The sequence below is a fragment of the Albimonas marina genome (genome assembly GCF_029223255.1).
Classification (GTDB): Bacteria; Pseudomonadota; Alphaproteobacteria; order Rhodobacterales; family Rhodobacteraceae; genus Albimonas.
Genome location: NZ_JARHUC010000003.1, coordinates 1 through 56,113, shown reverse-complemented (window position 1 = coordinate 56,113; position 56,113 = coordinate 1). Strand labels below are relative to the sequence as shown.

Annotated in this window: 49 protein-coding genes (1 of these 49 cut by a window edge); 25 read left to right on the top strand and 24 right to left on the bottom strand. The window is 71.7% G+C overall.

Translation table 11 applies throughout. From position 1 onward, the window contains the following. Positions 1-288, top strand: the 3' end of a protein-coding gene (locus P2H44_RS07870) for a hypothetical protein (RefSeq protein ID WP_275762944.1). 819 nt of this gene lie to the left of the window's left edge; only the last 288 of its 1,107 coding nucleotides appear in the window; the start codon falls outside the window, past its left edge; the stop codon is at positions 286-288. Between the two features lie 24 nt (positions 289-312). Here P2H44_RS07870 and P2H44_RS07865 read toward each other — a convergent pair whose 3' ends face one another. The 3 genes from P2H44_RS07865 to P2H44_RS07855 all read right to left on the bottom strand — a co-directional run bounded on the left by P2H44_RS07865 (position 313) and on the right by P2H44_RS07855 (position 4,018). After that, positions 313-1,644 carry a lyase family protein gene (locus P2H44_RS07865; RefSeq protein ID WP_275762943.1) on the bottom strand — a complete coding sequence of 444 codons (1,332 nt, stop codon included), beginning with the start codon at positions 1,642-1,644 and terminating at the stop codon, positions 313-315. A 345-nt stretch (positions 1,645-1,989) separates the two neighbouring features. Then, positions 1,990-3,225: a dual-specificity RNA methyltransferase RlmN gene (rlmN, locus tag P2H44_RS07860; protein WP_275762942.1), complete on the bottom strand. Its 1,236-nt coding sequence runs from the start codon at positions 3,223-3,225 to the stop codon at positions 1,990-1,992. Between the two features lie 229 nt (positions 3,226-3,454). Then, positions 3,455-4,018, bottom strand: coding sequence for an invasion associated locus B family protein (locus tag P2H44_RS07855; protein ID WP_345798981.1), 564 nt, complete (start codon positions 4,016-4,018; stop codon positions 3,455-3,457). A 293-nt stretch (positions 4,019-4,311) separates the two neighbouring features. Between P2H44_RS07855 and P2H44_RS07850 the strand changes: the two genes are divergently transcribed. From P2H44_RS07850 to P2H44_RS07840, 3 genes are all read left to right on the top strand, one after another. Then, positions 4,312-4,953, top strand: a complete 642-nt coding sequence (locus P2H44_RS07850; protein ID WP_275762941.1) for a sigma-70 family RNA polymerase sigma factor — start codon at positions 4,312-4,314, stop codon at positions 4,951-4,953. Continuing rightward, positions 4,950-6,017: an asparaginase gene (locus P2H44_RS07845; RefSeq protein WP_275762940.1), complete on the top strand. Its 1,068-nt coding sequence runs from the start codon at positions 4,950-4,952 to the stop codon at positions 6,015-6,017. The genes P2H44_RS07850 and P2H44_RS07845 overlap by 4 nt, the downstream gene beginning before the upstream one ends. A gap of 177 nt (positions 6,018-6,194) precedes the next feature. Beyond that, positions 6,195-6,572, top strand: coding sequence for a hypothetical protein (locus P2H44_RS07840; RefSeq protein WP_275762939.1), 378 nt, complete (start codon positions 6,195-6,197; stop codon positions 6,570-6,572). Positions 6,573-6,842: 270 nt separating this feature from the next. Here the strand turns inward: P2H44_RS07840 and P2H44_RS07835 are convergent, their stop codons facing one another. Together P2H44_RS07835 and P2H44_RS07830 are read right to left on the bottom strand one after the other, a co-directional pair. Then, positions 6,843-7,625 carry an SDR family oxidoreductase gene (locus tag P2H44_RS07835; RefSeq protein ID WP_275762938.1) on the bottom strand — a complete coding sequence of 261 codons (783 nt, stop codon included), beginning with the start codon at positions 7,623-7,625 and terminating at the stop codon, positions 6,843-6,845. A 95-nt stretch (positions 7,626-7,720) separates the two neighbouring features. Beyond that, a complete protein-coding gene (locus P2H44_RS07830; RefSeq protein WP_275762937.1) occupies positions 7,721-8,623 on the bottom strand; it encodes a LysR family transcriptional regulator in 903 nt (300 codons plus the stop codon). Between the two features lie 174 nt (positions 8,624-8,797). Between P2H44_RS07830 and P2H44_RS07825 the strand changes: the two genes are divergently transcribed. Further along, entirely contained in the window at positions 8,798-9,730 is a 933-nt protein-coding gene (locus tag P2H44_RS07825; protein WP_275762936.1) for a ring-cleaving dioxygenase, read from the top strand. Between the two features lie 101 nt (positions 9,731-9,831). On the opposite strand, the gene P2H44_RS07820 is transcribed toward P2H44_RS07825, so the two are convergent. From P2H44_RS07820 to P2H44_RS07785, 8 genes are all read right to left on the bottom strand, one after another. Beyond that, complete coding sequence (locus P2H44_RS07820; protein ID WP_275762934.1) at positions 9,832-11,142, bottom strand: TRAP transporter large permease; 1,311 nt, start codon at positions 11,140-11,142, stop codon at positions 9,832-9,834. Beyond that, positions 11,135-11,665, bottom strand: coding sequence for a TRAP transporter small permease (locus P2H44_RS07815; RefSeq protein WP_275762933.1), 531 nt, complete (start codon positions 11,663-11,665; stop codon positions 11,135-11,137). Before P2H44_RS07815 ends, P2H44_RS07820 begins: the two co-directional genes overlap by 8 nt. Before the next feature lie 75 nt (positions 11,666-11,740). Continuing rightward, a complete protein-coding gene (locus tag P2H44_RS07810) occupies positions 11,741-12,901 on the bottom strand; it encodes a C4-dicarboxylate TRAP transporter substrate-binding protein (RefSeq protein ID WP_275762932.1) in 1,161 nt (386 codons plus the stop codon). Positions 12,902-13,057: 156 nt separating this feature from the next. After that, positions 13,058-14,212 carry a C4-dicarboxylate TRAP transporter substrate-binding protein gene (locus P2H44_RS07805; protein WP_275762931.1) on the bottom strand — a complete coding sequence of 385 codons (1,155 nt, stop codon included), beginning with the start codon at positions 14,210-14,212 and terminating at the stop codon, positions 13,058-13,060. Positions 14,213-14,282: 70 nt separating this feature from the next. Next, a complete protein-coding gene (locus tag P2H44_RS07800; RefSeq protein WP_275762929.1) occupies positions 14,283-15,443 on the bottom strand; it encodes a C4-dicarboxylate TRAP transporter substrate-binding protein in 1,161 nt (386 codons plus the stop codon). 160 nt (positions 15,444-15,603) lie between these two features. Further along, the gene (locus tag P2H44_RS07795; RefSeq protein WP_275762928.1) at positions 15,604-16,947 is read right to left on the bottom strand and encodes an acyl-CoA dehydrogenase family protein; all 1,344 of its coding nucleotides are present in this window, start codon (positions 16,945-16,947) and stop codon (positions 15,604-15,606) included. Between the two features lie 16 nt (positions 16,948-16,963). Continuing rightward, a complete protein-coding gene (locus tag P2H44_RS07790) occupies positions 16,964-17,338 on the bottom strand; it encodes a DUF6285 domain-containing protein (protein ID WP_275762927.1) in 375 nt (124 codons plus the stop codon). Further along, positions 17,338-18,360 (bottom strand): phosphotransferase family protein, encoded by a 1,023-nt coding sequence (locus tag P2H44_RS07785; RefSeq protein WP_275762926.1) that lies wholly within the window; start codon positions 18,358-18,360, stop codon positions 17,338-17,340. Before P2H44_RS07785 ends, P2H44_RS07790 begins: the two co-directional genes overlap by 1 nt. Before the next feature lie 280 nt (positions 18,361-18,640). On the opposite strand from P2H44_RS07785, the gene P2H44_RS07780 reads away from it, so the two are divergent. From P2H44_RS07780 to P2H44_RS07755, 6 genes are all read left to right on the top strand, one after another. Next, the gene (locus P2H44_RS07780; RefSeq protein ID WP_275762925.1) at positions 18,641-20,035 is read left to right on the top strand and encodes an amidase family protein; all 1,395 of its coding nucleotides are present in this window, start codon (positions 18,641-18,643) and stop codon (positions 20,033-20,035) included. Positions 20,036-20,329: 294 nt separating this feature from the next. Continuing rightward, positions 20,330-21,958: an AMP-binding protein gene (locus tag P2H44_RS07775; RefSeq protein ID WP_275762923.1), complete on the top strand. Its 1,629-nt coding sequence runs from the start codon at positions 20,330-20,332 to the stop codon at positions 21,956-21,958. Positions 21,959-22,121: 163 nt separating this feature from the next. Beyond that, a complete protein-coding gene (locus P2H44_RS07770) occupies positions 22,122-23,636 on the top strand; it encodes a flavin-containing monooxygenase (RefSeq protein ID WP_275762922.1) in 1,515 nt (504 codons plus the stop codon). Beyond that, complete coding sequence (locus P2H44_RS07765) at positions 23,623-24,408, top strand: SDR family NAD(P)-dependent oxidoreductase (protein ID WP_275762921.1); 786 nt, start codon at positions 23,623-23,625, stop codon at positions 24,406-24,408. Before P2H44_RS07770 ends, P2H44_RS07765 begins: the two co-directional genes overlap by 14 nt. An 11-nt stretch (positions 24,409-24,419) precedes the next feature. Continuing rightward, complete coding sequence (locus P2H44_RS07760) at positions 24,420-25,220, top strand: enoyl-CoA hydratase/isomerase family protein (protein WP_275762920.1); 801 nt, start codon at positions 24,420-24,422, stop codon at positions 25,218-25,220. A 186-nt stretch (positions 25,221-25,406) separates the two neighbouring features. Beyond that, positions 25,407-25,613 (top strand): cold-shock protein, encoded by a 207-nt coding sequence (locus tag P2H44_RS07755; RefSeq protein ID WP_275762919.1) that lies wholly within the window; start codon positions 25,407-25,409, stop codon positions 25,611-25,613. Positions 25,614-25,865: 252 nt separating this feature from the next. Here P2H44_RS07755 and P2H44_RS07750 read toward each other — a convergent pair whose 3' ends face one another. Then, positions 25,866-27,509 carry a DUF6119 family protein gene (locus P2H44_RS07750; protein WP_275762918.1) on the bottom strand — a complete coding sequence of 548 codons (1,644 nt, stop codon included), beginning with the start codon at positions 27,507-27,509 and terminating at the stop codon, positions 25,866-25,868. A gap of 164 nt (positions 27,510-27,673) precedes the next feature. Between P2H44_RS07750 and P2H44_RS07745 the strand changes: the two genes are divergently transcribed. From P2H44_RS07745 to P2H44_RS07705, 9 genes are all read left to right on the top strand, one after another. Next, complete coding sequence (locus tag P2H44_RS07745; RefSeq protein WP_462976271.1) at positions 27,674-28,975, top strand: cobyrinate a,c-diamide synthase; 1,302 nt, start codon at positions 27,674-27,676, stop codon at positions 28,973-28,975. Between the two features lie 383 nt (positions 28,976-29,358). Beyond that, a complete protein-coding gene (locus P2H44_RS07740) occupies positions 29,359-30,516 on the top strand; it encodes a sirohydrochlorin chelatase (protein ID WP_275763658.1) in 1,158 nt (385 codons plus the stop codon). Next, the gene (locus P2H44_RS07735) at positions 30,513-31,193 is read left to right on the top strand and encodes a precorrin-8X methylmutase (protein WP_275762916.1); all 681 of its coding nucleotides are present in this window, start codon (positions 30,513-30,515) and stop codon (positions 31,191-31,193) included. Before P2H44_RS07740 ends, P2H44_RS07735 begins: the two co-directional genes overlap by 4 nt. After that, positions 31,190-32,413: a precorrin-6Y C5,15-methyltransferase (decarboxylating) subunit CbiT gene (gene cbiT, locus P2H44_RS07730; protein WP_275762915.1), complete on the top strand. Its 1,224-nt coding sequence runs from the start codon at positions 31,190-31,192 to the stop codon at positions 32,411-32,413. The genes P2H44_RS07735 and cbiT overlap by 4 nt, the downstream gene beginning before the upstream one ends. After that, positions 32,410-33,111 carry a precorrin-2 C(20)-methyltransferase gene (cobI, locus tag P2H44_RS07725; protein ID WP_275762914.1) on the top strand — a complete coding sequence of 234 codons (702 nt, stop codon included), beginning with the start codon at positions 32,410-32,412 and terminating at the stop codon, positions 33,109-33,111. Before cbiT ends, cobI begins: the two co-directional genes overlap by 4 nt. 105 nt (positions 33,112-33,216) lie before the next feature. Continuing rightward, positions 33,217-35,097, top strand: coding sequence for a precorrin-3B C(17)-methyltransferase (gene cobJ / locus P2H44_RS07720; RefSeq protein ID WP_275762913.1), 1,881 nt, complete (start codon positions 33,217-33,219; stop codon positions 35,095-35,097). Further along, positions 35,094-35,867, top strand: a complete 774-nt coding sequence (gene cobM / locus P2H44_RS07715) for a precorrin-4 C(11)-methyltransferase (RefSeq protein WP_275762912.1) — start codon at positions 35,094-35,096, stop codon at positions 35,865-35,867. Before cobJ ends, cobM begins: the two co-directional genes overlap by 4 nt. Positions 35,868-36,385: 518 nt before the next feature. Further along, positions 36,386-37,624: an acetyl-CoA hydrolase/transferase C-terminal domain-containing protein gene (locus P2H44_RS07710; RefSeq protein WP_275762911.1), complete on the top strand. Its 1,239-nt coding sequence runs from the start codon at positions 36,386-36,388 to the stop codon at positions 37,622-37,624. A 402-nt stretch (positions 37,625-38,026) separates the two neighbouring features. After that, entirely contained in the window at positions 38,027-38,524 is a 498-nt protein-coding gene (locus tag P2H44_RS07705; protein ID WP_275762910.1) for a hypothetical protein, read from the top strand. A 139-nt stretch (positions 38,525-38,663) separates the two neighbouring features. Here the strand turns inward: P2H44_RS07705 and P2H44_RS07700 are convergent, their stop codons facing one another. Both P2H44_RS07700 and P2H44_RS07695 read right to left on the bottom strand, forming a co-directional pair. Then, positions 38,664-40,157 carry a protein adenylyltransferase SelO gene (locus P2H44_RS07700; RefSeq protein ID WP_275762909.1) on the bottom strand — a complete coding sequence of 498 codons (1,494 nt, stop codon included), beginning with the start codon at positions 40,155-40,157 and terminating at the stop codon, positions 38,664-38,666. A gap of 528 nt (positions 40,158-40,685) precedes the next feature. Further along, the gene (locus P2H44_RS07695; RefSeq protein WP_275762908.1) at positions 40,686-41,465 is read right to left on the bottom strand and encodes an IclR family transcriptional regulator; all 780 of its coding nucleotides are present in this window, start codon (positions 41,463-41,465) and stop codon (positions 40,686-40,688) included. Positions 41,466-41,617: 152 nt separating this feature from the next. Here P2H44_RS07695 and P2H44_RS07690 point away from each other — a divergent pair, with 152 nt between their 5' ends. The 3 genes from P2H44_RS07690 to P2H44_RS07680 all read left to right on the top strand — a co-directional run bounded on the left by P2H44_RS07690 (position 41,618) and on the right by P2H44_RS07680 (position 46,267). Beyond that, positions 41,618-42,814, top strand: coding sequence for a CaiB/BaiF CoA transferase family protein (locus P2H44_RS07690; protein ID WP_275762907.1), 1,197 nt, complete (start codon positions 41,618-41,620; stop codon positions 42,812-42,814). 29 nt (positions 42,815-42,843) lie between these two features. Next, the gene (locus P2H44_RS07685; RefSeq protein ID WP_275762906.1) at positions 42,844-44,010 is read left to right on the top strand and encodes an acyl-CoA dehydrogenase family protein; all 1,167 of its coding nucleotides are present in this window, start codon (positions 42,844-42,846) and stop codon (positions 44,008-44,010) included. Between the two features lie 826 nt (positions 44,011-44,836). Continuing rightward, positions 44,837-46,267 (top strand): amidase, encoded by a 1,431-nt coding sequence (locus P2H44_RS07680; RefSeq protein ID WP_275762905.1) that lies wholly within the window; start codon positions 44,837-44,839, stop codon positions 46,265-46,267. 72 nt (positions 46,268-46,339) lie between these two features. On the opposite strand, the gene pip is transcribed toward P2H44_RS07680, so the two are convergent. Together pip and P2H44_RS07670 are read right to left on the bottom strand one after the other, a co-directional pair. Next, positions 46,340-47,296: a prolyl aminopeptidase gene (pip, locus tag P2H44_RS07675; RefSeq protein WP_275762904.1), complete on the bottom strand. Its 957-nt coding sequence runs from the start codon at positions 47,294-47,296 to the stop codon at positions 46,340-46,342. Between the two features lie 62 nt (positions 47,297-47,358). Then, positions 47,359-48,684 carry an alpha/beta hydrolase gene (locus P2H44_RS07670; protein WP_275762903.1) on the bottom strand — a complete coding sequence of 442 codons (1,326 nt, stop codon included), beginning with the start codon at positions 48,682-48,684 and terminating at the stop codon, positions 47,359-47,361. 124 nt (positions 48,685-48,808) lie between these two features. Here P2H44_RS07670 and P2H44_RS07665 point away from each other — a divergent pair, with 124 nt between their 5' ends. Continuing rightward, positions 48,809-50,131: a mechanosensitive ion channel family protein gene (locus P2H44_RS07665; RefSeq protein WP_275762902.1), complete on the top strand. Its 1,323-nt coding sequence runs from the start codon at positions 48,809-48,811 to the stop codon at positions 50,129-50,131. 121 nt (positions 50,132-50,252) lie between these two features. Then, a complete protein-coding gene (locus tag P2H44_RS07660; RefSeq protein ID WP_275762901.1) occupies positions 50,253-51,215 on the top strand; it encodes a leishmanolysin-related zinc metalloendopeptidase in 963 nt (320 codons plus the stop codon). A gap of 102 nt (positions 51,216-51,317) precedes the next feature. Here P2H44_RS07660 and P2H44_RS07655 read toward each other — a convergent pair whose 3' ends face one another. The 6 genes from P2H44_RS07655 to P2H44_RS07630 form a co-directional block, all read right to left on the bottom strand. Continuing rightward, entirely contained in the window at positions 51,318-51,956 is a 639-nt protein-coding gene (locus tag P2H44_RS07655) for a glutathione S-transferase family protein (protein WP_275762900.1), read from the bottom strand. Then, positions 51,953-53,167, bottom strand: coding sequence for an amidohydrolase (locus tag P2H44_RS07650; RefSeq protein WP_462976270.1), 1,215 nt, complete (start codon positions 53,165-53,167; stop codon positions 51,953-51,955). The genes P2H44_RS07655 and P2H44_RS07650 overlap by 4 nt, the downstream gene beginning before the upstream one ends. Positions 53,168-53,780: 613 nt before the next feature. After that, on the bottom strand, positions 53,781-54,218 hold the full coding sequence (locus P2H44_RS07645) for a pentapeptide repeat-containing protein (RefSeq protein ID WP_275762899.1): 438 nt from the start codon (positions 54,216-54,218) through the stop codon (positions 53,781-53,783). A gap of 270 nt (positions 54,219-54,488) precedes the next feature. Beyond that, positions 54,489-55,259, bottom strand: coding sequence for a PEP-CTERM sorting domain-containing protein (locus tag P2H44_RS07640; protein ID WP_275762898.1), 771 nt, complete (start codon positions 55,257-55,259; stop codon positions 54,489-54,491). A 126-nt stretch (positions 55,260-55,385) separates the two neighbouring features. Further along, positions 55,386-55,724 (bottom strand): hypothetical protein, encoded by a 339-nt coding sequence (locus P2H44_RS07635; protein WP_275762897.1) that lies wholly within the window; start codon positions 55,722-55,724, stop codon positions 55,386-55,388. Positions 55,725-55,758: 34 nt separating this feature from the next. Beyond that, a complete protein-coding gene (locus P2H44_RS07630) occupies positions 55,759-55,986 on the bottom strand; it encodes a hypothetical protein (protein WP_275762896.1) in 228 nt (75 codons plus the stop codon). Positions 55,987-56,113: the final 127 nt, after the last annotated feature.

The window sequence follows — 56,113 nt, the reverse complement described above, 5'->3', positions numbered from 1 at the left end:
GACGACGGCAAGACCGTGATCAAGGGCGCGGACGAACACGACCGCTTCGAGATCTTCGCCAACCTGTCCGAATCCGAGGCCGACTCCCTCTTCGGCACGGCGAACGAGGGCAAGGTCGCGAACCGGATCTTCGAGGCGCTGGAGGATTCCTTCGATCCGGGCGGGCGCAAGAGCACCTGCTCGATCGACGACATGGACCTGGTGTTCCGCAACTTCGACGGACCGCCCGGATCCCTGCCCGACCAGTTCGAGGTGACCGTCTTCATCTTCCCCGACACGCCCGGCTGAGCGGCCCGGCGGGTCCGGCGGGCCTCAGCCCGCCGCGAGCGCCGCGAAGCGGCGCGCGATGGCCGGGGCCTGCCCGAGATGGGCCGCGGGGTCGAGCTCCGCCGCCCAGTCGATCCCTTGGCCGGCCTCGGTCTCCGCCAGCATCTCGGCCAGCGGGCGGCCCTGCGCGACCGCCGCCTTGCAGGCGGCCTTCACCGTGGCCTGCGCCTTCGGCCGCGGCATCGCCTGCGCCAGGCGGAAGCTCGCGGCCTCGGCCATCATCAGTCCGCCGGTGGCGTCCATGTTCGCCCGCATCCGCGCCGGGTCCGGGCGCAGGGCGCCCGCCAGCGCTTCGGCATGGCGCAGGGCGGCGGCGGAGGCGAGGCAGAGCTGCGGCAGGCTCAGCCACTCCAGCGTCCAGGCGGCGCCGTCGCGCTCATGGGCCGCGAGCATCGCCTCCTGCGCCGCGCCCGATAGGCGGGAGGTCAGGCGCGCCAGCGCGATCAGCGTCTCGGCCCCCACCGGGTTCGCCTTGTGCGGCATGGTCGAGGACCCGCCCCCCTGCCCCGCCTGCAGCTCGCCCACCTCCGACTGTCCCAGCAGGGCGAGGTCGACGCCCATCTTGCCCAGGCTCGCGGTCTGGATGGCGAGCGCAGAGGCGAGCTCGGCCAGCCCGTCGCGCCCCGCGTGCCAGGGCAGTTCGGGGCAGCCCAGCCCCAGCTCCGCCGCCATGGCCTGCGCGACCGCCTCCGCCCGCGGCCCCAGCGCGGCGGAGGTGCCCGAGGCGCCGGCCAGCGAGATCACCAGCACCCGCGGCCGCAGCTCCGCCAGCCGCGCGCGGGCGCGCAGCAGCGGTGCGCCCCAGGCGGCGATGCGCGCGCCCAGCGTGGTGGGGGTGGCGATCTGGCCGCGGGTGCGCGCGGCCATCGGCAGCTCCGCCCAGCGCTCCGCCGCCTGGCCGAGCTGCGCCAGGATCGCGGCGAGGCGCGCGTCGGTCAGCTCCAGGAACGGGCGCAGGCGCAGGGCGAGCGCGGTGTCGACGATGTCCTGGCTGGTGGCGCCGTGGTGGATGAAGGCCGCGTGCTCGGGCGCGCCCATCGCGGCGCGGAACGCCTCGACGAAGGCCGGCGCGGTCACCCCGGTCGCGGCCGTCCCCGCGGCCAGCGCGCCGGGGTCGATCGCGACCTCGCGCGCGGCGCGGTGGATGGCGCGGGCCGCCGTCTCGGGGATCAGCCCCAGCTCTCCCTGCGCCTTGGCCAGCGCCCCCTCGGCCAGCAGCATCGCCCGGATCTCAGACGCGTCCGAGAACAGCCGCGCCGCCTGCGGGTCCGAGAGATGCTCGCGCAGCATCACGCTGTCGAAGGGAGAGGCGGTCATCGGCATCCTCCGCGGCCTTGAGAACTCGCGCGGACCATGCCCCTCGAGCCCCCCAAGCGCAACGCCGGCCGACGAAGAGCGACGATTCGGGCGGGTCAAGGCTCGCGAAGCGACCCCGCGCAGCGGGGCTCGGCCTTGACGCGCCCGGATCGTCGCGCACGCTCGCGAGAGGCCGGCCCCGCCGGCCTTCTCAGCAGAAAGCGAAAGATGCCCCCGCAGACCAGACCTCGCCCATCCAGGCGCCGTCCCCCGACCCGGTGCGCTGGGGTGGGCGGGCGGGAGGCGCGCCGGGTCGGGGGACCAACATCGCCCCCGCCCGAACGCCCGTCATTCCTGGAAGAGGCCTCAGCCCCCCGACGTCTCCGCCGCGATCTCGGAGGCCTTCTTGCGCCCGCGCTCGGTGGCCGACTTCAGCTGCCCGCAGGCCGCCATGATGTCCTGCCCCCGCGGCGTGCGCACCGGCGAGGCGTAGCCCGCCCGGTTCACGATCTCGGCGAAGCTCTCGATCCGGTCCCAGTCCGAACGCTCGTAGGGCGAGCCCGGCCAGGGGTTGAAGGGGATCAGGTTGATCTTCGCGGGGATCCCCGCGATCAGCTGCACCAGCCGCTTGGCGTCCGCGTCGCTGTCGTTCACGTCCTTGAGCATCACGTATTCGAACGTGATCCGCTCGGCGTTCGACAGGCGCGGATAGTCCCGGCAGGCCTGGAGCAGCGTGGCGAGGTTCCATTTGCGGTTGATCGGCACCAGCACGTCGCGCAGCTCGTCGCGCACCGCGTGGAGCGAGATCGCCAGCAGCGAGCCGATCTCCGCCCCCGCCCGCGCGATGTTGGGCACCACGCCGGAGGTCGAGAGGGTGATGCGGCGCCGCGAGATCGACAGCCCCTCGCCGTCCATCGCGATCTTCATCGCGTCGCGCACGCCCTCGAAATTGTAGAGCGGCTCGCCCATGCCCATCAGCACGATGTTCGACAGCAGGCGGCGCTCGGGCGGGCGCTGGCCGGCGACGGGCCATTCCTCGAGGTCGTCGCGGCAGACCAGGATCTGGGCCACGATCTCCTCGGCGGTCAGGTTGCGCACCAGCTTCTGGGTGCCGGTGTGGCAGAAGGTGCAGGTCAGCGTGCAGCCCACCTGGGAGGAGACGCACAGCGTGCCGCGATCCTCCTCGGGGATGTAGACCGCCTCGACCTCATGGCCCCCGGACAGGCGCAGCAGGTACTTGCGCGTGCCATCGTTGGAGATCTGGCGCGCCACGATCGCGGGGCGGTCGAGGCGGAAGTTCTCGGCCAGCTGCGCGCGGTAGCCCTTGGCGAGGTTGGTCATCTCGGCGAAGTCGGTGACCCCGCGCTGGTAGATCCACGACCACAGCTGTGCGGCGCGCATCTTCGCCTGGCCCTCGGGCGTGCCGGCCGCGATCAGCGCCTCGACCATCTGCGGACGGGTCAGGCCGACCAGCGGGCGCAGGCCCTCGGCCGCCTTCGGCGCGAAGCCGGGCGTGTCCTGGGTCAGCGGAACGGCGGGGGCCGCGCCCGAGGAAGCCTCGAGGGACGGGGCGGCGGCGCCGGCGGTCTGCGCGGGTGTCATGGCTCTCTCCGGGTCGGGTCGGACGCGGGGACCGCCGGTGCGGTCCGCGCGAAAGGCTGCGCCCCCCGCGAGGTGCGGAGGGCGCGCAGGCCGTCACATAGCATTTCCGCCGCGCCCGTCCAAGAGGGGCGCGCGCCGCCGCGTCATCCGCGCGCCCGAAGCGGCGCCTGCGCCCCGCCCCGCGGCCGCCGGGCCGCTCCCGGATCGCCGCCCGCAAGGGCGGCGCGCCTCACTTGCAGCGGGTCTGGGCCGAGGTCAGCGCGTCGGTGAAGCCCAGCAGCGAGAAGCGGTCGATCGTGGTGGTCCCGCGCGCGGAGACGCCCGTCAGGACCACCGCCGCGCCGGCCTTCATCGCGGTGATGATGTCGCCGTCGTCGTTGGGATAGGTCCAGGCGTTCTCGCCCTCGGTGAACAGCTCGAACTTCTTCGAGCCGATCTCCGCCTCGACGGTCGAGCCTTCCTTGAACGGATAGCCCGCGACCATCGCGATCTCGTTCTTCACGCCCTGACGGGGGCGCACGGCCACCGTCAGGTAGATGTCGCCCCGCTGGACCTGCACCGGCTTGCCGCCCCGCTTGGCCACCGAGCTCTGCGGCTGGGTGACGATCCAGCAGACCGGCCCCCCCGCGTCCGCGGTGAAAACGGACCAGTCCCGGAACGCCTCGACCCGGTTGGTGGACTGCTGCGCGGCCGCCTGGACCGGCGCCGTCTGCACCGCCGCCAGGGCCAGCGCCACAGCCGCAAGCCGCGCGCCGATGCGCTTCATGCCCGCGCGTTTCGCCTCAGCCTTCATGCTCGCCTCGATTCGCCTGCAATCGCCGTTCTGCCTGCTTCCGTCGGCGAGCCCTTGCGGCGACGTCCCGAGACGGCCGCGGGGGCGGCCGTGCTCTCCTGTCGCCGGCGGGCGCGTCCGCCGGTTCGCGCGCCGGTCTTTCCTGCCGACGCGATGCGGCCTAATCTAGACGCAAATCGGGCGACGGCGCCACCCCGCCGCGCCCGCCCGCGCATCATGACGCCGGTCCGCCGCACCCAGCGGGGGCCGGCGCCGCCGACACAGACCTTTCACGACGGACCCAGCCCGACTTCATGCCCGACGCGCCGCGCCCAGACACGCCCGACGACCGCGCCGGCGGAGCGGGCCCGGAGGGCGCCGCTGCGGAAGGCGGCGCGCTCACCGACGCCGAGCTGCTCGCCCGCCTCGCCGCCGCCGACGACCGCGCCGCCTTCGCCGAGATCTTCGCCCGCTACGCCGGGCGCATCCGCGCCTTCCTGCTGCGCGGCGGCGCCCATCCCGACGTGGTCGAGGAGGCGACGCAGGATGTCTTCGTCTCGGTCTGGCGGCGCGCCTCGACCTACGATCCCGCCAAGGCGGGGGTGGCGACCTGGATCTACGCCATCGCGCGCAACCGGCGCATCGACCTGCTGCGCCGGCAGGCGCGCCCGGCGCCCGATCCCAACGACCCCCTGTTCCAGCCCGACCCGCCCGAGGATCCCGCCCGCGCCGCCGCCGCCGCCGACCGCGACGCCCGCGTGCGCGCGGCGCTCGAGAGCCTGGGCAAGGAACAGCTTGAAGCGGTGCGCCTGACCTTTTACGCGGGCCTCACCCAGGCCGAGATCGCCCAGGCGACCGGGGCGCCGCTGGGGACCGTGAAGTCCCGCCTGCGCCTCGCCTTCGCGCGGCTGCGAGAGGCGCTGGGCGACGACTTCTCGGTGGAGCTGAACGAATGACCGACCCCGCCCCCGCCGCCCCCTCGGCGACCGCCGTGACCGCGCCCGCGCAGGTGGACGCCGCCGCGCCCGACTTCTCGCAGATCCTGGTCGAGACGGTCCGCGGCGGCATGATCGAAAGCGTTCACCGCGGCGTGATCGCGATCTGCACCCCCTCGGGCGAGGTGGTCGAGGCCTGGGGGGATCCGTCCCGCGTCGTCTACCCCCGCTCGTCGTGCAAGATGCTCCAGGCCCTGCCCCTGGTCGAAAGCGGCGCCGCCGCCGCCGCGGGCCTGGGCACGGAGCAGCTGGCGCTCGCCTGCGCCTCGCACAACGGGGCGGCGATCCACACCACCCGCGTCGCCGCCTGGCTCTCGGAGCTGGGCCTGGGCGAGCCCGACCTGCGCTGCGGCCCCCAGGTCCCCGACGACCGCGAGGCGCGCGAGGGGCTGATCCGCGCCTGCACGTGCCCCGACCAGACGCACAACAACTGCTCGGGCAAGCACGCGGGCTTCCTGACGCTGAACCGACATCTCGGGGCTGGCTCGGAATACCACGAGGTCGACCACCCCGTGCAGAAGGCTGCGCGCGAGGCGATCGCCGAGATGACGGGCGACCCGGACCTCGGCTACGGGATCGACGGCTGCTCGGCCCCCAACTTCGCGACCACGCTGAAGGGCTTCGCCGCGTCGCTCGCCCGCATGGCCCGCCCGCAGGGGCTGGGCCGCGCGCGGGAGGCCGCGGCGACCGCGCTGGTCGAGGCGATGATGGCGCATCCCGACCTCGTCGCCGGCGAGGGCAGGGCCTGCACGGGCATGATGCGCGCGCTGGGCGGCCAGGGCGCGATCAAGACCGGGGCCGAGGGCGTCTTCGGCGCGATTCTCCCCGGGCTGGGCCTCGGCGTGGCGGTGAAGATCGACGACGGCGGCACCCGCGCCTCGGAATGCGCCATGGCCGCGATCCTGGTCCGGCTGGGCCTGGTCGAGGCGGGGCATCCCGAGATCGCGCGCCGCCTGAACCCGCCCCAGGTCAACCGCCGCGGCCTGGCGGTGGGCGAGATCCGCCCCGCCGCCGCGCTGCGCTGAACGCGGGGCCGCGGAGGCGTCCCGTTGCGGGACGTCCGGTTCAAAATTCGGTAACCAAAATCAGGGGTTGGCGGGCGATTCCGTCAACTCCGCTTTCATTCTCGCCGCGCTATCCCCTGCCTCGGTGAGGTGGAAACGGCCGGTCGCGACGCCCGGCCCCGGAATGGGAGCAGCACCATGAGCACCGTGACCCGACTGGCCCCGCGGCGGACCGAGGCGGCCCTGGACCTGGAGGCCCTGAAGGCGCTGGAAGCCGCGCTCGGCCCCGACGAATGCGCCGAGCTGGTGGACGACGGCCTGCTGGAGGCGACCGACCGGCTGGTCGCGATCGAGCGCGCGCTGGAGGAGGAGTCCTGGACCCGCCTCGGCCGTCTCGCCCGCGAGCTGGCCGCCATCGCGCCCCGCATCGGCCTGACCGCGCTGGCCCTGCAGGCCGAGTCGCTCGAGGACTGCTGCCAGTGCCTCGACCGCACCGCCGCCCATGCCGTGGGCCAGCGCCTGCTGCGCTGCGGAGAGGCCGCGCTCTCGGCCAGCCTCCTGCGCCCCGCCGGCTGACCCGCCGGCCCTCGATCTCCGAGAACGCCTGACCGCGGCGCGCCGATCATGTCGGCGCGCCCGTCGCTTTTCGGCCCGCCGCCCCGAGCCGAACCTCGGCCGTCCCGCAACCGGAGGCAGGCGCCGCGGCCGCCGTCGCGCCCGGCGCGACGGGTCCGCCCGCGGCGCGGGGCGAGGGCGGCGCCTGGCGCGAGGGTTTCGGGACGCCGCCGCCGCGCGATCCTCCGGCGGCGCGAGTCAGGCTCGGCCGGGGCCGCAGCCCCTCTGGCTTCAGCCGCCGTTGATCTTCCGGCGCAGCTTGGCCATGCCCGCCAGCCAGCGGTCGTAGTTCGAGGCCTTGTTGGCCATGTAGTCGCGCACCTGGGCGTGGGGCAGGATCAGGAAGCTCTCGGCCTCCAGCCCTTCGATCACGCTCTGGGCCACGTCCTCTGGGGTCAGCACCCCGTCGACGCCCTGCGCGCCGCCCTCGAGCCCGCGCAGCATCTCGGTGTCCACCCCCTGCGGGCAAAGCACCGCGACCCGGATCCCGTCGTCGCGGTGGGTGATCGCCAGCGCCTCGGCGAAGCCGATCGCGGCATGCTTGGTGGTGGCGTAGACCGCCCCGTCGATCTGGCTGAGCAGACCCGCGGCCGAGACGGTGTGCAGAAACCACCCGCCGCCCCGCTCCGCCATCTTCGGCGTCAGCAGCCGGGCCGCGCGGACATGGGCCATCACGTTCACGTCCCAGCCCTTCTGCCAGGCCGAGTCGGGAGAGCTGCCCACCTGCCCCAGCACCGGGTCCGCCCAGCCCACGCCGGCGTTCGAGCACCACAGGCCCACCGGCCCCGCCTCGGCCTCGGCGAACGCGACCAGCGCCTCCAGCCGGGCGGGGTCGGAGACGTCGCAGGCGAAGCCCAGGCCGCCGATCTCGGCCGCCACCCGCTCGGTCCGCGCGGGGTCGAGGTCGGAGACCACCACCTTCGCCGCCCCTTCGGCGGCGAAGCGGCGCGCCAGCCCCTCACCGATGCCGCCGCCCGCGCCCGTCACCACCACGACCTTGCCCGCGACCTTCATGCCCGCGTCTCTCCCATCTCTCCGCCGGCGTTGCGCCCAGCGGTTCCAGCGCCCTTTGCACCGGATCGGGGCGCCCGAGGCAAGGGCCGCGGCCCTCAGTCTCCGGCGCGCGGCCGCTCGCCCGAGAGGAAGCCGCGCATCCCCGCCAGCCGCCCGCCGACGACGTCGAGGAACGCCCGCACCCGCGGGGCGCGGCGCAGGTCGGGATGGGTCAGCAGCCACAGGCCGGCGGCGAGCTCCGGCTCCGGCGAGCCCAGGCGGCGCAGGTCCAGCCGCGCGTCGCCCACGAAGCAGGGCAGGTAGCCGACGCCGGCCCCCTGCCCGATCGCCTCGGCCATCGCGATCACCGAGTTCACCCGCCAGGCCGCCTCGCCCCTCGGCGCCCGCGCCCGCGTCAGCGCCGCCGACGGCAGGTCCGCAAGCTCGTCGGACGGCCCCACCCAGGGGCCGGCGGCCGCGGCCAGCGGCGCGTCGACGGCGGCGTAGAGCGCCCAGCCCAGGCCCGCCACGCGCCGCCCCACCAGCGTCTCGGGCGGGCGGTCGGTGGCGCGCACCGCCACGTCCGCATCCCGGCGCGAGAGGTTGAGCGAGCGGTTGCCCAGCGCCAGCTCCAGCCGCACCTCGGGGTAGTCGCGCCGGAAGTCCGCCAACAGCGGGGTCAGCAGCGCCTGCAGCAGCGCGTCGGAGGTGGCGATGCGCAGGTCGCCCGCCGGCGCGATCTCCCGCTTCTCGATGCGCGAGGCGAAGGCGGCGGCGCCCTCGGCCATGGCCTCGGCGGCGGCGACCATCTCCTCGCCCGCGGGCGTCGCCACGTAGCCCTCCCGCCCCCGCTCGAACAGGGGCGCGCCGACGGCCTCCTCGATGCGGGCGAGGCGGCGGAAGACGGTGGAGTGGCTCAGCTCCAGCCGGCGGGCGGCGGCGGGCAGGCTCCCGGTCTCGGCCACCGCGCCGACCAGGCGGAAATCCTCCCACGACAGCGAGGTCATAAGGTCCGGCAAAGGGGTCGCTCCGGCCGGGAACAGGTTTCAAAGATGAACACGAACACTGCAGATTCGCCAAGGCGACATTGCATGGATGCAATGAGGCGCGGCTTCATCGTGAAACATCCCCGGCCTATCTTTGCGTCAACCCGAGGCGTCGCCTCGTTCCGCCCCAGCAACCGGAGACCGATCATGACCGCGCACCCCCTGCACCACGTCACCGCCGTCGCGGGGAACGCGCGGCGCAACCTCGACGTCTACACCCGCGTCCTGGGGCTGCGGCTGGTGAAGAAGACGGTCAATTTCGACGACCCCTCCGCCTACCACTTCTATTACGGCGACGAGGCCGGGGCCCCCGGCTCGATCCTCACCTTCTTCCCGTGGGAGCAGGCCGCCCCCGGCCGCCTGGGCGCGGGCGAGACGCAGGAGACGCTGTTCCGCGTGCCCGCCGGCGCGACCGAGTGGTGGGCGCAGCGGCTGGAGGACGCGGGCCTCGACGTCTGCGCGCCCGAGACCCGCTTCGGCGAGACGATCCTGCCCTTCCGCGATCCCGACGGCATGCGCCTGGCGCTGGTCGAGGTCGCGGGCGCCGGGGACGAGCCCGCCTGGGCGGCCTCGGACATTCCCGCCGAAATGGCGATCCGCGGCATGCACGGCGTGCGCCTGCTGCTGCGCGCCGTCGCCCCGACGGCCGCGATCCTGCGCGACGTCTTCGGCTTCGCCGAGACCGGTCGCGACGGGCCGGTGGTGCGGATGGAGGCGGTGGACGGCCCATACGGCTCGGTGATCGAGCTGGTGGAGGCGCCCGGCTCGATGCCCGCCCGCATGGGCCGCGGCTCGGTCCACCACATCGCCTTCCGCGCCCGCGACGACGCCGAGCAGGCGGCGATGGCCGAGGCGCTGACCCGCGACCACCGCATGCAGGTCACCGACCAGCGGGACCGGAACTACTTCCGCTCGGTCTATTTCCGCGAGCCGGGGGGCGTCCTGTTCGAGATCGCGACCGACGCGCCCGGCTTCGCGGTGGACGAGCCCGCGGAGGCCCTGGGCCAGGCGCTGAAGCTGCCCGCCCAGTACGAGAAGCACCGCGCCGAGATCGAGCGCATCCTGCCCGCGCTCGGCTGATCCCGGACCGCGCCCGCCGCGGAAAGATCCCTCGGAAACGAAAACCGCCCGCCCCGGTCCCCCGGGGCGGGCGGCGTCGTTTCAGGCCGGACGGCCGGCGGTCAGTTGCCCAGCGTCGCCGGCAGGAACAGCACGATCCCCGGGAAGGCGGCCAGCAGGGCCATGACCAGAAGGTCCATGACCAGGAACCAGAACACGCCGCGGAAGATCTGCGTGGTCGAGACCAGGTTGCCGACCACGCCCTTGATCACGAACACGTTCATCCCGATCGGCGGGGTGATCATGCCGATCTCCAGCAGCTTGCACAGCAGCACGCCGAACCACACCAGGCTCCAGCCCGCGTCGCCCACGATCGGCAGAACGATCGGCAGGGTCAGCAGCATCGCGCCCAGCGGCTCGAGGAACATGCCCATCAGCAGGTAGATCAGGATGATGCCCACCAGCAGCATGAACGGCGAGGCGCCGATCGAGAGCACCGACTCCGAGATGTAGTCGCCCGCGCCCGACAGGGTCAGGAACCGCGTCAGCAGCGTGGCGCCGATGGCGATCACGATCAGGGCGGCGGTGGCGGTCACCGTCTCCTCGCCGGCCTTGCGGAACCGCTCCCAGCTCAGCTGGCCCTGGACCGCGGCCACGATGCAGGCGAGGAACGCGCCGATGGCGCCGGCCTCGGTGGGGGTGAAGACGCCGCCGAACAGGCCCCCGAAGATGCCGACCATCACCAGCAGGATCGGCCAGGTGCCCTTCAGCGCCGCGATCTTCTCCGACATCGGCTCGGCGCCGGTGTAGGGCGGCGCGAGGTTCGGGTTCAGCTTCACGCGGATCAGGACCACGATCACGTAGCCGATGCCCGAGATGATGCCCGCCGAGATGCCGCCCAGGAACAGGTCCGAGATCGGCTGCTGGGAGATCACGCCGTAGAGGATCAGGATGATCGAGGGCGGGATCAGCGCGCCGATGGTGCCCGCGACGGCGACCGTGCCCGTGGCGAGCTCGGCGTCGTACTTCTGCTTCATCATCTCCGGGACGGCGATGCGCCCCATCGCGGCCGAGCAGGCGATGGACGAGCCCGAGACCGCCGCGAAGCCGGCCGAGCCGAAGATCGCCGCGATCGCGAGACCGCCCGGCAGCGCCGCCGTCCAGACCTTGGCCGCGTGGAACATCCCCTTGGTCAGGTTCGTGTGGTAGCAGATGAATCCCAGCATCAGGAACATCGGCACCGAACTCAGCACCCAGTTCGCCGCGAACTGGTAGGGCATCACCGCCAGCGCGCCCCAGGCGACCCGCCAGCTCATCAGGTACCACAGGCCGCCGAAGCTGACCGCGATCAGCGAGAAGCCGATCGGAACCCGAAGGGCGATCAGGAAGAACAGGATCCCAAGGCCGGCGAGGCCGATTTCGACTTCACTCATTGAAGGCCTCCGGGTCGGGCTTGGAGAGCGCAAAGGGGCGGCCGGTCACGGTGCAGATCAGCTTCCAGAAGGAAACGAGCACCATCAGCCCGCACCCCAGCGGCACCGCGTAGTAGGAGGGCCAGATCGGGATCGTCACGATCCCCTGCTGCAGGGCCGCGCCCGAGCGCATCTTGGCGTCGGCCTCGATCCACCCGCGCACCGTCAGCAGCGAGAACGCGACCACCGCGACGATCGAGGCGAACGCGGTCAGCGACGGCTGGATGCCCCGGGGCAGCAGGTCGGAGACCACCTCGACCGAGATGTTCGCGTCACGCCCCTCGGACACCGCGAGCGCGCCGAAGGCCAGGATCACCATGTAGTAGTTCGACACGATGGTGATCGTGCCCTCCACCGGCATGTTGAACAGGAACCGCCCGAGGACGTCGCACACGATGTGCACCATCATGAAGACGACGCACGCGAGGCCCACCAGCCCCGCCAACGCCACCAGTTTCGTCAGGATCCATTCGATCCACTTCATCGGCCACCCCGCCGTCAGAGATTGAAATTCAGGAACCCGCGCGCCGGCCGCTCCCCGGCGCGCGGTCCTATCGGGTCACTGTCCGTAGCTGGCCACGTCGATCTTCGAGTGCAGCTCGTCCCAATAGATCTGGGTGAGCTGCGCCTCGGTCTCGACCTCGGCGGTCAGCTTCGACCACTTGGCCATCAGCTCGCGCATCTTGGCGAGCTTGGCGTCCGTGTCCTTCAGCCCGAAGCGGTCGGCGTAGGAGGCGCCCAGGGCCGCCGCGTCCTCGGCGATCCAGCTGCGGGTGCGCTCCATCAGCTCGTCGGAGGGCTTGTGGATCGTCACGCCCTTCTCGCGGGCCATCTCCATGTTCTCGTTGCCGGTCTCGTAGTAGGAGAACACGCCCCGGCCCGACAGCGCCGCCGAGGCCTTGAGCAGCGCGAGCTTGTTCTCGGGGCTCATCTCCTGCCAGCGGTCGCGGTTCATGTGCGCCACGCCCGACACGAACGAGGCGCCGGGCACGCCCGGGGTCATGTCGGTGACCACGTCGATGAAGCCGAAGTTGGTGAGCTCGGGCGCCGAGGCCGCGACGCAGTCGACCACGCCCTGGCTCAGCCCCTCGAACGTCTCGTTGATCGACATCGAGACCGGGGTCGCCCCCATCGCGGTCGCCCAGCGCGCCCAGAAGGCGCCGCCCGCACGCACGCGCAGCCCCTCGAGGTCAGCGATCGTCTCGACGGGCTTGGTGCACTGCAGGAAGTAGGACTGCGAGCCCGAGCCGGTCAGGTAGACGTGGTTCTGGGCCTCGAGCTCCGTCTGGCAGTCGGGGCAGTTGAAGAAAAAATACTCCATCAGCGCGCCGTTGAAGGCCATCACGTTGCGCGCCGGATCGCCGTCCTGGAGCTCGGCCAGCGAGGCGAGCTCGGTGGCGTAGTTCATCTCCGGAAACTCGGTGATGAAATAGGGGGTCAGGACCGTGGTCAGGTCCGCCACGCCGTCGCGCACGCCCGAGGTCGACTCGAGGAAGTTCAGCAGCGACAGCGGGTAGACCTTCACCTGAAGGTCGCCGCCCGACTCCTCGCCCGCCACGTCGGCGAAATGCTGGGTCGAGGCCTCGGCCGAGGTGCCCGGAGGCCAGCCGATGGCGAAGCGCAGGCTCTCGGTCGCCTGAACGCCGGTGGGGACCAAGCCCGCAACCGAAGCGGAAATCGCAATGACCGCGGCGCCCGCGGCCGGTTTCCAACTATTCATGATCATATCTCCCTGGGGTCTGCCCGCTTCGATGCGAGGTCTTTGATTGGCCGTCGCCGGCGGGTCGTTTCTTGTCCGCTTTAACGCGGGGCTCCCCCGTCTTGCGCGGGGCGAGAGGGGGAAGCCGGCCCGGGGGTCGCCCGGGCCGGTCCGGCGTCACTGCCCGTAGGCGTTGACGTCGATCTTGGAGTAGGCGTTCTGCCACAGCACCTCGGCGAGCGCATCGCGGTCGTCGACGCCCTCCATGCGGGGCATCCACTCGTCGACCAGGGCGCGCAGACGCTCGAGCTTGCCCTTGGCGTCCTTGATGCCGAAGCGCTCCTCGTAGGAGGCGGCCAGCGCGTCGAGGTCGGCGGCGATCCACTCGCGGCTCTTGGCCAGCAGCGCCTCGTCGGCCTGGTGGATCTTGATGCCCTGCGCGGGGGCCTTGTTCTCGACGTTCTCACGACCGTCGTGGAAGTAGGCCATGATCCCGTCGCCCGAGATCGCCGCGGCCGCGTGCATCACGTGCTTGCGGTTCTCCTCGGACAGCGAGTTCCAGGTGTCGAGGTTCATGTCCGCGATCGCGAAGGCGAAGGACGAGCCGGGCACGCCGACGGTCACGTCCGAGATCACGTCGATGAAGCCGAACTGGGTCATGTCGCCGGGGTTCGAGGCGGTGCAGTCCAGGATGCCCTGGTTCAGGCCCTCGAAGGTCTCGTTGATCGACATGGTCACCGGGGTCGCCCCCATGCCCGTCAGCCAGCGCGACCACCAGGCGCCGCCGGCGCGCACGCGCAGGCCCTGCAGGTCCTCGTAGGAGGAGACCGGCTTCATGCACTGGAGCACGTAGGACGAGGTGCCCAGGCCCGCCAGGAACACCTGGTTCTGGGCCTTCGCCTCGGCCTGGCACTCGGGGCAGTGCAGGGCCACGTACTCGATCATCGCGCCCAGGTAGGCCAGCGTCGCCTGCTGGCGGTCGCCCTCGATCAGCTCGGACATCGAGGCGGCCTCGGCGATGAGGTTCGTCTCGGGATACTCCGACAGGAAGTAGGGCCACAGCACCGTGGCGATGTCGGCGATGCCGTCGCGGATGCCGTTGTTGGACTCGAGCAGGTTGAGCAGCGACAGCGGGTAGACCTTCACGGTCACGTCGCCGTTCGAATACTCCTCGAGCTTGGTCTTGAAGTGGTTGGCGGCCTTGTCGCCCAGCGAGTTCGGCGGCGAGCCCACGGCGAAGCGCAGCTCGGTCGCGTCCGCGGGGGCGGCGGCGCCCAGCGTCGCGGACAGAGCGAAGGCGCCCAGAGCGGCGGCCTTGATGACCTTCTTCATCGGTTTCTTCCTCCCTTGGTGACGCACCCCGCCCGCTTCTTCGCGTCGGGCGGGGCGCAGGCTCAGACGATCACTGACCGTAGGTGGACAGGTCCAGCTTGGTCATGATCTCGTTGAAGTAGATGTCGGCCAGCGCGTCGGCGTCCGCGACGCCCTCGGTCAGGCCGTTCCACTTGTCGATCAGCTGCTTCATCTGCTCGACCTTGGCGTCGCCGTCCTTCAGGCCGAACTTCTCGGTGTAGTTGGCGACCACGGTGGCGGCGTCCGACTCGGTGTGGGCGCGGCTCTTGGCCATCAGCTCGGGGCCGGCCTGCTTCACCGGAATGCCGCGCTTCTCGGCCTCGGCGATGCCGTGCTGGGACTCGCCGATGTAGGTGAAGGTGATCCCCGCCGCGAGCGCCGCGCCCGCCTTGAGGAGCGCCGTCTTCTCGGTCTCGGAGGCGTCGAGCCAGACGTCCTTGTTGATCACCGCGGTGGCCGAGGGGAACTGCGAGCCCGGCGCGCCGGTGGTCACGAACTTGGCGACGTCGATGAAGCCGAAGTTGAACAGCTCCGGGTTCGACGAGGCCGAGCAGTCCAGGACGCCCTGGTTCAGGCCCTCGAAGGTCTCGTTGATCGACATCGACACCGGGGTCGCGCCCATGGCCGAGGCCCAGCGCGCCCACCAGGCGCCGCCCGCGCGGATGCGCGCGCCCTGAAGCTGCTCGAGGGTGTTGACCTCCTTGTTGCAGATCAGGTGGTAGCGGGTCGAGGAGCCGCCGCCCAGGAACACGGAGTTGTTCTTGGAGAACTCGTCCATGCACTCGGGGCAGTTGAGCATCGCCCATTCCATGAAGGCGCCGGCGTAGACGATGCCCACGCGGTCGCCGTCCTCGACCACCAGGTCGGTCAGCGCGGCGAGCTCGGTGCCGAAGTTCGAGATCGGGAAATCGGACAGGAAGTAGGGCAGCAGGATCGTGGTCAGATCCGCGATGCCGTCGCGCACGCCGGTCGTCGACTCGAGGAAGTTGAGCAGCGACAGCGGGTAGACCTTGGCGGTCATCTCGCCGCCGGTCTCGGCCGAGAGGACCTCGCCGAAGGTCTCGAAGGTACGCGAGGTGTTGGTGTTCGGCGGCCAGCCGATCGCGAAGCGCAGCTCCTCGGCCGAGGCCGTGGTGGGCAGCGCGGTCGAGGCCAGCAGCGTGGCCGCGGCGCCGGCGAAGCCGGCGAGCTTGGTGGTGCGTCGGGTCATAAGACTCCTCCCTGTAGACGTCTTTCCGGACGGCGCGCCGTCCGGTCTCCCCAGACCCGATGACGGGCCCCTCCCCCGCCCGGGCGCGTCGGACGCGCCGGCCGGGGGCCGTACCGCTTCGCCGCCGGACCCGCGTGGCAGGGTCCGGCGGCGAAGACGTTCACTCGGCCGCGTGGGCCTTGGTCTCGATGTAGGCGGCCTGGCTGCGCGGCGTGGGCGCGGGGATCTTCCCCTTGCGCGGCCCGATGTAGCCGAACAGGTAGGCGGCCACCTTGCGCATCTGGATCTCCTCCGACCCCTCGGTGATCCGGTAGCGGCGGTGGTGGCGATAGATGTGCTCGAACGGCTTGTGGCGGCTGTAGCCGATGCCCCCGTGCACCTGCATGGCGCGGTCGGCGGCCTCGCAGCACAGCCGGTTCGCGTAGTAGTTGCACATCGATACCTTGTCCGACATGGTCTTCTCGACCTCCGGATGGGGCATCTGGTCCATTTCCCACGCCGTCTTGCGGATCAGCTGGCGCAGCATCTCGGCCTGGGTCGCGAGCTCGACCAGCGGGAACTGGATCCCCTGGTTGCGCGCCAGCTCCTGCCCGAAGGGCTTGCGGTGGCGGGCGTAGCGGACCGATTCCTCGATGCAGTAGACCGCGGCGCCGAGCGAGCTGGCCGCCTGGCGGATGCGGTTCTCATGCACGAAGGCCTGGGCGAGCGCGAGGCCGTTGTCGATCGGGCCGAACACCGCCTCCTCCGGCACCCACAGGTCGTTGATCGACAGGCGCGGGTGGTCGGTGGGCATGTTGAAGGTCCACAGGAACTCCTCGTTCCGGATGCCCTCCAGCGAGGTGTCGACCAGGAACGCGGTCAGCCCCTTGGCGTCGCCCGGCTGCCCCTCGCGGCGCGCGAAGAGGATGCAGTGGGTGGCCTCGTGCATGCCGGTGATCCACTGCTTCTCGCCGTCGATCCGGTAGCCCTTCTTGCCGTTGCGCTCCTCGGGGACCGCGCGGGTCTCCATGTGCGTGGCGTCCGAGCCGTGGCCGGCCTCGGTCAGGCCGAAGGCCAGCCGATAGGTGCCGTCCAGCACGCCGTTGATGAACTTCTCCTTCTGCTCCGGCGTGCCGAAGTCGCGCAGCATGATGATGGTGGGGAAATTGCCCACCACCGAATGCTCGGTCTGAAGGTCGTTGAAGAGCCCGAGGCCCTTGGAGGCGAGATGCTCGCGGATCACGGCCATGGCGAGGTTCGAGCCCTCGTCCCCGCCGAACTCCTTGGGCAGGCAGAAGCGGTAGAAGCCGGCCTCGTCGGCCATCTTCTTGGCCTTCTTCATCAGCGCTTCCCACTCGGGGCGCGGCAGGCCGCCGTTGTCGAAGTCGGTGCGCGCCCACTCGCGGCGGTGATCGAAGAACCGCTCGTTGTCGTCCTGGGCCTGCAGCGGCTTGATCTTCTCGTCGATGAACGCGTCGAGGCGCGCGATATAGTCCTGCAGCTCCTGGGGTACCGAGAAATCCATGACGTCTCCTCCGGGGTCAGCCTTCCGCCGCTCGGGCGCGGCGGTAGGGGGCGAACCGGGGCTGGTCTACGGCCAGCTTGTCCATCGTGGTTCGCCACAGATGGTCGGCGAGTCCGGGGGTGGCGAGATCCATCTCCCCCTCGCGGACCTTGGCGGCCAGGTCGGCCGTAAGATCGTCCAGATCGCCGTCGCGGCCGAGGATCCCGGCCAGGCGGGCGCGTTCGGCCTCGCGCTCGGCGCTCGCCATGATCTGGCGGCGCACCATCTCCACCGCGTTGGCGGCGACGCGGGCGTCGAAGCTTTCGCGCGGGGGCAGGTTCGGCGCGGCCTCCTCCTTGAGGAAACGGGCGACGGCGCCGAGCAGGTCCTCGGCGGCGGGATACTCGCGCATCAGATCTCCCTCCCGGTCAGGTCGGCCAGCAGCAGCAGCTCGATCTCCGAGGCGCGGCGCGCGATCACGTGGCGCTCGACCGAGGCGTCGGCGCCGGCGCGGATCCAGCCGCCCATCCACTCGATGATCACGCCCCAGCGCAGGTTGCCCGCGACCTCCCACCAGCGCGCGGCATGGCGGTCGACCCAGCCGCCGCCGGCGGCCTCGTAGGCCTCCCACAGGTCCTCGCGCGGGCCGATGCCGCCCACGGGCTGTTCGCCCCCGAAGCGCCAGGAGCCGACGCAGAGCCAGGCGAGATCGGCGTGCGGGTCGCCGATGTGGCAGCCCTCCCAGTCGAGCACGGCGTTCACGCCGGTCTCGTCCATCATCAGGTTGCCCAGCCGGAAATCGCCGTGGCACAGGCGCAGCGGCGGCGTCTCGGGCATGTTCTCGCGCAGCCAGCGCAGGGCGAGCTCGAAGACCGGGCGGTCCTGGCCGAACTCGGCATGGTCGTCGACCATCTTCTTGAGCGTGCTCTCGGCCGTGCGGGTCTCGAGCTTCAGCTCGCCGGGGTCGATGGCGTGGATCGCGGCGAGGATCCGGCCGCACTGCGGGGCGAACTTCTCCCGCGCGGCCTCGAGCTTGGGGTCCTTGAGGATCTTGGGCCCGATGGTCTCGCCCTCGACCCGCGTCATGACGAAGCCTTCGCCCGCGCCCTCGGACGGGGCGAGGACGTGCAGCACCCGCGGCTCGGGCACGCCGCGGGCGGCGGCGAGGCGGATCATCGCCGCCTCGGTCGCCAGCGGCAGGTCCTCCTTGCCCGGACGGGCCTGGTCGGGACGGCGGCGCAGGATCAGGTCGCGGGGCTCGGAGCCGGTCAGGCGGAAGGCCCAGGTCTCCTGGCTGGCGCCGCCCGAAAGCCGCACGAGATCCGCGACGCCGGTCGCGCCGGGGACGAGGCGGGGGGCGAGCCGGGTCAGGGCCTCGGCCAGCGCCGCCTCGGGCGACGTCTCGGCCGGGACGGTCCCGGTCGCCGCGCTCACCGCCGCGGGCGCACGGCGGTCCGCGCGCGTCTGGTCGCCGAAACGGCCATGAATCTCCTCCCGTTCGACCGGGGCTGGACGCCCCTGTTGGTCATTGAACGCCGATCCCGTCGGGGAGTTCGGCGAAGACTTAACTAACCAATTAATCAGGCGCCGTAAACCCGGTTCGAGGGGCCCGCGGCGCTCGTGGCGATTGACCTTCGGCGCGCCCGGGCGGACGGTGACGGCGACCTGCGCCGGACTTGCGCAGGCGCAGGCCGACACAGGGGAGAACGGCGCAATGACGGAGCTTTGGCGGGCCTCGGCGACCACGATCGCGGCGCGGGTGCGCTCGCGCGACACCTCGGCGCGGGAGGAGTGCGAGGCCGCGATCGCGCGGATGCGGGCGGTGAACCCGGCCCTGAACGCGGTGGTGGACGAGACCGCCGAGGCGGCGCTTGCCGAGGCCGACGCGGTCGACGCGGCGCTGGCGCGGGGCGAGGACGTGGGGCCGATGGCCGGCGTGCCCGTGACGGTGAAGATCAACGTCGACTACGCCGGCCGGCCCACCACCAACGGGCTGAAGACCCAGGCCGACCTGATCGCGCCCGAGGACAGCCCGGTGGTCAGCAACTTCCGCCGCGCGGGCGCAGTGGTGATCGGGCGCACCAACACGCCGGCCTTCTCGCTGCGCTGGTTCTGCCGCAACTCGCTGCACGGGCAGACGCTGAACCCGCATGACGCCTCGATCACGCCGGGCGGCTCCTCGGGGGGCGCGGGCTCGGCGGTGGCGGCGGGCATCGGGGCGGTGGCGCACGGCACCGACATCGCCGGCTCGATCCGCTATCCGGCCTATGCGAACGGGGTCCACGGGCTGCGTCCGACGACGGGGCGGGTCGCGGCGGCGAACCTGTCGGGCGCCGACCGCACGATGGGCGCGCAGCTGACCGCGGTGTCGGGTCCGCTGGCCCGCCGGATCGCGGACCTGCGCACCTCGCTCGCGGTCATGTCCATGGAAGACTTGAGGGATCCCTGGCGGATGCCGGCCCCGCTGGACGGCCCGCCGGTCCCGCGCAAGGCGGCGATGTGCGTGGCGCCGGACGGGATGAAGGTCGCCCCCGAGGTGGAGGCGGCGGTGGTCTCGGCCGCCGCGGCGCTCGCCGAGGCGGGGGTCGAGGTCGAGGAGGTCCCCCTGCCCCCGCTGCGCGAGACGGCGCGGCTGAACATCGAGCTGTGGATGGCCGACTTCGGGTCCGCCGGCGTGCCCAAGCTGCTGGCCGAGGGCGACCCGGACGCGAGCTTCGTGGCCGAGCAGATGATGCGCATCGCCGGCCCCAACGCCGACGCGATGGCCGCCCTGCAGCGCCGCCTGGGCCTGCTGCGGGAGTGGCAGCTGTTCCTCCAGGACTGGCCGATCGTGCTGCTGCCGGTCTCGGGCGAGGCGCCCTTCGCCAACAACTCCGACGTGGCGAGCCCGGAGGATTTCGAGCGGATCTACGAGGCCCAGATGCTCCAGGTCGGCCTGCCCGCCCTGGGCCTGCCGGCGCTGGCGGTGGCGACGGGAACGCCCGGCCGGCCGATGGGCGTGCAGCTGGTCGGGCCCCGGTTCCGGGAGGACCTGCTGCTGGACGCCGGCGCGATCATCGAGGCCGCGCACCCGCCCATCCAGCCGGTCGACCCGTTCGTGGTCGGCTGAGGGCGTCCGCGCCGAAGCCTGCGCCGGGCGGCGAGGCCGCCCGGCGAACAAATCAAATCGGTTGATTTAAGATCGTCCCGTTTTGGGACAGCACGCGGCTCCCGGGCGCCCCACCGCGCCGCGGCGCGCCCCGGATCGGGCCGCCGGCGCGGCGGGGGTGCGGCGCCCGCCTGCGGGGGCGCGGCGCCTCGCGTCTTGCGTCGGGGGGGCGGAACGTTCAACCATGCGGTTAATAAGGACCCGGGACGGCCCAACGCGGCCGCCGACGACTCGCCGGGCCGGGAGGAGATCGCCATGCCCACGCCCCTGCGCGACGCGCGCACCCAGATCATCAATCCGTTCGCCGGACGCGACGTCAACTGGCTGCTGGACTACCGCGCCGAGACCCGCGCCGCGCATCCCTTCCTGGTGTGGGAGCCCTTCGACGGCCCGCGCCGCACCTGGACCTACGCCCAGTTCCGCCACGACGTGCTGCGCGTCGCGGCCGGCCTGCACGCGCGCGGCGTGAAGGCGGGCGAGGCGGTGATCGTGCACCTCGACAACTCGCCGGAGATGGAGCTGTGCTGGTTCGCCTGCCAGCGCATCGGGGCGATCGTGGTGACGACCAACACCCGCTCCTCGGCCGACGAGCTGGAGTATTTCGCCGACAACTCGGGCGCCGTCGCGGCGATCACCCAGCCGGAGCTGGCGGAGCTGGTGGCGGGCGCCTGCAAGCACGTGCGCTGGGTGGCGGTGACCGAGCACCTGGTGGGCGGCGCGAAGGCCGAGGGGGCGCTGAAGCCGGCGCGCGAGGCCTCCTTCGCCGCGCTGATGGACGACCCGGCCGACCTGCCGGGGATCGCGCCCGATCCGTGGCGGCTGGGGTCCGTGCAGTACACGTCGGGCACGACCTCGCGGCCCAAGGGCGTGCTGTGGACCCATGGCAACGCGCTGTGGGGCGGGCGCTGCTCGGCCTTCAACGAGGGGCTGGGGCCGGACGACGTGCAGCTGGTGATGATGCCGACGTTCCACACCAACGCGCGCACCTACTCGATCCTGCCCAGCATGTGGGCGGGGGGCACGGTGGTGATGATGCCGAAGTTCTCGGCCTCGCGCTTCTGGGACGTGGTGCGGCGCAACGGGGTCACCTGGTGCTCGATGATCCCGTTCTTCCTCAAGGCCCTGCAGCAGCGGGGCGAGGTTCCCGCCCACACCATCCGCATGTTCGGCATGGCCGCGAACGAGACGCCCTTCGACCAGGTCTTCGGCGTGCGCTCGATGGGCTGGTGGGGGATGACCGAGACGATCTCCCACGGGATCGTGGGCGACTGCAAGCAGGCCAACAAGCCGATGACCACGGGCCGGCCGGGGCCGGGCTACGACATCCGCATCCTCGACGACGCGGGGCGGATGGTGAGCCCGGGCGAGACCGGGCACCTGCAGTGCCGCGGCTGGCAGGGCATCCAGCTGTTCCTGGAGTACCTGGGCAACCGCGAGGCGACCGAGGGCAGCTTCGTGGACGACGGCTGGTTCGTGACCGGCGACCGGGTGACGCTCGGCGAGGACGGCTGGATCACCTTCGCCGACCGCGACAAGGACATGCTGAAGGTGGGCGGCGAGAACGTCGCCGCGAGCGAGATCGAGCGGGTGATCGCGCTGGTCCCCGGCGTCTACGAGGGCGCGATCGTGGCCAAGAAGCACCCGATGCTGGACGAGGCGCCGGTGGCCTTCGTGATCCCCAGCCCGGGGATGGACGCGCAGGCGCGCTCCTCCCTGCCCTCGGCCGTGATCGCGGAGTGCCGGGCCAAGCTCGCCGACTTCAAGGTGCCCCACGAGGTGCACGTGGTCGACGAGATGCCCCGCTCGACGCTGGAGAAGGTCCACAAGGCCAAGCTGCGCGAGCGGCTGGCCGAGATGGCCCGGGAGACCGAGGCGGCGGGCTGAGCGCCCGGCGCCCATGACCTGAGGCGGCGGGACGACGTCCCGGCGCCCGCGAATCCGGGGCGGCGGGGCGATGGTCCGCCGCCCCACGGACGCCCCCCGCGACCGCAGCATTTGATCGACCCCCAGCGCCCGGCAGAAGGCGGAAGGGTCAGGGAGGAAGACCATGAACATCGCCGCCAAGAGCCTGGAGGCCGCCGAGGGCCGCAGCTTCGAGGACGCCGCCCATTTCGACGTGATGATCGTCGGGGCCGGGATCTCGGGCATCGACGCCGCCTATCACCTCCAGCAGGACCACCCCGAGCGCAGCTTCGCCATGCTGGAGCGGCAGGCGACCTTCGGGGGCACCTGGCGCACGCACACCTATCCCGGCATCCGCTCGGATTCGGATCTGCACACCTTCGGCTTCTCGTGGAAGCCGTGGAAGAAGAAGGCGATCGCCGAGGCGCCGCTGATCCTCGACTACCTCGACCAGGCGATGACCGAGCAGGACCTGCACCGGCACGTGCGCTACGGGCACGAGCTGCTGTCGGCGGACTGGGATTCGGACGCCGCCCGCTGGACCCTGCACGTGCGCCGGCTGGTGGACGGGCGCGAGATCGACGTCACCTGCAACTTCCTGTGGATGTGCCAGGGCTACTACGAGCACCGCGAGGGCTACACGCCCCAGTGGGAGGGGATGGAGGATTTCGAGGGGACCATCGTCCACCCCCAGACCTGGCCCGACGACCTCGACCTGACCGACAAGACCGTGGTGGTGATCGGCTCGGGCGCCACGGCGGCGACCCTGATCCCGGCGGTGGCGGGCAAGTGCCGGCATGCCACCATGCTCCAGCGCTCGCCGACCTGGTTCGCGCCGCGGCCAACCAACGACGAGTTCCAGCAGACGCTCGCCTCGCTGGAGCTGGACGACGACGTCTATCACGACATCATGCGCCGCCGCGTGCTGAAGATGCAGCAGGAGATCGTGCGCCGCAGCTTCGAGGAGCCCGAGGCGCTGGGCGAGGAGCTGCTGGCCGCGGCCCGCGCGCACCTGGGCCCGGACTATCCGCTGGAGCGGGACTTCAAGCCCTCCTACCGCCCGTGGCGCCAGCGCCTGGCGCTGATCCCCGACGGGGACATGTTCCAGGCGATCCGGCGGGGCGAGGCCTCGGTCGTGACGGCGAAGATCAAGCGGTTCGAGGCGAAGGGCATCCGGCTCGACGACGGCTCCCTGCTCGAGGCGGACGTGATCGTGACGGCGACGGGCTTCAACCTGCTGCCGCTGGGGGGCGCGGAGTTCCGCGTCGACGGCGAGACGGTGCGCCTGCCCGAGCAGTGGCTGCACAACGGCATCATGATCACGGGGTTGCCGAACCTCGCCTGGACCTTCGGCTACCTGCGCACCTCCTGGACCATGCGCGCGGACCTGGTGGCGGCCTTCGTGAGCCGGCTGCTGTCCCACATGGACGCGAAGGGCGTGCGCTCGGTCACCCCGGCCCTGCGCGAGGAGGACCGGCAGATGGAGCCGCGCCCCTGGATCGACCCCGAGAACTTCAACGCCGGCTACATCATGCGCGGCCATGCGCTGATGCCCCGTCAGGGCGACCGGGGGCCGTGGGTGAACACCCAGAACTACTACGAAGAGCGGGAGAGCCTTCCCGCCGCGGACCTGGAGGATGGAACGCTTGTCTACCGCTGATTACCCCCTGCCCAACGCCTCGACCGACCTGACGGGGAAGGTGGCGCTGGTCACCGGCGCCTCCTCGGGGCTGGGGCTCCGCTTCGCCAAGGTGCTGGCCTCGCAGGGCGCGAAGGTGGCGCTGTGCGCGCGCCGCACCGACCGGCTGGAGGCGCTGGCCGACGAGATCCGCGCCGCGGGCGGCCAGGCGCAGGCCTTCGCGCTGGACGTGACCGACGCCGAGCGGATCGAGGCGGTGGTAGGCGAGGTGGAGGCGGCGCTGGGCCCCGTCGACATCCTGGTCAACAACGCCGGCATCCCGGACGCCATGCGCGCCCACAAGATGCCGCTGGAGCTGGTGGACCGCCTGCTGGGCATCAACGTGCGCGCGCCGTGGCTGCTGTCCTGCGCCGTCGCGCGGCGCCTGATCGCGCTGGAGCGGACGGGGGGGCGGATCGTCAACATCTCGTCCGCCGCGGCCTTCAAGTATCGCGGCGAGGGGGCGGCTTTGTACGCCGTCTCCAAGACCGCCGTCGCCCGGATGACCGAGGCGCTGGCGACCGAGTGGGCCCGCTACGGCATCAACGTCAACGCCATCGCGCCGGGGGCCTTCGCCTCGGAGATGATGGACGGGATGCTGGAGCGGATGGGCGACATCACCCAGGGCTATCCCCGCAAGCGGCTGGGAGATCCGGCGCAGCTCGATTCCACGCTGCTGTTCCTGGTCTCGCCGGCCTCGGACTTCGTGACCGGCACGGTGGTGCGGGTCGACGACGTGCAGGCCGGGCGCTGAGGAGCAGGACGATGGACTACACCGCGATCACCGTCGAGAAGCGGGGCGCCGCCGACTGGCTGACCCTGAACCGGCCCGAGGCGCTGAACACGCTCAACGTCGCCATGGTGCAGGAGCTGGACCACTATTTCGGGAGCCTGCGCAACGACGCGAAGACCCGCGTGGTGGTCATGCGCGGCGCGGGGCGGGCGTTCTGCGCCGGCCTCGACATCAAGGAGCGCGAGCAACGCGGCAACATGGACGTGCCCTTCGGGGGCGGCTGGGACTTCCAGGGCTTCCTCGCCGAGGTCTACATCAAGATGCGCCGCTGCCCGCAGCCGATCGTCTCGCTGATCCAGGGCCCCTGCTGCGGGGGCGGCTTCGCCTTCGCGCTCGCCTCCGACATACGCATCGCGGGCGAGAGCGCCAAGATGAACTGCGCCTTCATCAAGATCGGCCTGTCGAGCTGCGACATGGGGGTCAGCTACTTCCTGCCCCGGCTGGTGGGGGGCTCGATCGCCTCGGAGCTGATGCTGACCGGCCGCTTCATCCATGCGCCGCGGGCGCTGGCGGTGGGGCTGGTCTCGGAGGTGGTGCCCGACGACCAGCTCGAGGCGGCGGCCCAGCCCTACGTGGACGAGATGCTCTATGCGTCTCCGACGGGCCTGCGGCTGACCAAGGAGGGGCTGACCATGGCGGTGGACGCCGGCTCGCTCGAGGCCGCGATGGCGGTGGAGAACCGCAACCAGACGCTCTGCGCCCGCTCGGAGGACTTCGCCGAGGGCCGCCGGGCGTTCCTGGAGAAGCGGCCGCCGCGCTGGGCGGCGGGGTGAGGCGGGGGTCCCGGGGAGGTTTTCCGATAGGGTCCTTGCAATCGCCGGCGGGATGGTCCATATCATGATGGCTATCGCTTGAAGCTTGATCGTCGACTGTCTCCCAAGGCTGCCGGTATTCTTGTTCTGACCGACCAGCCAGGGCGCGGCCTACTGCGCGCGCCAATCCTGACAGGAGACGTCCACATGGCCACCGGCACTGTGAAATGGTTCAATTCCACCAAGGGCTTCGGCTTCATCCAGCCCGATGATGGCGGGCGCGACGTGTTCCTGCACATCTCCGCCGTCGAGCGTGCGGGCCTCGCGGCCCCCGCGGACGGCCAGAAGGTGCAGTACGACGAGCAGTCCGGCCGCGACGGCCGCACCTCGGCCGAGCAGCTCAGCTACGTGTGATCCGCGGGGCCCGAGGGCCCTGGTGGATGGAAACGAGAAACCCCCGCGGTGCGAGCCGCGGGGGTTTCTTGCTTGGGGGGTAGGGCGGGGTCGCAAGCGGCGGATCTGCGGGCAGCCCCCTCCTAGCTAGCGAATAGACCATTTCTAGGCGACAAACTGAAGTTCGTGAAGAAGTGAGCAACGAGTTAGCTCGGGCAAGCTTGCGCGGCAGCGGAGCCGCTCACCCGAAGCAAAAATAACTTGGCGATCGATTTACTCCGGATGTCGGATAAATCGCAGACCGACACTGTAACCCATGCCCCTTGGAAGCCGAGCCTCTTCTTGAAGAGTGATGCGGCTAAAAAATGGGATCCGGAACTCACCATCGGCCCTAACCGCATCAATTATATGGAACTCGACTTTCCAATCACGCATCCCATCCCCAAATGCACTCTCAGCATCTAGCGCAACTCGTTCCCCAAACCTTTCGCGAATCTTGCCCACCGCAGCTTGTCTTGCCTGCGGAAACGTCTTCAATATCCTCGCAGAATTACTACCCTGTTTCAAAAAATGGCTTAGTACACTCGATTGGCGGGAGCTCTTCTTCACGTGCACGAGTCTCTTCCGGCCAATATCCAGAAGATCGCAGACTTCAAATTTTCCAAATGAGACATCAGGAACACTCACTATTTCCTGATCCAGACAAAGCTCACCATACACCTCAGCACAACGCCGATTATAGCTCAATTCACTTTCAAAACCTGTCCGCTTACCATCTTCACTGACAATCTTAATTATCACAAGAGGCTCTCGATCCCATTGCTCACAAACTTCAGCAAACAATCCATCGACATCTCGCTTGAAAGCCTCGTCAAGACGATACCACTCGCCCTCGCTTATGGCGAACAATCCGCCCTCATAAACGACAGAGCCAACGACAGACCTCTTTATTGGCCATGTCTTTTTTGACAAGGCATCATTACTGAACTCCGCTAGGACACCGTGCTTCTTTCGAATTTTCTCGACAGAGAGCTCCGCCAGATTACCGCCTAGACATTGGCGATAGTTCGACATAAGTAAATCTGAAAAGCGCCCTCTCACACCAATCCCAACAAAGCCAAAATAGACAATATCATCTTCAGACCACGCAGGCATGGATAACTCAAAATTATCTCTCCCCTCGATTACTGAATCCACTATCAGTTGATCAAGCGCATCGATTAAAGCACGATCTCCAACCGGTTTTATTTTGTCGATAATAGAAAAAGCGGTACCTTGGTATTGATCAGATCCAGCGAGGGTCAACGCCTCAGCAGCCGTTCCCGCCAATTCTGCAAGTGACATTTCCCGTGTAATTCGCAGCGACGTAGACCCAGCCAAGTTCGATGCGAATTCGCTATCCTCTACTTTTCCAGATACTCGTCGAACAAGATCCAGCGCCTCCTCCAATCCAAATGACTTCAAATCACGCTTGAACGCCGACTGCGAAACACCGCGTATAGCCTCACCCAAGTGATTGCGATCCACTCTGCGAACAGAGGAGTCGCTCAGCGCATTAATTGCAACTCGAAGCCCAAAATCACTTTCAATTTGCGATTCATCAATAAACTGCCAAGCATGAGCAAAACTTGTCACAAATATCCTACCCTCAGCCTCAAAAACAACAAGAGCGCTGGAGGACACATTGGACAAATCGCCCACCCCTTCAAATACTTGCTGGACATCATCCAGCCATTTAGGTCGAGACCGCCTCTCAGGAAACAGGAATAAGGTCGCCCCCTCTCCCAAATTTCCGTCTCTATGCTCCGATGCACGGCCGCCATCGAGACGAGACAAGGCGTTCTCAGTCAAAACCCCCCGGTGCTGCTGGACGGTTTGCTTGGCGAGATAAAGTGAGAACGTCTTTGTTTGCGGCATCACAATATTACCAAAAAACTTGCTTTGAGCGATACGCTCACATCCCCGACACCCGCCTGTCAACTAGAAGATGTGCTACGGCGCGACAGCACTTACGAACCGCTGAAAGTGCTGACGTTGATTGACCACCGGCACCTCTGCATGCTTCCAGTTTTGACATGCGCTTGCCCCCCACCCTCCTCCTCGCCGCCCCCGCCTCCGGCTCCGGCAAGACCCTGCTGACCCTCGGCCTGCTCCGCGCCTTCCGCGAGCGGGGGGTGCAGGTCGTGGGGGCGAAGTCGGGGCCCGATTACATCGATCCGCGGTTCCATCAGGCGGCGAGCGGGCGGGTCTCGGGGAACCTCGACGCCTGGGCGATGGGGGAGGCGGATCTCAGGGCCAGGGCGGGGGCGGCCGTGGCGGGGCTCGACGCGCCGCTCCTCATCGTCGAGGGCGCGATGGGGGCGCTGGACGGGGCGCCGCCGGAGGGGCGCGGCTCGGCCGCGGATCTCGCCGCCGCGCTCGGCGCGCCCGTGGCGATGGTGGTGGACGCGGGGCGCATGGCGGGCTCGGCCGCGCTCGCCCCCGCGGGGCTGCGGGCGCTGCGGCCGGACCTGACGCTCGCCGGCGTGATCCTCAACCGGGTGGGCTCGCCCCGCCACGCGGCCGCGGCGCGCGGCGCGCTGGAGGCGGCGGGGATCGCCTGCTTCGGCGCCCTGCCCCGGATGGAGACGCTGGCCCTGCCCTCGCGCCACCTCGGGCTGGTGCAGGCGCAGGAGCACCCGGAGCTGGAGCGCTTCGTGGCCGCGGCGGCGCAGGCGGTGGCGGCGCACCTGGACCTGGACGCGCTGGCGGCGGCGGCGGGGCCGCTGCGGGCGGCGGAGGGGGGGCCGCGGCGGCTGGCCCCTCCGGGCGCGCGGGTGGCGATGGCCGAGGACGCGGCCTTCGCCTTCGCCTACCCCCACATGCTCGAGGACTGGCGCGCGCAGGGGGCCGAGATCGCGCCCTTCTCGCCGCTGGCCGACGAGGCGCCGGACGCGGCGGCGGACGCGGTGTTCCTGCCCGGCGGCTACCCGGAGCTGCACGCGGGCCGGCTGGCCGCCGCGACGCGGTTCCTGGACGGGCTGCGGGCGGCGGCGGCGCGGGGGGCTGCGGTCTACGGCGAGTGCGGGGGCTTCATGGCGCTGGGCGAGGGGCTGGTGGATGCGGACGGCGCGCGCCACGCGATGGCGGGGCTGCTGCCGCTGGTCACCTCCTTCGCCGTGCGGCGCATGACGCTGGGCTACCGGGAGCTGAGCCCGCGGGCGGGGGCCCTCTGGCCCGGGCCGCTGAAGGCGCACGAGTTCCACTACGCCACCATCGTCGAGGAGGGCGCGGCCGAGCGGCTGTTCGACGCGACCGACGCGGCCGGGGCGCCCCTGGCCCCCATGGGTCTGCGGCGGGGGCGGGTGATGGGCAGCTACGCCCATGTGATCGCACCGGGATGATCGCGCCGGGATGATCGCGCCGGGGCGAGCGCCCGGGAGCGAGCCTCTAGAAAGTGCCTCTCGAACGACCCCCCGGGGCGCGCGCGTCGCGCATGGCCCCTCGTGCGTCGGGCGCGCGCTTGCCCGGGGGGGCGGGCGCTGGTAGGACCGCGGACCAGACGACGCCGCGAGGCTGACCGGAAGGCTCCCACCCGCCGACCCAGACCGGGGGCGAAGGGGGGCCGTCGTCGGGACGGGGGAAGCCGAGGGCGCTCCCCCCTTTCGGTCTTGCGCGCGTCGGGCCCAGGCAGGCGAGAGGACGCGCGATGACCCAGACCCCCACCCAGGACGCTCCGGTCCTTCGGGACGCTCCGACCGCGGGAGCGGCCGAGAAGATCGGCGTGATGATCTGCGGACATGGCTCGCGCTCGCAGCGGGCGGTGGACGAGTTCGCGGTGCTGGCCGAGAAGCTGCCCGCGCTGCTGCCGCCGGAGTGGGAGGTGGAGCACGGGTACCTGGAGTTCGCCAACCCGGTGCTGCGCGACGGGCTGGACAAGCTGCGCGAGAAGGGCTGCACGCGGATCCTGGCGGTGCCGGGGATGCTGTTCGCGGCGATGCACGCGAAGAACGACATCCCCTCGGTGCTGAACACCTATGCCGCGACGCACGGGATCCGGGTGGATTACGGGCGCGAGTTGGGGGTGGACCCGCGGATGGTGCGCGCCGCCTCCGAGCGGATCGAGGCCGCGATCGCCGAGGCGGACGCCCAGGACGGCCCGGTGCCGCGGCACGAGACGCTGCTGGTGGTGATCGGGCGCGGGGCGTCCGACCCCGACGCGAACGGAAATGTGTCGAAGATCGCGCGGCTCTTGTGGGAGGGGATGGGCTTCGGCTGGTGCGAGGTCGGCTATTCCGGCGTGACCTTCCCGCTGGTGGAGCCGGCGCTGGAGCATGCGGCGAAGCTGGGCTACCGGCGGGTGGTGGTGTTCCCTTACTTCCTGTTCACCGGCGTGCTGATCGACCGGATCTACGGATTCACCGACATGGTGGCCGAGGCGCATCCCGACATCCGCTTCGTGAAGGCCGGCTATCTCAACGACCATCCCCAGGTGCTGGCGACCTTCGCCGAGCGGGTGACCGAGATCCTGGGCGGCCCGCCGGCGATGAACTGCTCGATGTGCAAGTATCGCGCGCAGGTGCTGGGCTTCGAGGCCGAGGTCGGCGCGCCGCAGGAGAGCCACCACCACCATGTCGAGGGCCAGGGCGCCTCGGCGCCGGGGTCCAACGTGGCGGACTGCAAGCTGTGCGACGACTTCTGCACCGGGGCCTGCCGGCTGGACCTGGGGCATGGCCATTCGCATGACCATGGCCACGGGCACGGGCAGTCGCACGATCATGACCACGGGCATGACCATGCGCACGGGCATTCCCACGATCACGGGCATTCCCACGGCCATCACCACCACGGCCACGATCACGACCACCACCACCCGCCCTATCCCCATGCGGACCACCCGCTGGGGCCGGAGAGCGTGAGAAAGCACCTCAAGGACCGCTCGTGAGCGGGTGGGAGCGCGATCCCGCCCGGATCTACGCCCAGAGCTTCGCGACCGCCCGCGCCGAGTGCGACCTGAGCGGGATGTCCCCCGCCATGCAGGAGCTCGCCCTGCGCGTGGTGCATTCCTGCGGGATGCCCGAGGCGGCCGCGGCGCTGGTCTTTTCCGAGGGCGCGGCGGAGGCGGGGATCGCGGCGCTGGAGGCCGGGGCCCCGGTCGTCTGCGACGCGGGCATGGTCGCGCAGGGGGTGATCCGGCGGGGGCGCTGCGCGGGGGCGGAGGTGATCTCGGCCCTCGACCACCCCGGCTGCGCCGAGGAGGCGCGGCGGCAGGCCACCACCCGCTCGGCCGCGGCGATGGACCTGGCGGCGCCCCGGCTGGGCGGCGCGGTGGTGGCGATCGGCAACGCGCCGACCGCGCTCTTCCGCCTGCTGGAGCTGCTGGACGCGGGCGCGCCGCGCCCGGCGCTGATCCTGGGCTTCCCGGTGGGCTTCGTGGGGGCGGCGGAATCGAAGGCCGCGCTGGCGGCGGATCCGCGCGGCGTGCCCTTCGTCGCGGTGCGCGGGCGCATCGGCGGTTCGGCCATGGCGGCGGCGGCGGTGAACGCGCTGTCGCTGGGCTTGCGCGGCGACGGGCTGGCGATCAGCTTGCCGGCGGACGAACCGGCGGGAGAGAGCGCATGAGCGAGCTATGGCTTCAGATCGTGGGGCTGGGCGCCGACGGGCTGGAGGGGCTGCGCCCCGCCGCCCGCGCGGCGGTCGAGAGCGCGGAGGTGATCTTCGGCGCCGACCGCCACCACCAGCTGACCCTCGAGGTCGAGGCCGAGCGGGTGGCCTGGCCCTCGCCCTTCGATCACCTGCTCAACCGGCTGGAGGCGTATCGCGGCCGCCGCGTGGCGGTGCTGGTCTCGGGCGATCCGCTGTGGCGCTCGGCCGGCTCGCGCATCGCCGCGGCCTTCCCCGAGGCGGTGGTGCACCCGCATGTCTCGGCCTACCAGCTCGCGGCGGCGCGGATGCTGTGGCCGCTGAACGGCTGCGAGACGCCGACGCTGCATGGCCGGGGGCCGGAGCGCTCCGTCGCCGCGCTGCGCGGCTTCGTGCAGCCTGGCGCGCGGCTGCTGGCGCTGGCGGCGGACGGGGATTCGGCGCGCGAGGTCGGCGCGGCCCTGACCGGCTGGGGCTATGGGTCGAGCCCGGTGCGCGCGATGTGGGATCTCGATGCCGAGAGCGAGGGCTGGCAGGAGGCGCCGGCCTCGGCCTGGGCCTCGGGCCGGATCCCGCGGCCGGGGGACCTGTGCACGCTGGCGATCGAGTGCCGGGCCGATGCGGGCGCGCCGCTGGTCCCGCCGGTTCCGGGGCTGGCGGACGATCTGTTCGAGCATGACGGGGTGATGACCAAGCGCGAGGTGCGCGCCGCCACCCTGGCGCGGCTGGCGCCGCTGCCGGGGCAGCTCCTGTGGGACGTGGGCTGCGGCTGCGGCTCGGTCGCGATCGAGTGGATGCGGGCGGCGAAGGGCGCGAAGGCCATCGGGCTGGAGCCCCGCGCCGACCGTCGCGCGATGGCCGCGGCGAACGCCCAGGCGCTGGGCGCGCCGGGGCTGGTGCTGAAGGAGGGCTCGGCGCCCGGGGGGCTGGCGGGGCTGCCGGCACCGGATGCGGTGTTCCTGGGCGGCGGCCTCTCCGAGGCCTCGGCCGAGGCGGCGTGGTGGGCGCTGGCGCCCGGCGGGCGGCTGGTGGCGAACGCGGTGACGCTGGAGTCCGAGGGGCTGCTCGCCCGCCTGCTGACCCGCTTCGGGGGCGAGCTGACCCGGATCCGGATCGAGCGGGCCTCGCCGGTGGGCAAGAGCGCGCGGCTGGCCTGGCGGCCGGCGATGACCGTGACCCAGTGGAGCGCGCGCAAGTGAGCGGCGTGCTGCATGGCGTGGGCGTGGGCCCGGGCGATCCGGAGCTGATGACGCTGCGCGCGCACCGGCTGATCTCGGGGGCGTCCGTGATCGCATATCCGGCGCCCGACCATGGCGAGAGCTTCGCGCGCTCCATCGCGGCGTCTGCGATCCCCGAGGGCGCGGAGGAGATCCCCATCGTGATCCCGATGCGGGCGGAGCGGTTCCCGGCGCAGGCGGTCTACGACGCGGCCGCCGCGGTGCTGGCGGATCGGCTGCGTTCGGGGCGCGATGTGGTGGTGCTGTGCGAGGGGGACCCGTTCTTCTACGGCAGCTTCATGTACCTGTTCGGGCGGCTCTCCGGAGAATTCGCCTGCGAGATCACGCCGGGCGTGAGCTCCCTGGCCGCCTCCGCCGCGGCGGCGGCGCGGCCGCTCTGCGCGCGCAACGAGACGCTGAGCGTGCTGCCGGGCACCCTGCCCGAGGAGGAGCTCGCCGCCCGGCTCGCCGCCGGCGGGGCCTTCGCGATCCTGAAGGTGGGCCGGCGGCTGGGCCGGCTGCGCGCGGCGCTGGAGGCGGCGGGCCGGGCCGAGGGCGCGGTCTACGTGGGCCACGCCTCGCTGGGCCGCCAGGTGGTGCTGCCGCTGGCCGAGGCGCCGGAGGCGGCGCCCTATTTCTCGATGATCCTGGCGCCGGGGAGCGATCCCCATGTGGGGTGACGCCTCTCCGCCCGCCTGCCCGCGCACTCCGGGCCAGACCCGGGGCCTCCCGCTTCCGGCCGTCCGGCGCCCTGCCCTTCCCCTCCGACCTGAGGACCAGACCCTATGAGCGACACGCCTGTCTTCGTGGCCCTGACCGACGCGGGCGAGGCGCTGGCGGCGCGGGCGCTGGGCGCGCTGGCCCCCAGCGCGGACCCGGCCGCGAACGTCGTGCGCTGCGGCCCCGGCGCCGCGCCGGCGGCCGAGACGCTGCGCGCGGTCTTCGCCTCGGGCCGGCCGCTGGTGGGGGTGATGGCCGCGGGGATCCTGGTGCGGGCGCTGGCCCCGATGCTGGGCGACAAGCGCGCCGAGCCCGCGGTGGTGGCGCTGGCCGAGGACGGCTCGGCCGCCGTGCCGCTGCTGGGCGGGCATCGCGGGGCCAACGACCTGGCGCGGCGCCTGGGCGCGGCGCTGGGGGGCGTGGCGGCGGTGACCACCGCCGGCGACGTCTCGCTGGGCGTCGCGCTGGATGCGCCGCCGCAGGGGTGGCGGCTGGAGAACCCCCTCGACGCCAAGGCGGCGATGGCGGGGCTGCTGGCGGGACGCCCGGCGCGGCTGTCGGGCGAGGCCGGATGGCTGGCGCCGCTGGCGGGCCGGGTGCTCGCCGAGCCCGCGGCCGAGGACGCGCCGGTGGTGCTGACGGTCGAGGGCTGCGAGCCGCTGGTCTATCGCCGCGCCCGACTGGTGCTGGGCGTGGGCTGCGCGCGGTTCTGCCCGCCGGACGAGATGATCGGGCTGGTCCGCAAGACCCTGGCCGAGACCGGCTTCGCGGCGGCGGAGGTCGCGGAGATCCGCTCGATCGACCTCAAGTCCGACGAGGCCGCCATCCGGGCGCTGGCCGAGGACCTGGGCGTGCCCGCCCGGTTCCACGCGGCCGCGGAGCTGGAGGCGCTGACGCCCCGGCTCGCCAACCCCTCGGACGTGGTCTTCGCGGAGGTGGGCTGCCACGGGGTGGCCGAGGCCTCGGCGCTGGCGGGCGCAGGCGAGGCGGCGGTGCTGGCGATCGCCAAGGTGAAGTCGGCCAGCGCCACCGTCGCCGCGGCGCTGCGCGCGGGCGAGGGCGCGCCGGGGCGCCGGCGCGGGCAGCTCTCGGTCGTGGGCATCGGGCCGGGGGCCTCGGACTGGCGCACGCCCGAGGCCTCGCGCCTGATCGCCGAGGCCGAGGAGGTGGTGGGCTACAACCTCTACATCGACCTGCTGGGGCCGCTCGCCGCCGGCAAGCCGCGCGCGGATTTCGCGCTGGGCGAGGAGGAGGCCCGCTGCCGCCACGCGCTGGAGCGCGCGGGCGAAGGGCGCGACGTGGCGCTGGTGTGCTCGGGCGACGCGGGCATCTACGCGATGGGCGCGCTGGTGATGGAGCTGCTGGACCGGCCGGAGACGCGGGGCGGCGTCTCGGCCGCCGCGCGGCGGGTGGAGATCGTGGCGGCGCCGGGGATCTCGGCCCTGCAGGCGGCCTCGGCGCGGGTCGGCGCGGTGATCGGCCACGACTTCTGCGCGGTGTCGCTGTCGGACCTGCTGACCCCGCGCGAGGACGTGCTGAAGCGCCTGCGGGCGGCGGCGGCGGGGGACTTCGTGACCGCGCTCTACAACCCCGTCTCGCGCCGCCGGCGCGAGCTGCTGGACGCCTGCCGGGAGATCATGCTCGAGCATCGCCCCGCCGACACGCCGGTGCTGCTGGCCCACAGCCTCGGGCGGCCGGAGGAGCGGCTGGAGCTGCGCACTCTGGGCGCCCTGCGCACGGACGAGGTGGACATGCTGACCGTGGTGCTGATCGGCGCCTCGCGCAGCCGCGCCTTCCGCTCGGGCGACGGAGGCGCGGGGGCGACGGATGCGGCGGGGACCGGCGGCTGGCGGATCTACACGCCGCGCGGCTACGCCAAGCGCATCGACGCGCCGGCGACGCCCGCCGACGCCGCGCCCGAGCTGGAGAAGGGAGAGGTCTCGTGACCGTCTATTTCATCGGGGCCGGGCCCGGAGACCCGGAGCTGATCACGGTGAAGGGCGCGCGGCTGATCGCCTCGTGCCCGGTGTGCCTCTACGCCGGCTCGCTGGTGCCGCCGCAGGTGATCGAGGGAGCGCCCGAGGGCGCGCGCATCCTCGACACCGCGCCGATGACGCTCGACGAGATCCTGGCGGAGATCGAGGCGGCCCATGCCGCCGGGCTGGACGTCGCGCGGGTGCACTCGGGCGACCCCTCGCTCTACGGCGCCATCGCCGAGCAGATCCGGCGTCTGGATGCCAAGGGCATCGACTGGCAGGTGATCCCCGGCGTGCCGGCCTTCGCCGCGGCGGCCGCGGCGATGGGCAAGGAGCTGACCCTGCCCGAGATCGCCCAGACGGTGATCGTGACACGCACCGCGGGCAAGGCCTCGGCCATGCCGGAGGGCGAGGACCTCGACACGCTCGGCCGCTCGAAGGCGACGCTGGCGCTGCACCTGTCGATCCGAAACCTGCGCGAGATCGAGCGGCGGCTGATCCCGCACTACGGCGAGGATTGCCCGGTGGCGGTGGCCTACCGGGTGGGCTGGCCGGACCAGGCGTTCCTCTACGGGACGCTGGGCGACATCCGGGAGAAGGTGCGCAAGGCCAAGCTGACCCGCACGGCGCTGATCTTCGTGGGGCGCGTGCTGGGCGACGAGGACTTCCGCGACAGCGCCCTCTACGACGGGGCGCATCCCCACGTGCTGCGGCCGAAGCGCCGGGTGGCGGAGGCCTGAGGGGGGAGCGGTCTACGGGCGCCCTGCGGGCGGGCTTGGGCCTTTGGGGTCGCGTGCGCCCGGAGGGGCGGGCGTGGCTGCGGGGGCGGACTTGGCTGCCTCCGGCGGGCTCTTGACTCACCAAAGAACAGGGCCGCGCCTGTTCTCCGGAGCCGTCTCTCGCTGATGGATGCCTGAGCGAGTCGGGGGGAGGGGTCAAGGACAAGCCCCGCGCAGAGCGCGGGGTCGCTTCGCGATCCCTGACCCCTCCCCCCGACTCGCTCTCTACGGCATCCGCGAGAGACGGCTCCGGAGAACAGGCGCTTTGCGGCCCGGTGCGGGCGTCACGCCGGGGCGTCCGGTCTGCGGGTTGGGAGACGGGGGCCACGGGAGATGGGGGTGGGGCGCGCCGCGGGCGGGGGGCTGCGACCGGCGCGACGGGGGACGCGGCGCTTGGCGGGGCGGCGGCAGGCGCGTTGGCGCGGGGGCTGCGCGGTGATAGTCCTGCCGGCAAGCAAGCGCACAGCCGGAGGATCCCGATGAAAACCGCAGCCGACGCCTGGTCCCTGTTCAAGCCCGGCGACCGCGTCGCCCTGCATGGCGCAGGCGGAGAGCCGCGGGGCGCGCTCGCCGCGCTGGAGGCGGACCCCGAGCTCGGCCGCGGTCTCGAATTCGTCGGCATCTGGCTGCCGGGGATCAACGACATCGACCCCTCCGCGATCGCCCCCGACAGCACCGCCGAGGTCATCTTCATCAACCCGCCCCTGCGCCAGGGCTGGGAAGCGGGCCGGGTGAAGCTGCAGCCGATCAACTACTGGCACTCGGAGAAATGGATCTCCAGCCATGCGCGGCTGGACGGCGCGATCCTGCAGGTCTCGCCGCCCCGTGACGGGGTCGTCACCGCCGGCATCGCCTGCGACTTCGACCAGGCGCTGCTGCGCGGCGCGAAGACCGTGGTGGGGGAGGTGAACCCCAACATGCCCACCCCGCCCCACGCGCCGAAGATCCCGGTCGAGCGCTTCGCGATGCTGACCGAAGCGCACACCGAGCTGCCGAGCTACTCCGCCGGCTCGCTGCCCCCGGACCTCAAGGCCATCGCCGCCCGGATCGCGGCGATGATCGAGCCGGACGACACCGTGCAGGTGGGCGTGGGCAAGGCGGCCTCGGCCCTGATGGAGGCGCTGGTCGACCACCGGGGGCTGAACTATCACGCCGGCCTGATCATCGAGGAGTTCGCGCCCCTGCTCGAGGCGGGGGTGTTCTCGGGAAACATCACCACGGGGACCATCATCGGCTCGCGCGATCTCTACGACCGGGTGGCCGAGGATCCGCGGATCCGGTTCAAGGGCGTCGACTTCACCCACCATCCCGGCGTGATCGCGGCGATCCCGCGGTTCGTCTCAGTCAATTCGGCGCTCTCGGTGGACCTGTTCGGGCAGGCGACGCAGGAGTGGCTGGGCGGCCGGCAGATCTCGGGCCAGGGCGGCGCGGGGGATTTCGCGCGCGCGGCGCGGGCCTCGGACGGGGGGCGGCACGTGATCGCGATGCCGGCCACCGCCCGGCGCGGGAGCGAGAGCCGGATCCGGCTGCGGCTGGAGCCCGACGGGCTGGTCACCCTGCCCCGGGTGGACGCGGAGATCGTGGTGACCGAGTTCGGCGTGGCGGACCTGCGCTGGAAGGACGTCGATGCGCGCGCGGCGGCGTTGATCGCGGTGGCGGCGCCGGAGTTCCGCGACGGGCTCGCGAACGCGTGGGACGAGATGCGCCGGACGATGTGACGGGAGCGGGGGGCGGGGGCGCCCTGCGGGCGGGCTTGGGCCTGCGGGGTCGGGCGCGCCTGGAGGGGCGGGCCTGGCTGCCTCCGGCGGGCTCCTGACTCACCAAAGAACAGGGCCGCGCCTGTTCTCCGGAGCCGTCTCCCGCTGATGGATGCCTGAGCGACTCGGCCCCCGGGGTCAAGGACGAGCCGGCTTCGCCGGTCGCTGCGCGATCCTTGACCCCGGGGGCCGAGTCGCTCTTTCCGGCATCCGCGAGAGACGGCTCCGGAGAACAGGCGCTTTGCGACCCGGTGCGGGCGTCGCGCCGGGGCGCCTGGGGCGGGCGGGCGGGGGGAGAGCGTCTTGCCGTGCGGGGCGGGCGGGCGCATCGTTCGGCAGAGGACGGACGGCGGGGAGGTCGAGATGCGCAGGCGGATCGCGAGAGGGGCGGCGGCGGTCGCCGTGGGGCTGGGGCTGGCGTCGGGCGGCGCGGCCCCGGCGCTGGCGGCGGGGACGGTGCAGCAGGCTCTGGAGCGGGCGAAGGCCTTCTGCGAGGACCTCGACGGGCGCTTCTCGGTCGGCGAGGGCGCGGTGGGGGAGGTGAACCTCGGGCCCGGGCGCGACGCGGAGACCGGCGACCGGGGCGAGACGCTCGATTACTCCAAGCTGACCTGCGAGGGGGCCTGGTCGGCCTTCTGCGGCTCGGGCGGGTGCATGCTGCGCGTGCAGGTGGGGCGGCAGGCCTGGGAATGGCAGGTGGAAGGCTGGTCGATGGTCGAGCTGGAGGGCTTCCCCGTCCTGATGCTGGTGCGCGACGGCGGATGGTGCGGCGGCGCCGGCGCCCAGATCTGCTTCGAGACGCTGAAATGGGACGGGCAGCGCTTTCTGACCGTCGGGCCGGAGCCGGACCCGGCGGAGTGAGCGCCGGGCGTCGGCGGACGGAGGGGCGCGCGACGCGGGCATAGGGGAGGCCGGCGCCCCTCGTATGGGGCGCGACCCCTGGACGCCGGTGGCGGCGCCCGCGAGGCGGGGCGGCGGGGCCCCGTCCGCTCCCGCCGGCTCAGGTGCCGCAGAAGGTCTGGGTCACCGCCTGTTCGGGCGTCGCGGGGAGGGCGAGGTCGGCGGCCTCGGGCTGGTCCTCGTAGGGACGCGCGAGGGTCGCGGTCAGCCGGTCCAGGGGCGCGAGGTCGAGGCCCCGGATCGCCGCGGCCAGCGCCGCCTCGACCTGGTGATTGCGCGGGATGAAGGCCGGCGAGGCGGCGCGCTGGGCCGCCTGGCGCTCGGCCTCCGGGCGCGCCTCCGCGGCGAGGCGGGCGCGCCAGCGCTCCGCCCAGGCATCGAAGGCCGTGGGGTCGACCCAGAGGGCGCGGGCGGGCTCGTCGGTCTCGGGGCCGCCCTCGGAGGGCAGCGCGGCGAGCGCCCGGAAGCCCAGGGTGAAGTCAACCTGGTTCGCGGCCATGCCGCTCAGCAGCGCGTCGAGCAGGGCCTCGTCGTCGTCGCGGGCGCTCCCGAGGCCCAGCTTGCCGCGGAACAGGGCCAGCCGCTCGGCGGCGTAGAGGTCGGGGAAGGCGTCGATCAGCGCCTGCGCCGGGGCCAGCGCCTGCTGGGGATCCTCGGCCATCAGCGGCAGCAGGCACTGCGCGAGCTGGGCGAGGTTCCACTGCGCGATGCCCGGCTGGTTCACGTAGGCGTAGCGCCCGAAACGGTCGATCGAGGAATAGACCGTGTCGGGGTGATACGCCTCCATGAAGGCGCAGGGGCCGTAGTCGATGGTCTCGCCCGAGAGGCTCATGTTGTCGGTGTTCATCACGCCGTGGATGAAGCCGAGGCTCATCCAGCGCGCAATCAGCCGGGCCTGGGCGCGGCAGACGGCCTCGAGCAGGGCGAGGGCGGGGATCTCGGCCTCGGCCGCCTCGGGATGGCTGCGGGCGATGACGTGGTCGGCCAGCCGGCGCAGGGCGTCGAGGTCCTGGCGGGCGTAGAAATACTGAAAGGTGCCCACGCGCACGTGGCCGTGGGCCACGCGGGCGAGGATGGCGCCGGGCATCGGGCCCTCGCGCATCACCGCCTCGCCGGTGCCGATCGCCGCGAGCGAGCGGGTGGTGGGCACGCCCAGCGCGTGCATCGCCTCGGCCACGATGTATTCGCGCAGCACCGGGCCCAGCGCCGCCTTGCCGTCGCCGCCGCGCGAGAAGGGGGTGGGGCCGGAGCCCTTCAGGTGCAGGTCGCGACGGCGGCCGGCGCGGTCGATCACCTCGCCCAGCAGCAGCGCGCGGCCGTCGCCGAGCTGCGGGTTCCAGCCGCCGAACTGGTGGCCGGCGTAGGCCATCGCCAGCGGCTCGGCCCCCGGCGGCAGGTCCTGGCCGGAGAGCAGGCCCACGCCCGCGGGCGAGGCGAGCCAGTCGGGGGAGAGGCCCAGCTCCTCGGCCAGCGCCCGGTTGAGGCGCAGGAGGCGAGGGGCGGGGAAGCGGGCGGCGGACTGGCGGTGGTAGAAGCGCTCCGGCAGGCGGGCGTAGGCGTTGTCGAAGCGGGGGGCGGCGGCGGGCGAGGTCATCGGACCTCCTTTCGGCATCGGGCGACGGCGAGGGGCTGGGCCAGAGGTCGGGGCGCAGGCGGGGGATGTCAACGGGCCTGGGGAAAGGGGCGCCCTGCGGGCGGGCTTGGGCCTGCGGGGTCGGGCGCGCCCGGATGGCAGGGGAGGGCGCCTCCGGCGGGCTCCTGACTCACCAAAGAACAGAGGCCGCGCCTGTTCTTCGGATCCGTCTCTCGCTGATGGATGCCTGAGCGACTCGCCCGCCCCGGTCAAGGACAAGCCCCGCTTCGCGGGGTCGCTCCGCGATCCTTGACCGGGGCGGGCGAGTCGCTCTTTTCGGCATCCGCGAGAGACGGCTCCGAAGAACAGGCGCTTCGCGAGGACCTCGGGCGTCGCGCCGGGGCGCCTGGGGCGGCAGGCGGAGGGACGCGGGCCACGGGCGCTCAGGCCGGGGGGCGCCGCGGGCGAGGGGGCGGCGGCCGGCGCGACGGGGGACGCGGCGCCTGCGCGCCGGGGCGGTTGGCGCGGGCGGGCGTGGAGGGGGCGCGGTCAGGCCAGGAGGCGCAGGCCGGAGAGGGTGCGGGCGGCGTGGTCGGGGCCGAAGCTCTCGGCCACGGCGCGGTGGAGGAGGCGGGCGTGGGCCTCCTCCTTGTCGGCCACCCGGAACAGGGGGCCCGCGACGGTGAGCGAGAACATGCGGCCCTCGACGCTGACCGGGATCGAGACGCCGCCCAGGTCCGCCGACCAGTAGGAGGCGGAGCGGAACCAGCCGCGCGCGAGGCCCTCGGCGATCTGGGCGCGGACCTCGGCCGCGTCGCGCGCCGCCGCGGGGCCGCGGCGGTCGAACGGGGCCTTGCGCAGGATCGCCTCTCGGTCGCGCTCGGGCATCTGGCTCAGCAGCGCCTGGCCCGAGGCGGTCAGGTGGATCGGCACCCGCTGGCCCTGGCGGGCGGCGTAGCGGATGCCGGCGGGGGACTCGGCCGCCGCCAGGAACACCGCGTGCAGGCCGACAGGGGCGGAGGCCCAGACGGTCTCGCCCGTCTCCTCCGCCAGGCGCGCGACGAGGGCGGCCAGACGCTCGGGCGCGGGCTCGCCCTCGGCGATCTCGCCCGCCAGGGTCTGCCAGCGGGGGGTGGGATACCAGCCGCCGCGCGCGCGCGGTTCGTAGAGCCAGCCGCCCTCGGCGAGCGTGGTCAGCAGGTTCCAGGTCGAGGAGCGCGGCCAGCCGAAATGCGCCGTGACGTCCGCCAGCGTCGCCGGCCGCTTGCGCGCGGCGAAGAACTCCAGCAGCGCCAGCGCGTTCTCGACCTGGCGGATGGTGACGGGCATCGACGCTCCCCTTCCCTCCCGGACCGGTCCCGGGAACGCGCCCGGCCCGACCGGCCGGCAGATTGACGGCGGGCGGGGCGCAGGCTATCCCTATCCCAAATGAAGAACGATTTGTCCATGATCATGGACAACGGGAAGGAGACGCCGCCCCCATGGGACCGCTCGCAGGCCTGCGCATCCTCGATCTGACCTCGGTCCTGATGGGCCCCTACGCCACCCAGGTGATGGCCGAGATGGGGGCGGACGTGATCAAGGTGGAGGTGCCCGACGGCGACGTGACCCGCCAGATCGCCCCCCAGCGCAATCCCGGCATGGGGCCGGTGTTCCTGAACGCGAACCGGGGCAAGCGCTCGGTCGCGATGGATCTCAAGGCGCCGGGCGGGGCGGAGGCGCTGCTGCGCCTCGCCGCGGGCATGGACGTGCTGGTGACCAACGTGCGCCCGCGGGCGATGGAGCGGCTGGGGCTGGGGGCCGAGGCGCTGGCCGCGGCGAACCCGCGGCTGATCCAGGCCGCCCTGGTGGGCTTCGACCAGCGCGGGCCCTACGCGGACCGGCCCGCCTACGACGACCTGATCCAGGGCGCGGCGGGGATCCCGCACGCCTTCGAGCGATCCGGCCGCGCGCCCGCCTACATCCCCACCGCCGCGGCCGACCGCATCGTGGGGCTGGCGGCGGTGAACGCGATCCTGGCGGCGGTGATCGAGCGGGAGCGCTCGGGCCTCGGCCAGCGGGTCGAGATCCCGATGTTCGAGACCATGGCCGCGATGGTGATGGGCGACCACATGGGGGGGCTGGTCTACGACCCGCCGCATGGGCCCTCGGGCTATCCGCGGCACCTCTCGCCCGACCGGCGGCCCTATGCGACCGCGGACGGCTGGATCTGCGCGCTGGTCTACACCGACGCGCACTGGCGGAGGTTCTTCGCCGCCATCGGCCGGCCGGAGATGCCGGCGGCGGACGAGCGTTACGCGACCTTCGCGGCGCGGATGGCCAACATCAACCTCGTCTACTCGGAGCTGTCGGCGATCCTGCAGACGCGCACGACGGAGGAGTGGCTGGAGCTGTTCCAGGAGGCGGACATCCCCGCCATGCCGATGCACAGCTTCGAGAGCCTGCTCGAGGATCCGCACCTCACCGCCACCGGGTTCTTCCGGCGGGAGGAGCATCCCACGGAAGGGACGATCCTGGGCATGGCGGTGCCGGCGCGCTTCTCGCGCACGCCGGCCGCGCCGGACCGGGCGGCGCCGGGGCTCGGCGTCGACGGCGAGGCGGTGCTCGCCGAGGCCGGCTTCTCCGAGACCGAGATCGCCGCCCTGGCCGAGGCCGGCGCCCTGCGCCGCCCCGCCTGACCCGACGCCTGATCCCAAGGAGGTTTCCCATGGACTTCGCCCTCACCGACGACCAGGCCCAGATCAAGGACGCCATCGCGCGGATCTGCGCGAATTTCGACGACGCCTACTGGCTGAAGCGGGATCGCGAGGGCGGCTTTCCCACCGACTTCTACGACGCGCTCGCCGCCGAAGGCTGGCTGGGCATCTGCACGAAGGAGGCGCAGGGCGGCGCGGGGCTGGGGGTGACCGAGGCCTCGATCATGATGCGCGAGATCGCGGAGTCGGGGGCGGGGCTGTCGGGCGCCTCGGCCGTGCACATCAACATCTTCGGGCTGAAGCCGGTCGACGTGTTCGGAACCGACGAGCAGAAGGACCGGATGATCCGGCCGATGGCCGAGGGGCGGGCGAAGGCCTGCTTCGGGGTGACCGAGCCCAACACCGGGCTGAACACCACCCAGCTGAAGCTGCGGGCCGAGAAGCAGGGCGACCGCTACGTGGTGAACGGGCAGAAGGTGTGGATCTCGACCGCGCAGGTGGCCGACAACATCCTGCTGCTGGCGCGCACCACCCCGATGGAGGAGGTGAAGACCCCGACCGAGGGGCTGAGCCTGTTCTACACCCCCTTCGACCGCGAGCGGATCCGGGTGAACGAGATCGAGAAGATGGGCCGCAAGGCGGTCGACTCGAACGAGCTGTTCTTCGAGGATTTCGAGATCCCCGAGGCCGACCGCATCGGCGAGGAGGGCAAGGGTTTCCGCTACATCCTCGACGGCATGAACCCGGAGCGGATCCTGATCGCGGCCGAGGCGGTGGGGCTTGGCTTCGCCGCCCTGCGCAAGGCCACGGCCTATGCGAAGGAGCGGATCGTCTTCAACCGGCCCATCGGCCGGAACCAGGCGATCCAGCACCCGCTGGCGCAGAAGTATGCGGCGCTGGAGGCGGCCTGGTGGGTGACGATGAAGGCGGCGTGGGAGTACGACAACGGCATGCCCTGCGGCGCCTCGGCCAACATGGCGAAGTACCTCGCGGGCGAGGCGGGCTTCGACGCCTGCCAGCAGGCCGTGATGACCCATGGCGGCTTCGGCTACGCCAAGGAATACCACGTCGAGCGCTACCTGCGCGAAAGCCTGATCCCGCGGATCGCCCCGGTCTCGCCGCAGCTGGCGCTGTGCTTCATCGCAGAGCGGGTGCTGGGGCTGCCGAAGTCCTACTGAGGCGGGCGAAGGCGCGGGCCGCCCCCAGCCGGAAGCCTCGCGCAGGGCGCGCGAGGCGGAGGGACGGAGGCGCCCTGCGGGCGGGCTTGGGCGCGCCGGGAGCGGCGCGCCCGGACGGCCGGCGGAGAGCGTCGCGGCGGGGAGGCGAGGGCGCGCTTGAAGGCTTGCGGTTCCCGCGGCGGAGATGACCGAGGCGCATCGAAGAGGGGCCGAGCCGGTCTGGGTTTCCCTGATCGCCCCGTGTTCGGCGAGGGGACGAGGCACGAGGGACAGCCACTAAAATTATTTTTTAATTATTTCAATAAAATAAGTGAAAATCAGGGCTGACGGCGATGGCCCGCCCATTTCGGGCGGGCTCGCACGGACGGCGACGTTCGCGCCTCCAACGCTTGCGGCGGGCGATGCGCCCGAACCGCTCGCACTGACCTAGACCCCTCCCCGCCTTTCTCCGCCCTCTCCCACTGCCCCGCCTCGATGGGGACGCAGGGCGGGGCGGTCGCGGCCGCGGAGCGGGCGCGCCGGGGCGCCTGCGTCCTGCGGACGGGCGTATCCGAGGGCGATATGCGCGTATGCGTCGGAACGCCGCCCCGGTCGCTTCGGGGTCGCGACGGGGCCGGGAACGGGTAGGCTTCCGGGCAGCGCGGCCCGCGTCGGGCCGCGCGCCTCCCCCTCGCCCGCCGGGACAGGCGTCCGGCGGCGGCCGCCCGCGGGCGGCCCGGCGCCTCCGCCGCGACGGAGCGCGCACCGGGCCGCGGAGCGCCGGGCGACGCGCCGGCCCTCGCCCCCATCCTCCCGCGCGGGCCACCTCGCAGAAGGAACGCGCCCCATGGCCGACATGCCCGCCGCAACCGAGCTCTGGTCCTGGACGGCCTCGGAACTCGCCTCGGCCATCGCCGCCGGCAAGATCTCGTCGGTCGAGGCGACGCAGAGCGCGCTGGCGCGGATGGAGGCGGCGAACCCCGCCCTCAACGCCGTGGTCGACCCCCTGCCCGAGCAGGCGATGGAGGCGGCTAAGGCCGCGGACGAAGCGCTGAGGAAGACCGGCCCCTCCGGGCCCCTGCACGGCGTGCCGGTGACGGTGAAGATCAACGTCGACTACAAGGGCCGCGCCACCACCAACGGCGTGGTGAAGTTCAAGGACCTGATCGCGCCCGAGGACGGCTCGGTCGTGCGGGCGATCAAGGCGGCGGGCGGCGTCATCATCGGGCGCACCAACACGCCCTGCTTCTCGATGCGGGCCTTCACCTCGAACGACCTGCACGGGATGACCGTGAACCCGCACGATTCCACGATCACGCCCGGCGGGTCCTCGGGCGGCGCGGGCTCGGCCACCGCCGCCGGCATCGGGGCGATGGGGCATGGCAACGACATCGGCGGCTCGGTCCGCGGGCCGGCCTATCACTGCGGGCTCTACGGGCTGCGGCCCACGGCGGGGATCGCGGGGGCCTACAGCCCCTCCCAGCTCGCCGAGCGGATGATCGTGAGCCAGATGAGCTCGGTCCAGGGGCCGCTGGCGCGCTCGGTCGAGGACGTGCGCCTGGCGATGCTGGCGATGGCGAAGCCCGATCCGCGCGACGTCTGGCAGACCCCCTCGACGGGGATGTTCGCGCCGCTGGAGCACGCGCCCTGCAAGGTGGCGATGGCGGCCGAGAGCCCCGACTTCCCCACCGACCCCGCGGTCTCGGCCGCGATCCGCAAGGCCGGCGCGATCCTGGCGGACGCGGGCTACGAAGTGGTCGAGGTCCCCACGCCCTCGTTCCAGGAGGCGGTGGAGTACTGGCGGATCGTGCTGGGCAACGAGATGCGCGCGGGCCTGGCGGGGATGATGGAGGAGATCGGCGACGCGAAGATGAAGCGCGCCCTCGAGGTGACGCTGCGCGGCGTGCCCGAGATCGCCGACCGCGACGGGATGCTGAAGCTGATCGCGAAGCGCTCGACGATGCTGCGCGAGTGGCAGGTGTTCCTGGCCGAGCATCCGCTGATCCTGACCGCCACCTGCTGGTCGAAGCCCTTCGAGGAGGATTACGACCAGCGCGACGACCTCGACGCCGACGCCTTCTTCGCCGCGATGGCGCCGCTGACCGGCACGCCCACCATCGGCCTGCCGGGCTTCTCGGTCCCGGTGGACACGGTTCCGGGCAAGCCGATGGGCGTGCAGCTGATCTCGGCCCGCTACGGCGACCGGGCGCTGCTGAACGCCGGCGCGGTGCTGGAGCGCGGCATCGGCCCGATCGCGCCGATCGACCCGAGGGGCTGAGCGGCATGAGGGCTTGAGGTTGGGGCGCCGCGGGGGGACCGCGGCGCCCTTTTTCGTGGGCGCCCGGCCCGCTCAGCGAACCTCCGCGAAGCGGTCGGTGGCGCGCAGGAGGCGGTCGCGGATGCCGGGTTCGGCGGCGGAGTGGCCCGCGCCCTCGACGATGTGCAGGTCCGCCTCCGGCCAGCGCTTGTGAAGCTCCCAGGCGGTGCGCAGGGGACAGGGCATGTCGTAGCGGCCGTGGATGATCTCGCCGGGGATGCCCGCCAGCTTGTGCGCCTCGTCCAGGAGCTGGCCGGGGCGCAGCCAGCAGTCGTGCAGGAAGTAGTGGTTCTCCAGCCGCGCGAAGGCGAGGGCGAAGCGGGGGTCGCCGAACCTGGCCTCGACGTCGCCGGGCGGCAGGAGAGTGATGGTCGTGCCCTCCCACATCGACCAGGCGCGGGCGGCCTCCAGCCGCTCGGCCTCGTTCTGCGAGGTCAGGCGCTTGCGGAAGGCGCGGATCAGGTCGTCGCGCTCGGCTTCGGGGATCGGGGCCACGAACCGCTCCCACGCGTCGGGGAACATCTCGGAGACGCCCCGGCGGTAGTACCAGTCGATCTCGGCGCGGGCGACCGTGTAGACGCCGCGCAGGATCAGCGCGTCGACCCGCTCGGGGTGGGTCTGCGCGTAGGCGAGCGCGAGGGTCGAGCCCCAGGAGCCGCCGAAGACCAGCCAGCGCTCGCAGCCCACGAGGGCGCGCAGACGCTCGATGTCCTCGACCAGATGCCAGGTGGTGTTGGCCTCGAGCGAGGCGTGCGGCTCGGAGCGGCCGCAGCCGCGCTGGTCGAAGAGCAGGAGGTCGTAGCGGGCGGGGTCGAAGAGGCGGCGGTGATCGGGATCGATCCCGCCGCCCGGCCCGCCGTGCAGGAACACCGCCGGGCGGGCGCCGGGGGTTCCGACGCGCTCGTAGTAGATTCGGTGGCCGTCGCCGACGTCCATGTGCCCGGTCTCGTAGGGCTCGATGGGGGGATATAGCTCGCGCAGCGCCGTCATCCGGGGCGACCTTTCGGGGAGGGAGGAAGGGACCGCGGCCGGGAGGGGACCGCGGCCTGGGGTCAGGGCGTCCAGGTCTTCACCGCCGCCTCGAGGCGGGCGGGATAGTCCTCGGGGAACCGCCAGCGGGCCTCGCCGGGGGGGCGGGTCAGGCCGCGGCGCGCCGCGGGCTCGCGCGAGAGCAGCGCGCCGACCAGGTCCGAGCGCACCCAGGGGGAGGCGCGGAAGTACCAGTGGCCGTTGCCGGCGTCGACGTTCTCGGAGGCGGTGACGTCGATCAGCTCCAGCGTGTCGAGCTCGGCGAGGCGGGCGACGATTTCGGCGGGGGCCTCCTCGGGCGACCAGCTGCGGCCCAGGGGGCGGCGGTCGAGGAGCAGGGCCGACATCGACAGCGCCGAGTCCGTGCCCGACATGTAGACCATCAGCCGCTCGACCACCTCCAGCGCGCCGTCGGCGAGGACCTGGAGGAAGAGCTTGGGGTCCACGTCCGAGCCGATCAGGATCACCTCGCCCAGGGGCGGCGCCGCGGCCCCGCCCGCGTGCATCAGCGCCGTCTGCTGGAGGGTGCGCAGCACCAGGCGGGAGCCGGCGCTGTAGCCGATGAGGTGGATGCGCTCGACCTGCGTGCGGTCGCGCAGGAAGTCGAGCAGCACCCGAAGGTCGCGGACCGAGGCCTCGGCCGTCTCGATGTCCTTGAAATAGGCGAAGCGGCTGGGGGTGGCGGGCCAGGCGAAGGCGATGAAGGCGCCGGCGTCGCCCAGGTAGTGCTGCCACTCCCTCGAGACCAGCAGCGGGTATTCGAAGTTCACGTTGTAGCCGTGGACGAAGATGAAGACGTCCCGCCGGCCGGAGACGGCGAGGTGCTGGTCCACGCGCGCGGCGAAGGCCTCGCCCGCGGCGGCGACGGCGGGGTCCTGCGCGGAGAGCGCGTGGAAGTCGGTGAGGCCGGCGGGCAGCACGCCGATCTCCTCGACCGAGGCCACCGAGATGGTGCGCGCGGCGCCGTCCTCGCCCATCACGGTCGCCGCGCGGATCTCGTCGAGGTCGCGGAAGGGCGGGTCCACCTTCACCCGCGCCACGCCCGCGCGCATCACCGGGGCGCGGGCGTCGGCGTAATGGGCCTGGGGCTCCCCGGCGGCCGCGGGGCGCCGGCCGGTGACGTAGAGCAGTTCGTCGAGCAGGGCGTAGTCGGCCGAGTCGATGCCCGCGAACGGGTCGAGCGCGCCCGAGGAATACAGGATCGGCGGCGGCAGCAGCTCCAGCTCGTCGTAGGAGCCGGAGCAGGCTGCGAGGAGCAGGAGGGGGAGCGCGAGCAGGCGGCGCAGTCGCCGGCGCGGGCCGGCCGCAGGCGCGGCCCCGCTGCGGTGTTCGACGCGGATCGAATGCATGAGACGCCCCCCTCGGCTTTCGGAGCGTCCAGCCTAGCAGCCGCGCGCGCCGTCCAGAAGCCTTCCGCGAGCCGCGCGCGAAGCCCCTTCCCTCGGCGGCGGCGGGCGGCGAGACTGGAACGCGATGACCGACCTCGAAGACCTTCTCGCCCAGGCGCAGCTGCTGCTGCCGGGGCTGCGCAACGAGCTGGTGGCGATGATCCAGCCGTGGCGCCTGGCGCAGCTGGGGCTGATCGCGGCGCTGGCGCTCGCGGCGTGGGGGATCGGGCGGTGGGCGCATCCGCGGATGGACGCCTGGATGCGCGCGCGCTCGCTGACGCCGCCGGCGGCGCGGGCGCTGGTGCTGGTCAGGGATCGGCTGGGGCTGATCGCCTTCGCCCTCGTCGCCTGGGCGACGGCGGCGGGCATGGCCGAGGTCACCTGGCCGTCGCGCTCGCATCTCATCGCGCTGGCGGCGCAGCTCGCGGCGGTCTGGGCGGGCGTGGGCATCGCGGTGCGGCTGATCCGCAACCCGCTGCTGCGGCGAACGGCGCGCTGGGGCGGGCTGATCTTCGCCACCGCCCTGGTGCTGGGACAGGCCGGCGCGCTGATGGAGGCGCTGGACGGGGTGGCGGTGACCATCGCCGAGCGGCGCGTCTCGGCGCTGACGGTCGCGCGGGGCGTGATCGCGCTGATCGCGCTGATCTGGCTGGCGCGCTGGGCGCTGGCGGTGCTGCGGCGGCGGCTGGCGGGGGTCGAGGAGATCTCGCCCTCGATGCGGGTGCTGACCGAGAAGGTGGCCGCCTTCGCGATCTTCGTGGCGGCCGCGGCGGCGGCGCTGAACGTGGCGGGGTTCGACCTGACCTCGCTGGCGGTCTTCTCGGGCGCGATCGGGCTGGGGGTGGGCTTCGGGCTGCAGAAGGTGGTCTCGAACCTGGTCTCGGGCGTGATCCTGCTGGTGGACAAGTCGATCAAGCCGGGGGACGTGATCTCGCTGGGGGACACGTTCGGGTGGATCTCGGGGCTGAACGCGCGCTACGTCTCGGTCGTCACGCGGGACGGGCGGGAGTACCTGATCCCCAACGAGGACCTGATCACCGGGCAGGTGGTGAACTGGTCCTATTCCTCGGAGCTGGTGCGCCTGGACGTGACCTTCGGGGTGGCCTACGCCTCCGACCCGCACGCGGTGCGCCGGATCGCGGTCGAGGCGGCGCAGGCGGTGGCGCGGGTCAGCTCGGACCCCGCGCCGGTGTGCCACGTGACGGCCTTCGGCGACAGCTCGGTCGACTTCGTGCTGCGCTTCTGGATCCACGATCCCGCCAAGGGGCTGACCAACGTGCGCGGCGCGGTGTTCCTGGCCCTGTGGGACGCCTTCCAGGCCCACGGGATCGAGATCCCCTTCCCCCAGCGCGACGTGCGCATCGTCGAGACGCCGGGCCGCCGCAAGGCCGCCCCGCCCGCCGACTGAGCGCGCGCCGCCCGCCCCGGCCCCCGAAAGGCGCCGCCACGGAAATTCCACGTGGACGAATGATTTAACGAATGCTAACCCTTGAAAGCGTGTGGAGCGTGGTGCCTTGGAGGGGTGTAGCATGCGGTTCGTTTGGTTGGCCGCCGTCGGTCTCGGCGGGTTCATCGCGATGGGGGCGACGTCCGCCTCGGCGCTTCAGATCGGGGTCGCGCCGTTCACGACCGAGATGACGCCCACGGCCCGGAGCGTCGGCTCCGCCCCGGTCTCCGCCAAGCCGAGCAGCGTCGTCTACGGCTCCTTCGACATCAGCCTGAATTTCAGCGGCACGCCGACGGCGAGCCAGGTCGCCTCGTTCCAGAACGCCGAGGCGTACTGGGAGAGCAAGATCCTAGGCTATCGCGACCCGGGCCTGGCCGACTTCATGAACAACGTGGTCGGCCCGGTCGTGATCAACGCGAATTTCGTGGCCATCGACGGACCGGGCAATACGCTCGCCTCCGCGGGGGCGACGAACATCGTCGCCACGGGAGGCTACACCGGCGTCACGCCCTCGACGAGCAACGTGATCGTCACCTCCGCGGGCTCGATGAACTTCGACACGGCCGACGTCGCCGCGCTCGAGGGCGGCGGCAACTTCGACGCGGTGATCATCCACGAGATGGCCCACGTGCTGGGCTTCACCTCGTTCTTCTGGGACTTCGTGCTGGCGACGGACGGGACCGGCACGGACACGAGCTACACCGGCGCCAACGGCCTGGCGGCCTACCAGGCCGAGTTCGACCCGCTCGCGACCTTCGTTCCGGTCGAGGACGAGGGCGGAAGCGGCACCGCCTATTCGCACTGGGACGAGCAGCTTTTCGCCAGCTACAACCCGCTGGCGCCGGTCGCCGCCTCCACCGGCAACCCGGAGCTGATGACGGGCTACCTGGACGCGCCGACCTACACCTCGATGACCACCATCGCGAGCTTCGAGGACCTGGGCTACGCGACGGTCTATTCGAACCCGGTGCCCCTGCCCCTGCCCGGCGCGCTGCTGGCCGGCGGCCTGCTGGTCCTGGCCGTGCGGTCGCGCAAGCGCGGCTGAGGGCGGCTTCGCCTGCGCCCCCCGCGGGTGCGGATCTGCGGCGCGCCTCCCGGCCGGGGGGCGCGCCGCAGGCGTTTCAGGGCTTCAGGTCGGGGCGCCCGCTCAGGGCATCGGAATCGCCTCGCCCGTCGCGGGCACGTCGTAGCCGCGGACCACGGCCGGACGCTCGGCGATGCGGCGATACCAGGCGAGCACGCCGGGATAGTCCTTGAGGTCGATCCCCTGGCGCTCGAACCGCGCGGCCCAGGGCCAGATCGCCATGTCGGCGATCGAGTAGGCCCCCGCCCCCTGCCCCGCCACGTAGTCGCGATCCCGCAGGCGGGCGTCGAGCACGCCGTAGAGGCGGCGCGCCTCGGCGCCGAAGCGGGCCTCGGCGTAGTCGGACTTGCCGGGGTGGAAGAAGTGGAAGTGATGCACCTGGCCCAGGATCGGGCCGAAGCCCGCCATCTGCCACATCAGCCACTCGACCACCCGCCATTCCTCGCCGCCCTCGGTGAGGAACCTGCCGTGCTTCTTGGCGAGGTAGAGCATGATCGCGCCGCTCTCCATCAGCGTCTGCCCGGTCTGGCGGTCGACGATGGCGGGGATCTTGTTGTTGGGCGCGACCGAGAGGAACTCGGGCGCGAACTGCTCGTCCTTGCCGATGTTCACGGCATGGGTCTCGTAGGCGACGCCCAGCTCCTCGAGCAGGATCGAGACCTTGCGGCCGTTGGGCGTCGTCCAGGTGTAGAAATCGATCATGCCGCGTCCGCCGGCAGCAGGCGGTCGACCAGCGCCAGCCAGTAGGCGACGCCCAGCGGAATGGCGTCGTCGTTGAAGTTGTAGTCGGGATAGTGCAGCCGGCCGGAGACGTGGCCCTCGGCGGCCGTGCCCATCCAGATGTAGTGGCCGGGGCGGGCGTTGAGCATGAAGGCGAAGTCCTCGCCGGCCATGCAGGGCTCGCCCGTGCGGGAGACCGCCTCGGCGCCCACGACGGTCTCGGCCACCTGGGCGGCGATCTCGGCCTCCTCGTGCGGGTTGATGCAGGGCGGGTAGTTGCGGCGGTAGTCGACCACGGCCTTGCAGTCGAAGCCCTCGGCGACCGAGGCCGCCAGCCTGCGCAGCCTTCCTTCCGTCTTGTCGCGCGCCGCGTCGGAGAAGAAGCGGACCGAGCCGCCGACGACCGCCCGGTCGCCCATCACCACGTAGGCGTCGGAGCCCTTGATCATCGAGATGCCGACCGCGATGGTTTCGAAGGGCGAGAGGTTCCGGCCGGGGATCGACTGCACGGTGGTCACGAAATGCGCCGCGGTCAGCACGGTGTCGACGCCCGCGTGGGGCACGCCCGCGTGGGTGCCCTGCCCCTCGAAGGCGATGTCGAAATAGTCGATGCCGGCCATGGTCGGGCCCGGCAGCGCGGTGAAGGTCCCCAGCGGCTGGTCGGGCATGTTGTGCAGGCCCCAGACCGTCTCGCACGGGGCCTTGTCGAACATGCCGTCCTCGACCATCTCGCGCCCGCCGCCGCCGCCTTCCTCCGCCGGCTGGAAGATCAGCGCGACGGAGCCCGCGAAGTCGCGGGTGTCGGCGAGGATCTTGGCCGTCGCCAGCAGCATGGCGGTGTGCCCGTCGTGGCCGCAGGCGTGCATCTTGCCGGGGTTGGTCGAGGCGTAGGGCAGGCCCGTGCGCTCCTGCATCGGCAGGGCGTCGATGTCGGTGCGCAGGCCGATCATCTTGCCGGGCGTCTTGCCGTGGACGATGCCCACGACGCCGGTGCGCCCGAGGCCGGTCAGGATCTCGTCGACGCCGAATTCCTTCAGCTTCTCCTGGATCAGGGCGGAGGTGCGGTGCTCCTCGAAGCCGATCTCGGGGTTGGCGTGGATGTCGCGGCGCCAGGCGGTCGCCTCGGCATGGAGGGCGGCGATGCGGGCGGAATGGCGGCCGAGAGGCGCGGGCGAGGCCGACATGTCGTTCATGGGCGGATCTCCTGCGGCCCGCCGGGAGAGGCGGAGCGCGCCGCAGAGGCGCATGCGGGCCGAAGCCGGGAGCCTGCGGCGCCGACGGGGGCGGGGTCAATGGGGGCCGGGGGGAGGGGCGGGGAGCCGAGGAGCGGGTACGGCGGGGCCTGGCGCGCTGGTGGACGCGTGGCGGGGTCGAGGCCTTGGGCGACATGCCCGCGCGCGGATCGACCCGGCGCGGTCGAGAAGCGGAGCGTCGGCGCAGAACGATGGCGAGAGATTGGTCCTGAGAGCGGGGGCCGCGGGCCGGTCGCTTCGGTCGAGACCGACGCGCGAAGCAGCAGCCCGCGCATCATGCGCTCGCAGCGGTTCGGCAGCGTTCGGCGATGTTGGGGAGGTTGGCGCGCCGGGGAGGATTCGAACCCCCGACCCCCAGATTCGTAGGTTGGCGAAAGGCGTTCTAGGGCAATGCCTGTTTCAATTGCGCGCTCCGTTTCAATCCTAATGGAATCAATAACTTGGACAGACAGTTGAAACGAGCACCAACCCCACAGTCGCGAGCATCTTTCCGAGATAGCGCCCCTACGCGTATCTCAATGGCTTGCGACAGAAGTTTCGACTACGCGCGAATCTAACGAGCGGCGCAGTCGTCGTTCGCCATCGTATCATTGGGCAACTGTGTGTTGCACAGACGCGCGTCGCTCAAATCGGTGCTTTCAAGTATGGCGCTGTCGAACACGGCTCCGCTCAGGTCGGCGTCCTTGAAGGAGACGTCGGTCAGCCGAGCCCCCGCGAAAGAGGCGCCGCGGAGGTTGGCGCCGGCAAAACTGACCCGCTGCAGCACCGCGCCGTCGAACAGCGCGATGAAAAGACGGGCGCCGTCGAAGCGCGCGTCGACTATCGTGGCGCCCGTCATGTCGAGCCCTGTCAGGAGCCCCCCCGAGAGATGCGCCCCGGCGACCGCGCAGCCGCCACAGCGACCCATCGCGCGCAATTGCGTGAGCGTGGTTTCCTGAGCAGCGGCGGCCGTCGGGAGAGTCGTAGCGACGAGCAGGAGGAGTGGTCGCATGTCGGGTTCCCGTCGGGTGGCGTTGGGGATGGAAACGCCGTATCCTCGTCGCGACACATGGGGGCCGGATGGGTCCGGGAACAAGTGCGCTCGGGGAAGATTTCCCGCTCCGCGCCTAGTAGTGGGTCAGATTGAAATCATGCGATGATCGCGCTGTCGGGCGCTCCAAGGCTGTCCAACCTTTGAATGTGGCCCGCGCAATGAAGGCGCGGGTCCACTTGGTCACCCGGCGGCCACGTGCAACGTAGCTCGGCCTGCCACCGTCGTCAGCTACGCAGCCGACCGACGCCTCACGAACAGACCCAATCCACCGAGCGCAACGCCCAACATGGGCAGAGTTGCCGGCAACGGAACCGAGGCGTTGGCTTCGGTAATGCCAGCATAGAGCACGTTGGACTGGGAGTAGTTGTAGAAGCCGAAGGCGCCTGCCGTGAACTGGCTCAGGCCTGCGTCGGTCGCGGTGATGTCGATTTCGAGCACGCCGTCGACATAGATCCGAACACGCGACGCTGTGTACTCGAGGTCAAAGCTATACTCGGTGTTGTCCGCCCAGCCAGTCGAACCGAGGTTCGTTCCTCTGGCGATCTCTGACACCGTCCCGGTGTGCTGCCAGGCATTGTTGGTCAGGCCGCCCAGAATGCCTCCCGTCACGAGCGAGATGGCCAAGCCGTCGACAGCCGGACTCTGGTCGTTCTGCTTCCAGTCCACCAGCAGGTACGCTGTGGATGCCGTAGGAGCGGTCAGGTCTCCTCCGACGAATCCCAGCACGAAGCCGATGAAGTCGTCGTCAGAGGTGGTCTGAACCTTGATGGTCCCATGCAGGAGCTGACCCAAGGCATTGTCCGGGCCATAGAAGACGCCGGGATCCGCGTTGGAGGTCTGCAAGACCGAGTCATTCCCAGTCTGCACAGTCCAGGTACCGGACCCCTCTTGGGTCCATCCGGTGAGGTCGACCGCGACGGGAATTGCGAGGGCCGGTGAGGCGGCGAAGGCGCTGAAAACAAGCGCGGAAACTGCGTGTGCGAAGGCTGAACGATGCATTGTCGGACTTCCCCATCTCCGAAGATCGCGACAATAGCCTAATGGATTCGCGCATGATTTCCTAGCTAGTTCCAATCGTACGCCGAGGGCTGAGGATCTGGCAGAGTCATGCACTGCCCTTTCTGCTCACCAGAACGACGAAAGGCCCGCGCCACCCAGGCGCGGGCCTTCGGAGACGAAGTCGAGTATAGTGCATCTCGCGAGCGCGGCGGCATTGCAACTGCCGATAGCCACCGCCGCAAGCGCCTGAACACCGCCCGGCGGGAGGTGGCCAAGGCTCGGGGGAAATTCCTGAGCGTCCTCAGTTGGGCCCACCGACCCCTCCGCGCTCGCACAATAGCCGCCGATGATCCTCCGCCCACCGCTGGATTCGACGCGGCGCTGGCGCACGGCCGTGGAGAGGTTCTCCGGCTCGACGCCGGGGCGAGTCGCATCCGGCAGCTCGTCGCCGAACAGACCGCTCATGTCGATCCATCCGACCGAGCCCGGGCCGGCAGCGTCAGTCTTTGTCCAGCCACGCCGCCACCTCGATCACCGCCAGCCCGATGAGCCCGAGGGTCACGAACCCACCGAACAGCGCCCACGCGACGTCCTCACTCGCGGCGGTCGACGGGTGGTGGGGCAGCATGCAGAAGGCCAGAAAGCCGGCGCACAGGACGACTCGAAGGCGCCAGAAGTTCCGCTCCAGCCGGCGGGCTGCCCTGGCGCTCTTAAGCCGCTCCTTCAAGGGGTGAACCGCTCCGGGTCTGCCGGAGGCTCCCACTCCTGAGTAGGATGGAGCCCCATGAGCAAGACGACGAACAAGTTCTCCCCTGAGGTCCGCGATCGCGCGGTTCGCTTGGTGCTGGACAGCG

What these genes read in the sequence shown, in the direction of transcription:
- P2H44_RS07865 (WP_275762943.1), bottom strand. Translation starts at nt 1,644, where the DNA reads ATGACCGCCTCTCCCTTCGACAGCGTGATGCTGCGCGAGCATCTCTCG.
- rlmN (WP_275762942.1), bottom strand. Translation starts at nt 3,225, where the DNA reads ATGACACCCGCGCAGACCGCCGGCGCCGCCGCCCCGTCCCTCGAGGCT.
- P2H44_RS07855 (WP_345798981.1), bottom strand. Translation starts at nt 4,018, where the DNA reads ATGAAGGCTGAGGCGAAACGCGCGGGCATGAAGCGCATCGGCGCGCGG.
- P2H44_RS07850 (WP_275762941.1), top strand. Translation starts at nt 4,312, where the DNA reads ATGCCCGACGCGCCGCGCCCAGACACGCCCGACGACCGCGCCGGCGGA.
- P2H44_RS07845 (WP_275762940.1), top strand. Translation starts at nt 4,950, where the DNA reads ATGACCGACCCCGCCCCCGCCGCCCCCTCGGCGACCGCCGTGACCGCG.
- P2H44_RS07840 (WP_275762939.1), top strand. Translation starts at nt 6,195, where the DNA reads ATGAGCACCGTGACCCGACTGGCCCCGCGGCGGACCGAGGCGGCCCTG.
- P2H44_RS07835 (WP_275762938.1), bottom strand. Translation starts at nt 7,625, where the DNA reads ATGAAGGTCGCGGGCAAGGTCGTGGTGGTGACGGGCGCGGGCGGCGGC.
- P2H44_RS07825 (WP_275762936.1), top strand. Translation starts at nt 8,798, where the DNA reads ATGACCGCGCACCCCCTGCACCACGTCACCGCCGTCGCGGGGAACGCG.
- P2H44_RS07820 (WP_275762934.1), bottom strand. Translation starts at nt 11,142, where the DNA reads ATGAGTGAAGTCGAAATCGGCCTCGCCGGCCTTGGGATCCTGTTCTTC.
- P2H44_RS07815 (WP_275762933.1), bottom strand. Translation starts at nt 11,665, where the DNA reads ATGAAGTGGATCGAATGGATCCTGACGAAACTGGTGGCGTTGGCGGGG.
- P2H44_RS07810 (WP_275762932.1), bottom strand. Translation starts at nt 12,901, where the DNA reads ATGAATAGTTGGAAACCGGCCGCGGGCGCCGCGGTCATTGCGATTTCC.
- P2H44_RS07805 (WP_275762931.1), bottom strand. Translation starts at nt 14,212, where the DNA reads ATGAAGAAGGTCATCAAGGCCGCCGCTCTGGGCGCCTTCGCTCTGTCC.
- P2H44_RS07800 (WP_275762929.1), bottom strand. Translation starts at nt 15,443, where the DNA reads ATGACCCGACGCACCACCAAGCTCGCCGGCTTCGCCGGCGCCGCGGCC.
- P2H44_RS07795 (WP_275762928.1), bottom strand. Translation starts at nt 16,947, where the DNA reads ATGGATTTCTCGGTACCCCAGGAGCTGCAGGACTATATCGCGCGCCTC.
- P2H44_RS07790 (WP_275762927.1), bottom strand. Translation starts at nt 17,338, where the DNA reads ATGCGCGAGTATCCCGCCGCCGAGGACCTGCTCGGCGCCGTCGCCCGT.
- P2H44_RS07780 (WP_275762925.1), top strand. Translation starts at nt 18,641, where the DNA reads ATGACGGAGCTTTGGCGGGCCTCGGCGACCACGATCGCGGCGCGGGTG.
- P2H44_RS07775 (WP_275762923.1), top strand. Translation starts at nt 20,330, where the DNA reads ATGCCCACGCCCCTGCGCGACGCGCGCACCCAGATCATCAATCCGTTC.
- P2H44_RS07770 (WP_275762922.1), top strand. Translation starts at nt 22,122, where the DNA reads ATGAACATCGCCGCCAAGAGCCTGGAGGCCGCCGAGGGCCGCAGCTTC.
- P2H44_RS07760 (WP_275762920.1), top strand. Translation starts at nt 24,420, where the DNA reads ATGGACTACACCGCGATCACCGTCGAGAAGCGGGGCGCCGCCGACTGG.
- P2H44_RS07755 (WP_275762919.1), top strand. Translation starts at nt 25,407, where the DNA reads ATGGCCACCGGCACTGTGAAATGGTTCAATTCCACCAAGGGCTTCGGC.
- P2H44_RS07750 (WP_275762918.1), bottom strand. Translation starts at nt 27,509, where the DNA reads ATGCCGCAAACAAAGACGTTCTCACTTTATCTCGCCAAGCAAACCGTC.
- P2H44_RS07740 (WP_275763658.1), top strand. Translation starts at nt 29,359, where the DNA reads ATGATCTGCGGACATGGCTCGCGCTCGCAGCGGGCGGTGGACGAGTTC.
- cbiT (WP_275762915.1), top strand. Translation starts at nt 31,190, where the DNA reads ATGAGCGAGCTATGGCTTCAGATCGTGGGGCTGGGCGCCGACGGGCTG.
- cobJ (WP_275762913.1), top strand. Translation starts at nt 33,217, where the DNA reads ATGAGCGACACGCCTGTCTTCGTGGCCCTGACCGACGCGGGCGAGGCG.
- P2H44_RS07710 (WP_275762911.1), top strand. Translation starts at nt 36,386, where the DNA reads ATGAAAACCGCAGCCGACGCCTGGTCCCTGTTCAAGCCCGGCGACCGC.
- P2H44_RS07705 (WP_275762910.1), top strand. Translation starts at nt 38,027, where the DNA reads ATGCGCAGGCGGATCGCGAGAGGGGCGGCGGCGGTCGCCGTGGGGCTG.
- P2H44_RS07700 (WP_275762909.1), bottom strand. Translation starts at nt 40,157, where the DNA reads ATGACCTCGCCCGCCGCCGCCCCCCGCTTCGACAACGCCTACGCCCGC.
- P2H44_RS07695 (WP_275762908.1), bottom strand. Translation starts at nt 41,465, where the DNA reads ATGCCCGTCACCATCCGCCAGGTCGAGAACGCGCTGGCGCTGCTGGAG.
- P2H44_RS07690 (WP_275762907.1), top strand. Translation starts at nt 41,618, where the DNA reads ATGGGACCGCTCGCAGGCCTGCGCATCCTCGATCTGACCTCGGTCCTG.
- P2H44_RS07685 (WP_275762906.1), top strand. Translation starts at nt 42,844, where the DNA reads ATGGACTTCGCCCTCACCGACGACCAGGCCCAGATCAAGGACGCCATC.
- P2H44_RS07680 (WP_275762905.1), top strand. Translation starts at nt 44,837, where the DNA reads ATGGCCGACATGCCCGCCGCAACCGAGCTCTGGTCCTGGACGGCCTCG.
- pip (WP_275762904.1), bottom strand. Translation starts at nt 47,296, where the DNA reads ATGACGGCGCTGCGCGAGCTATATCCCCCCATCGAGCCCTACGAGACC.
- P2H44_RS07670 (WP_275762903.1), bottom strand. Translation starts at nt 48,684, where the DNA reads ATGCATTCGATCCGCGTCGAACACCGCAGCGGGGCCGCGCCTGCGGCC.
- P2H44_RS07665 (WP_275762902.1), top strand. Translation starts at nt 48,809, where the DNA reads ATGACCGACCTCGAAGACCTTCTCGCCCAGGCGCAGCTGCTGCTGCCG.
- P2H44_RS07660 (WP_275762901.1), top strand. Translation starts at nt 50,253, where the DNA reads ATGCGGTTCGTTTGGTTGGCCGCCGTCGGTCTCGGCGGGTTCATCGCG.
- P2H44_RS07655 (WP_275762900.1), bottom strand. Translation starts at nt 51,956, where the DNA reads ATGATCGATTTCTACACCTGGACGACGCCCAACGGCCGCAAGGTCTCG.
- P2H44_RS07650 (WP_462976270.1), bottom strand. Translation starts at nt 53,167, where the DNA reads ATGAACGACATGTCGGCCTCGCCCGCGCCTCTCGGCCGCCATTCCGCC.
- P2H44_RS07645 (WP_275762899.1), bottom strand. Translation starts at nt 54,218, where the DNA reads ATGCGACCACTCCTCCTGCTCGTCGCTACGACTCTCCCGACGGCCGCC.
- P2H44_RS07640 (WP_275762898.1), bottom strand. Translation starts at nt 55,259, where the DNA reads ATGCATCGTTCAGCCTTCGCACACGCAGTTTCCGCGCTTGTTTTCAGC.
- P2H44_RS07635 (WP_275762897.1), bottom strand. Translation starts at nt 55,724, where the DNA reads ATGAGCGGTCTGTTCGGCGACGAGCTGCCGGATGCGACTCGCCCCGGC.